Source organism: Janthinobacterium sp. PSPC3-1 (genome assembly GCF_049896105.1).
Taxonomy (GTDB): domain Bacteria; phylum Pseudomonadota; class Gammaproteobacteria; order Burkholderiales; family Burkholderiaceae_D; genus Janthinobacterium.
In genome coordinates this window covers 1-55486 of sequence record NZ_JAFCTQ010000009.1, presented here as the reverse complement: position 1 = coordinate 55486, position 55486 = coordinate 1, and the positions used below count along the sequence as shown (strand labels likewise).

Genomic DNA, 55486 nt, shown 5'->3' with positions numbered 1-55486 from the left:
CCTCGATACTGAAAGTTAGCCAATATGGAGGTCAGCATGAGCGATAACCAGAACCAGTCGACCGGCAATTTGCAGCGCAGCATCCAGCAGGAACAGGATGCGCGCGATGCCGCCAAACCTGATACCCCGGAGAAAAAGGACGCCGTGCAGACAGGCAACCGCACCCAGCCAGGCACTCCCCTGCCCTCGCAGCACCTGGACAAGCCCGGCATCGAAGCGCAGATGCAGTTGAAACCGCGTTTCCTGGCGCCCGACTATTGCGGCAGCGGCAAGCTGGCCGGCATGGTCGCCATCATCACGGGCGGCGATTCGGGCATCGGCCGCGCCGTGGCCGTGCTGTATGCGCGCGAAGGCGCCGATGTCGCCATTATTTATTTGAATGAACACGAAGACGCCAACGAAACCAAGCGCTACGTGGAAGCGGAAGGCCAGAGCTGCCTGCTGATCCCCGGCGACGTGCGCGAGCAGCGTTTCTGCCAGGAAGCCGTCAGCCAAGTGATGGCCAAGTTCAACCATATCGACGTGCTGGTCAACAACGCGGCCTTCCAGGAACATGCGGAGTCCCTGCTCGACCTGTCCGAAGAACGTTTCGATCTCACCATGAAAACCAATGTCTACGGCTACTTCCATATGGCAAAGGCCGTGCTGCCGCACCTGAAAAAAGGCGCGTCCATCATCAATACGGGATCGGTGACGGGCCTGAAAGGCTCGAAAAACCTGCTCGATTATTCCACCACCAAGGGCGCGATACACGCGTTCACGATGGCGCTGGCCGGCAACCTGCTGGAAAAGGGCATACGCGTGAACGCCGTTGCGCCCGGCCCCGTCTGGACGCCATTGAACCCGGCCGACAAGTCCCCGGAAGAAATCACCAAATTCGGCGCCGATACCGACATGCACCGCCCGGCACAGCCGGAAGAATTGTCGCCGGCCTATGTATTCCTGGCCTCCCCTGCCTGCTCCAGCTATATCACCGGCATCGTGCTGCCCGTGACCGGCAGCGTGGGCGAATAGAAAGAAACCAGACCATGCCTAGAGCCTTGTGGAAGGGTGCGATCAGCTTCGGCCTCGTGCATATCCCCGTCGAGCTGATCTCGGGCAGCAAGGATCACGAACTCGACCTGTCCATGCTGGACCGGCGCGACTTTGCGCCCATCGGCTTCAAGCGTTACAACAAGCAGACGGGCAAGGAAGTGGTGTGGGACGACATCATCAAGGGTTATGAATACAAGCCCGACGAATACGTGGTGCTGTCCGACGAAGACCTGAAACGCGCCAACGTGAAGGCCACGCAAACCATCGACATATTGACTTTTGTCGATGCGGGCGACGTGCCGCTGACCTATTACGAGCATCCGTATTATTTGCTGCCCGGCAAGGGCGGCGAGAAAGTCTATGCCCTGCTGCGCGAAACCTTGCGCAAATCGGGCAAGATCGGTATCGCCAACGTGGTGATCCGCACGCGCCAGCACCTGTGCGCGCTGGTGTGCATCGACAAGGCCATCGTGCTCAATACCTTGCGCTTTGCCGATGAGCTCCGCGAAATGGACGATCTTGAGCTGCCCGGCAGCACCCTGAAGGCGGCCGGCATTTCCGACAAGGAACTCAAGATGGCGCTGTCACTGGTCGAAGGCATGAGCGAGGAATGGCAGCCCGAGCAATACAAGGACACCTACCGCGACGACGTGCTGGCGCTGGTCAGGAAAAAGATCAAGGCGAAACAGACCAAGACCATTACCGCGCCCGAGCCGGAGGCCGAGGAACAGGAAAAGCCCGACAATGTGATCGACCTGGTGGCGTTACTGCAGCAGAGTTTGGGGAAGAAGGCGCCGGTCAAGCCTGCGCGTAAACCGGCGGCGAAACGCAAGGCCGCATGATGGTGAACGTGGGTCGGAGCGTGGGTCGGGCGTAGGTCGGGTTAGCGCGCAAGCGCGTAACCCGACAACACCCGAGACGTTGTCAACAATGTTGTCGGATTACGCGCGTAGCGCTAATCCGACCTACGTGACATTAACGGGGTAATTCAAACCCCAACTTTTTCATCGCAGCATCAATCCCCTTCGCGCTGCGCGCATAGCTGTCCCACGGCGTATTGCCCACATCCAGCCGGCTGTGCACATTGCTTACATTCCATTGATCCGCCGCTTTCAGCTTGTCGAGTTCCTCCCACGCCAGCGGCACGGAAATGCCCAGGCCCGGCCGCGTGCGCACCGACCAGGCGGCCACCGTGGTGGCACCACGGCCATTGCGCAGGTAGTCGATAAAGATCTTGCCGACCCGGTTGGCCGGCCCGCTTTTCACGACAAAACGTTTCGGGATCAGCTCGGCCATATGCGCGACGATGGCCTGCGAGAAGGCTTTTACGGTATCCCAGTCGTGTTTCGGCCGAATCGGCACCACCACGTGCAGCCCCTTGCCGCCACTGGTTTTCAAAAAGGCGGGCAAACCCAGTTCGGTCAGGAAAGCGCGCAGCAGCACGGCCGACTCCCGGATCGCCGGCCAGCCCACGCCTTTCCCAGGGTCCAGGTCGAATACCATGCGGTTGGGCAGCTCGTAGGCCTTGGCCAGCGCATTTTGCGTATGGAATTCGACCACATTCCATTGTGCCGCCGACAGCAAACCTTGCGCGCTGGCCACTTCCAGCATCGACGGGTGCTCCGGGTCCAGTTTGGCATCAAGCTGTTTTACGCCCGGCATTTTCGATACTTCCGCATGTTTCTGGAAAAACAGTTCGCCGCCGACACCCGATGGCGCGCGCACCAGCGACACGGGCCGGCCCCGCAGATGCAGCAGCATCAGCTTGCCGACCAGCGCGTAGTAGCGCACCAGGTCGATCTTGGTGGCGCCGCTGTCCTTGTCGATCACGCGGTCAGGGTTGGTAATTTTCAGGCTGGCCGGCAAGATGCTGGATGGCTTTTCGTCTGGCATGGATGGTTCCTTTTTCGCAGTGACGGTTTGCGGCCGTTCACGCACGATGGCGGAGGCCGGCTTGTCGGTGCGCAGACCATGAAATACGGCATGGCGGACGGCGCCGCCGCTGGTCCACTGGGCAAAGCTGACCTCGGCCACCAGGGTCGGCTTGACCCAAGTCGCCTTGCGCACGCCACCCGCCTTGCCCGCATAGGGACTGGTATCGACGGTCAAGGCATCGAGCTGGCGGCGCAAATCGAGCAGGGTATCCTGGTCGAAGCCGCTGCCCACATTGCCCGCGTACTGCAGCTTGCCGTCCTTGTCATGGGTGCCCAGCAGCAAGGAGCCGATGCCGCTGCGCGCGCCCTGCGGCTCGGTATAGCCGCCGATGACGAATTCCTGGCGCAAGCCACACTTGAGCTTGATCCACTCGTTCGAGCGGCGCGCCGTGTAGCGCGAACCGCGCCGCTTGCCGATCACGCCTTCCAGGCCCAGCTTGCAGGCCGTGGCCAGCAGTTTCGCGGGCGTGGCATCGAGTTCATCGCTGAAACGCACCAGCGGTGATGTGGGCAATTGATCCAGCAGTTGCCGCAACAACGCGCGGCGCGCCTCCACCGGCTGGCCGCGCAAGTCATGGCCATCGAAATACGGCACATCGAACAGGTAATACGCGATATCGCTGGTGGCCTCCTTGTCGAAAGCCTGTTGCAAGGCGCCGAAACTCGGGTGGCCATCCTTGCCATTGACGACGATCTCGCCGTCATACCAGCCAGGCGGCAAGCCCAGCTTGGCCAGTGCCTGCTGCAGCTTGGGCAGCTTGTGCGTCCAGTCGTTGCCGTTGCGCGTGATCAGGGCAATCTGCTGGCCGTCGCTCCGGGCCAGGATGCGGTAGCCGTCGAACTTGAGCTCGAAGATCCAGTCTTTGGCGTCCGTCGGCGGCGCATCGACCAGGGTCGCCAGTTGCGGCGCCAAGGTGGCCGGCAGCGCGCTGGCCGGCGCCGCTGGCTGGGCCGTGGCCTTCTTGCGCTTGGGCATGGGCTTGCTTTTTACGCTGTCGGGCAATTCGTCGACCACCGAGTATTCCAGCGCGGGCCGCGTGTAATCGTCCTTTTCCTTGATCAACAGCCAGGCCGGCTGCTTTTCGCCCTTGCCCTTCATGCGCACCAGCACCCAGTTGCCGTGCATCTTGTGGCCGTGCAAGGTGAATTTCAGGTTGCCGGCCGCAAGCGCCTTGCGCGGGTCCGGCGTGGCCGCCTGCGGCTCCCAGGTGCCCTTGTCCCAGATAATGACCTTGCCGGCGCCATATTGTTTTTCCGGAATCGTGCCTTCGAAGCTGGAATACGAGATCGGGTGGTCCTCCACCTGCACCGCCATGCGCTTGTCTTTACTGTCGTAGCTGGGCCCTTTCGGCACGGCCCAGCTTTTCATGGTGCCATCGAGTTCCAGCCGGAAATCGTAATGCAACCGGCTGGCCCAGTGTTTCTGGATCACAAAGCTCAGCTGTTCGCCCTCGGCCTCGCCACCACCGGCGGGCTCGGGCGTGATGGCGAAGTTGCGCTTGGCTTGATAGGTTTTCAGGGCATCTTTCATGGCAAACCCATGCTGTGATCGTGTCCCTAGTCTAGATGGCGTCCCGGCCCCACGCAGTACGCCAGCTAACAGAGCCGGGCGGGCCATTGAAAACCGCCAGTTGTAAGTGTTTGTAATCGGCTGTCAACCAAGTTGCCGCCAGGCGCGTTTTTGGCTCAGTGACAGGGGAAACATCTTCTGCACACCACCCACTTCTTGAGGAACTGCACCATGAAAAAAGTTATTGCTACCATCATCGCTGGCTTGTTCGCTACCGCAGCCTTTGCCCAGACCCCGGCCGCCCCAGCGGCAGCCAAGGCCGAAGCCAAGCACACCAAGGAAGTGACGAAAGCGGAAGCCAAGGAAACCAAGGCAGTGGCCAAGGCCGACGCCAAGGAAGCGGCGACGGTTGCCGACGCCAAGGCTGACGTCGCCAGCGCCAAGGCAGATGCCGGCGCCGCCAAGGCAAAAGCCCATCACAAAGCCAAGAAAACCAAGGCCAAAGCTGCCGAAGAAAAAGCTTCCGCAGTGGCCGAAGCACCCGCCGCCAAATAAGTACCGGCTTCCCGTACACGAAAAGACAGCTACGGCTGTCTTTTCGCACATGGGCGCTACATTTTGCACTTGCGCGACCTGCACCGCATCGAGCTGCGCCAGCAACTCTTTCAGGGATGATCATTCCAGCGCGCCGCAGCTGGCACCTGGCGGCCATGCGATGAGCGCGGACAAATCGGGCATGAATGCGGCCATGCGGGAATCAGCGAATAATGTAAAAGCGCGTAAAGATGCGAAAAGAAAGGCGATTTCCTGAGCGGTGCAATTGTACGGCGATGCATGGCGTCATAAAATTGAGAACTATTCTCATTCTCATTACGATGCCAGGAGTTGTTTCAATGCCAGTCCGCACCTTTCCATCCCATTTATCCGCGCTGCCGCTGCGCCCCCTGGCCCTGGCCATTTCCCTGGCGCTGGGTGCCGGACTGTCCCACGCCGCCGACGATATGCAGGCAGCAGCCGACGACAGCACCATGCCGACCATTACCGTCACCGGCGCCCACGAGGATTCCTATACGGCGCGCAGAAGCGCATCGGCCAGCAAGCTCGATCTGTCGCTGCGCGAGACGCCGCAATCGGTGTCGGTGGTCACCCGCGCGCAGATGGATGATTTCAGGCTCGACAGCGTCAACAAGGTCCTGGCGCAAACCACCGGCGTGACGGTGGAAGAAGTGGAAACGGACCGCAGCTACTACACCGCGCGCGGCTACGACATCACCAATTTCCAGTACGACGGCGTGGGCATCCCCTTTATTTTCGGTAATGTAATGGGCGGCCTCGATACGGCCATCTATGACCGGGTCGACGTGGTGCGCGGCGCCAATGGCCTGATCTCGTCGACCGGCAACCCGTCGGCCACCATCAATTTCGTGCGCAAGCGCCCCACCGAAGGCCTGGCCGCCTCGGCTGCCCTGACCCTCGGCTCCTGGAACACGCGCCGCCTGGACGCCGACGTGTCGACGCCCCTGAGCACCGACGGCAAGGTAGCGGCCCGCTTCGTCGCCGCCCACCAGGAAGGCGACTCCTGGCTGGACCGCTACTCGCCCGGCAAGGACGTGGCCTACGCCGTGGTGGAAGCGAAACTGACGAACGACACTACCTTCACCGCCGGGCACACCTACCAGAAGACCAAGGCCAAGGGCGGCATGTGGGGCGCGCTGCCGATGTATTACACGGACGGCACGCAGACCAATTACCCGATTTCCACCTCGACCTCGGCCGACTGGTCGCGCTGGAACACGGAAACCAACAGCACCTTCGCGGAACTGACGCACCGCTTCAACCCCGACTGGAGCGTCAAATCCACGCTGACCTACACCAGGGCCAACTCAAACTCGCAGCTGTTCTATGTATACGGCACGCCGGACCGCGCCACCGGCGATGGGCTGTACAGCTACCCGTCCAAATACAATTCGAACAATGAACAAAGCCTGTTTGATATTTCCGCCACCGGCAAATTCGACCTGGCCGGCCGCCGGCACGACCTCACTTTCGGCGCCAGCTGGTCCAGGTCAAAGCTGCATGACGTGTCCTACTATGGCCAGGGCATCGGCACCGCGCTGCCGAACGGCACCGCCTTCGATGGTTCCTATCCGATTCCCACGTTCGATGCGTCGACCGACGGCAGCGCCTACAGCGACAAGCGCAAGAACGCCTTTGCCGCCGCCCGCTTCAACCTGGCCGACAGCACCAAGCTGCTGGCCGGCGTCAATACCGTCAAGGTCGACAGCAAAGGCGCAGCCTATGGCGTGAGCAAGTCGACCTCGCAAAGCGACACCACGCCCTACCTGGGCCTGGTGCAGGACATCAACCGCCACGTGTCGGCCTATGCCAGCTATGCGGAAATCTTCAATCCACAAAGCGATACCGACGCCAACGGCCAGACCCTGGCGGCGGCCACCGGCAAAAGCCTGGAGCTGGGGGTGAAGGGAGAGTTGTTCGACGGCCGCCTGAACCTGTCGGGCGCCGTTTTCAAGATTCGCCAGCAAAACCTGGCCGAAGCAGCCGGCACCACCGCCACCTTCAAGACCATCTACAAGGGCGTGGATTCGGAGTCGACAGGCTTTGAACTGGAAGCATCGGGCGAAGTGGCACGCGGCTGGCAAGCCAGCGCCGGCTACGCGCAATTGCGCATCAAGGGCAATGACAACGACGCGCGCACATTCATTCCGCGCAAGCAGTTCCATGTGTCGACCACCTACCTGGTACCGGCCGTGCCGAAACTGAAGGTGGGCGCCAACCTGACCTGGCAGGACGATATCCACCTGGCCGTCGGCGACACGATCGACCTGCGCCAGGGCGCCTACGCGCAACTGGGCCTGATGGCCAGTTACGACCTGACAAAAAACGTCAGCCTGTCGCTGAACCTGAACAACGCGACGGACAAGAAGCACCTCACCAGCCTGTACTGGGACCAGTCGCTGTACGCGGCCGGCCGCAATGGCAGCGCGACGCTGAGCTGGAAGTACTAGGCGATGCGGCTGCGTCCACTGCTGGTCCTGCTGCACCGCTGGTTCGGCCTGGCGGTGGCGCTGTTCCTGTTCATTTCGGGCCTGACGGGCGCCGTCATCTCGTGGGATCACGAACTCGACGCCTGGCTCAATCCGCAGCTGTTCCATGCTGCCAGCGGCACGGAACATGCACACGCCCGCACCGGCCTGGAGCTGGCATCGCAGGTCGAAGCGCAAGACCCGCGCGTGCGCGTCAACTACACGCTGACCGCGTTGGAACCGGGTCATACGGCGCTGATGTCGGTCGAAGGCAAGATCGATCCCGCCACCGGTAAGCCCCATGACCTGGGCTACAACCAGATAGCGGTCGATCCTGTTACCGGTACCGTGCAGGGCACGCGCCAGTGGGGCCAGGTATCGATGGCGCGCGAGAACCTGCTGCCTTTCCTGTACAAGCTCCATTACACCATGCATATCCCCGACGGCTGGGGCATCGAGTTCGGTGTCTGGCTGATGGGCATTATCGGCATCGTATGGTTTGTTGACTGCTTTATCGCGCTGTATCTGTCGTTCCCGAATCTTCGCAGCTGGCGCAAGTCGCTGGCCTTTCGCTGGCGGCAAGGGGGGCACCGGCTCAATTTTGATTTGCACCGCTCGGGCGGCGTGTGGCTCTGGCTGTTATTGCTGATCCTGGCCGTGACTTCGATCTCGATGAACCTGCAGACGCAGGTAATGCGCCCGCTGGTGGCCAAATTTTCTACCCTCAGTCCGAATGCGTTCGACAGCCGCACGCCGCAGCCGCCGGAAAATCCGGTCGAACCGCTGCTGACGCGCGAACAGGTGGTGGCGCTGGCGAAAACCGAAGCGGCAAGACGGGGCTGGACCTTGCCGGCCGGCGGCGTGTTTTATTCGTCCAGCTACGGCCTGTATGGCGTGGGCTTTTTCGAAGCGGACAATGACCACGGCGACGGTGGCCTGGGCAATGCCTGGCTGTATTTCGATGGCCGCGACGGCAGCCCTGCCGGCGGCGTGATTCCCGGCACCGGCAGTGCCGGCGACATCTTTTTGCAGGCGCAATTCCCGCTGCATTCGGGCCGCATCCTCGGCCTGCCGGGACGCATCATGATCTCCATGATGGGGCTGCTGGTGGCGATGCTGAGCGCGACGGGCCTGGTCATCTGGCTGCGCAAGCGCCGCGCGCGCACGCTGAAAACGATCCAGTTGTAAGTGATTGTAATGCTCGTCAACGGCCAGGCTTCGGGGCGCGTTTTCTCCTCAGTGACACGGGAATCATCCCGGCACCAACAGACAAACCACCACTGAGGACTGCACCATGAAAAAACGCATTTTCAACCTGAGCGCTACCCTGATCGCCGGCCTGTTCGCTACCGCAGCTTTTGCCCAGACTCCTGCGGCGCCTGCAGCCTCAGTACCGGCCAAGGCCGAAGCGGCGCACACCAAGGCCGACGCCAAGGAAGCGACCGCCGCCGTGAAAGCCGATGCGAAAGTCGCCAAGACCGAAGTGGCTGCAACCGCCGATGTCGCCAGCGCCAAGGCCGATGCAAGCGCCACCAAAGCCAAAGCGCATCACAAGGCCAAGAAAACCAAGGCCAAGGCCGATGAAAAGCTGGCCTCGGCCACTGCCGAAGCGGCGCCCGCCAAGTAATTACAAGCACGAAAAACAATCGCTTTTACCGCATCCCACATACTGAGGAACTGACATGAAAAACACCATCGCCGCCCTGATCGCCACCGTCTTCGCCACCGCCGCTTTTGCCCAGGCCCCTGCAGCCCCAGCACCGGCCAAGGCGGAAGCCACCCACACCAAGGAAGTGGCCAAGGCCGAAGCCAAGGAAACCAAGGCAGTCGTGAAAGCCGACGCGAAAGAAGCGGCAGTCGCCGCCGATGCGAAAGCCGATGTCGCTGGCGCCAAGGCCGATGCCAAGGTCAAGAAAGCCAAGGCCCACCACAAGGCCGCCAAGGCAAAGGCCAAGGCTGATGAAAAAGCCGTGGAAGCCGCACCGGCAGCGCCAGTCGCAGCAAAATAATCGCTATAAGGTAGCGCCAGAAAGACAGCTTCGGCTGTCTTTTTTTCGTTCCGAAGACATCGTTTGCATGCGCGTGTGCACGCGATATCAGATCAGAAATTCGAAACCGCCAAGCAGTTTGACGGTTTCTGGAAGTTTCTGTTGCAGGAGTTTGTCGAGATAGAGCCTGGCATTGTGAGGCGGTTTTTTCAACGCCGCCCGCTGTCGCTGCGCGGCCTTGAGAACTGCCGCCTGATCCAGATCCCACAAATCCACTATGAAGGTATCGGGATGTAGCGGCTCAATGTTAAACGGGGCCAGTGTGGTTTTCGGGAAATCCTTGAGGTTGAATGTCACGATAACGGAAGCGTTGCACTTGATTGCGGCTGCGAGGACGTGGCGATCATCCGCGTCCGGTAACTGAAGGCTTTCTAGCAACGATTCATAGTCGGTGACGAGACCGTCAGGCACGGCCTTGTCCATCAGCGAGGACGTGCGATCGAGCTGCTCGCGCGTCAGGTCTGGACGATTGATCAGAAGATTGCGCTTCCACTCATCATGCACCTGCGCCGACCAGCGTGCCCGGTAGGCACCGGTCAGTGCCAGATACATCAAAAAATCCCTCAATGGCGCGGGATAGAGCACATTGGCGTCATAAAATGCCGTGAACGAGGACTGCCTCATTCATATCCCATTTTCAGTTCCTGTGCCTGCGCCACCAGTTCATCCATGGCGGACAGGCTGGTTCGCTCACGCAGCGCCTTGTACTGCATCAGATCGGCAAACTTGATGCGGCGATGCCTGCCTGTCTTAGTATGCGGTAACGCTCCTTCATCCAGCATTTTTATCAGATGAGGCCGTGAAACGTTGAGGATGTCGGCACCCTCTTGGGTGGTCAGCTCGGCATGAATGGGCACGACCTTGACGGCATTGCCCAATGCCAGCTCGCTGAGAATTTCACCAAGCAAACGAAGGGCGAACGTCGGCATGTCAATGACTACACGCTGCTGCATCTCGTCGATCAGCTCTATGCGCTGGGTCTCCGACTTTGTCGAGATAAATGCTGCCAACTGGCGGCCTGACTCTATCGCCGCATTGATCGCCCTTTCATCAGGCAAAACGGTGCGGGCCAAGGTTGCGGTAGTCATGACGGTCTCCAAACTAATCTAATGCCAGATACGAAGTCTAATCGAAATAAACGAAAAGCACAATAAACGCAATAAACGCAATAAACGAAACAAGAGCGGCACACCTTCATGCAAACTTCACCACAAGCCAGCGTGCATGAGCAACACTACAGGCCTTGCCCTTGTAACGAAAGTTCGCCATGCGCCGCTTGCCCCTGCCGCTGTTACTGCTTGTCGCCTTGCATGCACCCTGCGCCGCAGGCGCCTCGCTGGCGCAAGTGGTGCAAGAATTTGACCATGACAGCCATGCCGACCTGCGCGCCGTGGTGGTGCTGCGCGACGGGGCCGTGGTGGCCGAACGCTATTACAACGGCCAGGTACAAAACGGCCTGCACGACATGCGCTCGGCCGGCAAAAGCGTCACCGCGCTGCTGGTGGGCGCCGCCGTCGCACGCGGCCAGCTGGCGACCACGGGAACCGTCGGCCAATACTGGCCGGAGGTCGCCGGCAGCCCGGCCGGCCAGGTGGTGCTGGACGATCTGCTGGCCATGCGTTCGGGCTTGGCCGCGTTTGACGAGGATGCGGCCTCGCCGGGCAATGAGGACAAGCTGGACGAAGCGCCGGACCCCACCGCCTTTGTGCGCGGCGTGCCTGCGGCGATGGCGCCAGGTACGGTCTACCGCTACAACTCGCTCGGTTCGTATATCGCCGGGCGCATGGTGGAAAGCGCCAGCGGCGTCGACCTGGACACGTTTGCCGGCAGCGTGTTGTTCGCGCCGCTGGGCATCACGCGCTGGCAGTGGGGCCGCGACGTGGACGGCCATGCCAAGGGACAGGGCAATTTGTCGTTGCGGCCGCGCGACATGGCGGCGATCGGGCAGCTGGTGCTGGATGAGGGAGTGACAAATGGCCGGCGCGTGATCGCGGCCAGCTGGCTCAAGGCGGCGCTGGCGCCGCGCGTGGCGATCGGCGAGACGGACCGCTATGCCGATCATTATGGTTATTTCTGGTACGGCAAAAACTACGACGTCGCCGGTGAAAACGTCAAGGTGTCTTTCGCGTCCGGCAATGGCGGCAACAAGATCTATGTAATCCCCGCGCGCCACATGGTGGTGGCGGTGGCGTCCAGTGCCTATGGAAAGCCGCATGGCCAGCGGCGCTCGGAAGATATCCTGAAAGCGCTGCTGGCGGCGGATTGAAGCGGGGGTTTATTTCGGCATCAGCACCGTGTCGATCACATTGATCACGCCATTCGACTGGTACACGTCATAGGTGCTGATATTGGCAGTGCCGCCGGACTCGTCCATCACGACGATATTGTGCATGCCGTTCATGGCGAACATCAGCTTGCCGCCACTGGCGGTCGGCAAGGTGGCTTTACCGTTATGCATCTTGATTTCCTTGGCCAGCGCCTTGAAGTCGTATTTTCCGGGCACCACGTGATAGGTCAGGATCTTGGTCAGGGTCTCTTTGCTCTCCGGCTTGACCAGCGTATCGACGGTGCCGGCGGGCAGCTTGGCAAACGCCGCATTCGTTGGCGCGAAGACCGTGAACGGCCCTTTCCCCTTCAATGTGTCGACCAGGCCGGCGGCCTTGACGGCGGCCACCAGGGTGGTGTGGTCGGCCGAATTGACGGCGTTGTCGACGATGTCTTTTGATGGAAGCATGCTCTGTCCACCGACCATGGTCGTCATGTCGGCGGCGAAGCTGGCGCCGGTGGCCAGCATGGAAGTGGCGAACAGTACTGCGGGAATAAAGGTGCGCATGATGATCTCCTGGATGACTGCCTGTGCATGATTGCAGGAGTACTTACGCGGCCATGCTGGAATCGGATTCAATTCAGTCAAACAAAAAAAACGGCGCAGTGCGCCGTTTGTTCAAACCATCCCTTGTTGCGGGCCGGCGTGTGCCAGCCCGCAGTGCCGGGATCAGTTGACTGCGACTTGCGGCTCCGGCTCGCCCCAGCCGCCGCCCAGGGAGCGGATCAGCGCCACGGTGGTGACGGCACGGTTGCCGCGCAATTGCACGGCACTGCGTTCGACGGCCGACAGGTTGCGCTGCGCGTCGAGCAGGTCCAGGTAGCTGGAACGGCCGGCGTCATACAGTTTCTGCGCCAGGTCGGCCGAGCGGCGCGCCGAAACCACCGCTTCGTCGATCTGCTGCGTCTGGCCCGACAGGATGCGCAGGCCCGCCAGGTTGTCCTCGACTTCGGCAAACGCCACCAGCACGCTCTGGCGGTAGGTGCCGACCGATTCTTCCAGCTGCGCTTCGCTGCGCGTTACCGCCGCCTTGTTGCGGCCACCGTCGATGATCGGCATCGACATCAGCGCGCCCAGCAGCCAGGAGCGGCTGCTCCACTTGAACACGTCCGAGAAGGTGTCGGCCGCGCCGCCACCCGATGCGTTCAGCATCAGGGCCGGGAACATCGCCGATTTCGCCACGCCGATACGCGCATTCGACGCTTCCATGGTGCGCTGGGCCGAGGCGATATCGGGCCGGCGTTCCAGCAGGGTCGACGGCATGCCGGCGGGGATCACCGGCAAAAAAGCGCTGTCCTGCAGCGGGTTGACGACGGCCGTGAAGCTGGCCGCCGGTTCGCCCAGCAAGACCGCCAGCGCATGCTCGCCGGTGGCGCGCTGGCGCTGCAGGCCGATCGCTTCGGCGCGCGCCGTCGACAGCTCGGTGCGGGCCCGCGACAGATCGAATTCGCCGATATCGCCCAGGTCATAGCGGCGCTGGTTAACATGCACGCTTTCTTCGCGCAGGCGCACCGTCTCGGCCAGGGTCGCCAGTTCGGCGTCGGTGGCACGCAGCTGGAAGTAGGTCTGCGCCACGTCGGCCTGCAAGGACAGCAGCACCGAGCGGTAGGTCGCTTCCACCGCCAGCGCATCGCTGCGCGAGGCGCTGACATTGGCCGCCACGCGGCCGAACAGGTCGACTTCGTAGCTGGCCGTCAGGTTGGCCTGGTACACATTGGTGGCCGCCACCGGCGCGCCGTTCGGCAGGCCCAGCGACACGGCGGAAGCGCGATTGCGCTGGCCGCCCAGGTTCACGCCCACTTGCGGGATGCGGTCCGCTTCGGCGATGCCGGCAATCGCCCTCGCCTGCTTGACGCGGGCGGCCGCCACGGCCAGGTTGGCGTTGGCCTGCGTGGCCTCGGCGATCAGGCCGGTCAGCGTGGGGTCGTTAAACGCCAGCCACCATTCGCCGCGCGCCTGGCGCTCGGCGTAGTTCACTTGCGCCTGGGACCAGCGGGTGCCGTCCTGCGCCGTCTGCACCGCCGGCACTTGCGCTTCCTTGAAAGCGGCCGGGGTGGCGATCTGCGGCTGCTGGAAGTCCGGCGCGGCGCAGGCTGCCAATAGCACGGCGGCGGCCATCATGCCGAGCACTGGTTTCAACAGCGGTTTCAGGTTGTTTTTCACGATACATCTCCTTCCAGGTCCAGCACCGGCGCGGCGGGGCGCTTGGCGGCGGCTGGTTTTTTCTCGAAACGCTGCGCCAGGGTACGCAGCAATACATAAAATACAGGCGTCAGGAACAGGCCGAAGAAGGTCACGCCCAGCATGCCGGCAAATACCGCCACACCCATGGCATGGCGCATTTCCGAACCGGCGCCGTGCGAGAACACCAAGGGCACCACGCCCATGATGAACGCGATCGACGTCATCAGGATCGGACGCAGACGCAGGCGGCAAGCTTCCAGCGCGGCCTGCACGACGGTGCGGCCATGGTCTTCCAGTTCGCGGGCAAACTCGACGATCAGAATCGCATTCTTCGACGCCAGCCCCACCAGCACGAACAGCGCGATCTGGGTGAACACATTGTTGTCGCCACCGGTCAGTTTCACGCCCAGCAAGGCGCACAAAATCGACATCGGCACGATCAGGATCACGGCCAGCGGCAGGGTCCAGCTTTCGTACTGGGCGGCCAGCACCAGGAACACCAGCAGCACGCACAGCGGGAACACATAGATCATCGTGTTACCGGACAGGATGTCCTGGTAAGTCAGCTCGGTCCATTCATACGAAATCCCTTGCGGCAGCACTTCCTTGGCGATGCGTTCCAGCGCGGCTTGCGCCTGGCCGCTCGACACACCCGGTGCCGGCCCGCCATTGAAATCGGCTGCGGCGTAGGCGTTGTAGCGCTGCACGCGGTCCGGACCATAGCTGTCTTTCACGCGCATCAAGGAGGACAGCGGGATCATTTCGCCCTTGTCGCTACGCACCTTCAGCTGCGCGATATCCTGCGCATGCGAACGGAACTCGGCATCGGCCTGCACGCGCACCTGGTAGGTACGGCCAAACTGGTTGAAGTCATTCACGTACAAGGAACCGAGGTTGATCTGCAAGGTCTGGTAGATGGTGGCCAGCGGCACGCCCAACTGCTTGGCCTTGACGCGGTCGACATCGGCGAACAGCTGCGGCACGTTGATCTGGTAGCCCGAGAACACGCCCGCCAGTTCCGGCGTCTGGTAAGCCTTGCCGGCCAGCGCCTGGGTGGCGTTGTACAGCGCGTCGTAACCGAGATTGCCGCGGTCTTCGATCATCATCTTGAAGCCGCCGATGGTGCCCAGGCCGTTGACCGGCGGTGGCGGGAACACCATGATGAAGGCGTCCTGGATACCGCCCAGGCGCTTGTTGATCTCGGCCGCGATGGCGCCGCCGGACAATTCCTTGGTGGTGCGTTCGTCGAACGGTTTCAGGGTGGCGAACACGATACCGGCGTTCGGCGCATTGGTGAAGTCGTTGATCGACAGGCCCGGGAAGGCGATCGTCGATTCCACGCCAGGCACCGACTTGATGACGTCGGACATGCGGCGTACCACGTCTTCGGTGCGGTCCAGCGAGGCGGCGTCAGGCAGTTGCGCAAAGCCGACCAGGTATTGCTTGTCCTGGCCAGGCACGAAACCGGCAGGCACGGCCTTGAACACGAACACGGCGGCGACCACCAGCAAGGCGTACACGCCCAGCGAAGCGCTCTTGCGGCCCAACACACCTTTGACGCCCGCTTCATAGCGGTGCGAAGCGCGGCCGAAGAAGCGGTTGAACCAGGCGAAGAAACGGCCGAAGACCTTGTCCATGCCGCGTGTCAGCGCGTCTTTCGGCGCATCGTGCGGTTTCAACAGGGCTGCCGACAGGGCCGGTGCCAGGGTCAGCGAGCTGAATGCCGAGATCACGGTCGAAATCGCGATGGTCAGCGCGAACTGGCGGTAGAACTCGCCCGACAGGCCGGGCACGAAGGCGATCGGCACGAACACGGCGCACAGCACCAGGGCGATGGCGACGATAGGACCGCTGACCTCTTTCATGGCCTGAATGGTGGCGTCGCGCGGCGACAGGCCTTCCTCGATATTGCGCTCCACGTTTTCCACCACCACGATGGCGTCATCGACGACGATACCGATGGCCAGCACGAGGCCGAACAGCGACAGGGTATTGATCGAAAAACCAAAGCCCAGCATCACGGCAAAGGTACCGACGATGGAGACCGGCACGGCCAGCAGCGGAATGATGGAAGCGCGCCAGGTTTGCAGGAAGATGATCACCACCAGCACCACCAGGGCGATGGCCTCCAACAGCGTGTGGATCACGGCTTCGATCGAGGAGCGCACGAACTGGGTCGGGTCATACTCGATGCGATATTCCACGCCTTGCGGGAAGTCTTTTTTCAGTTCGTCCATCTTGGCGCGCACGTCGGAAGACAGTTGCAGCGCGTTGGCGTTCGGTGCTTCGAAAATACCCATGCCGACGGCCGGATTATTGTTCAGCAAGGACCGCAGCGAATAGCTGTTGGCGCCCATTTCCACGCGCGCCACGTCCTTCAGTTGCGTCACCGCGCCATCGGCATTGGTACGCACGATGATGGCGCCGAATTCCTCGGGCGACTGCAAACGGCCCTGGGTATTGACGGTCAGCTGGAACGGCGAATTTTTCGCCGGCGAAGCGCCGATCACACCGGCGGCGACCTGCACGTTCTGCTCGCGGATGGCCTCGACCACGTCATTGGCTGTCATGCCGCGCGCCGCCACTTTCTGCGGGTCGAGCCAGATACGCATGGCATAGTCGCCGGCGCCGAAGATCTGGATGTCGCCCATGCCGGGCAGGCGGGCCAATTGATCCTTGACGTTCAGCACCGCGTAGTTACGCAGGTACATGTCGTCATAGCGCTTGTTGGGCGAGACCAGGTGCACCACCATGGTCAGGTTGGGCGAGGACTTGACGGTCGTCACGCCGATCTGGCGCACCTCTTCCGGCAGGCGCGGCAAGGCGCGCTGCACGCGGTTCTGCACCTGCGTCTCGGCCTGCTCGACGTTGGTGCCGATCTTGAAGGTAATCGTCAGCATCATCGCGCCGTCCGACGTATTTTGCGAGGACATGTAGAGCATGTTCTCGACACCGTTGATCTGCTCCTCCAGCGGGGCGGCAACGGTTTCGGCGATCACTTTCGGATTGGCGCCCGGATACTGCGCGCGCACCACCACCGATGGCGGCACGACGTCGGGATATTCCGAGATCGGCAGGCCGAAGATCGACAGCATCCCGGCCACGAAAATGACAATCGACAGCACCGCCGCAAAGATCGGCTTGTCGATGAAAAAGCGTGAAAAGTTCATGGTTTATTCCTTGGTGGTCGCTGCCGTTTTCGATTCCGCCTTGGCGGCAATCTTGGCGTCTTTTGTTGCTGGTTTTGCGGGAGCCACTGGCGCCGTCGGATCGAAGTCCATTGCCACCATCTGTGGCGTCACCGGGGCGCCCGGGCGCACGCGCTGCAGGCCGTTGACGACGATCTTCTCGCCCGCCTTCAGGCCTTCGCGCACCACGCGCAAACCATCGGCGTTCGGGCCCAGCTTGACGGCGCGGTATTCGGCCTTGTTGTCGGCGCCCACCACGTAGACATACTTGCGGCTCTGGTCGGTGCCGACGGCGCGGTCGCTGATCAACAGCGCCGTGCCTTGCGCCTGCGCGCCGCTGCCGGTATCGAGCTGGATGCGGGCGAACAAACCAGGCACCAGCATGCGGTCGGCGTTGGCGAAGGTGGCGCGCATGCGCACGCTGCCGGTGGCCGGATCGAGCTGGTTGTCGACGAATTCCAGCTTGCCTTCATGCGGGAAACCGCTCTCGTTGGCCAGGCCCACCTTGACGAGCACGGGCGCGCCCTTTTGCGCCGTGCCGGCCACGCGCAGATAGGTGTCTTCGTCGCCGTCGAAGCTGGCGTAGATGCGGTCGGTCGAGACCACGGACGTCAGGATGGCGGTGGCGTCGATCAGGTTGCCGACGGTGATCTCGGCCTTCGATACGCGGCCGCTGATCGGCGCCTGCACCTGGGTGTACGACAGGTTCAGCTTGGCCGCTTCATACGACGCTTGGGCGGCGCGCACATTGGCGTCCAGCTCTTTCAGGCCCGACGCTTTTTCATCGAGTTCGCGCTGCGGGATGGCTTTTTCGGCCAGCAGTTTTTCGGCGCGCGACAGTTCCAGCTTGGCCAGTTCGGCCTTGGCGCGGGCCGAGGCGGCGGCGCCTTCGGCACGCGACACTTCAGCCTGGAACGGACGCGGATCGATCACGAACAGCACGTCGCCCTTTTTCACTTCGCTGCCCGGCTTGAAGTTCACCGAGGTGATGAAGCCGCCGACGCGCGAGCGGATTTCCACGCGTTCGATGGCTTCCAGGCGGCCCGAGAATTCCTGGGTTTCGGTAATCTGTTTTTCGATCACGGCGGCGGCCGAGATCGGTGGGCCACCGGCCGCCGGCGCGTCGGGCACCTTGCTGTTGGCTGAATCGCAGCCAGCCAGGCTGAACGCCACCAGGCCGGCAACGGCCAGCGAGGCCGCCAGGGGCTTGAGCAGGATAGAAATTTGTTGAACGTTTTTCATTTTATTTCCCTGTTTTATGAAAATTTCTAATGGTATAGACGACAGGAAGCCACCCAGCCGATTAAAGTGAATAAAGATGCAATGGCGCCCGACGGCGCTCGGTCAAAGATAAAGGGACCGCCTGCGTCAAAAAAGCGGGCGGGGTCGACAAAGCCGGCTGTACGAACGCACAGCGCAGACGAATGGGGTGTTCATGGAACTACACTACACAGTGTAACAACCAGAACTCAAAAAGTAAACTGCTAAGTGTAATTTATTTCAGCGTGCGGGATGGTAGTGTCATGAGCTGGGCTCCTGGCTGAGGCCAGCGACAAAACTGGCAATTTCACCGAGCACTTGCACCTTGCAAGCACATTCGTTACGGGCGGTGGCGTCTTGCAGCGGCACCGCGGGCATGCGCCGCACGGTCGTCTTGATGCCGCAGGCGATCAGCTTGCTGCCGTATTGTTCAGCCTCGTCGCGCAATGGGTCGTCTTCGCTGGACACGATCAGCGCCGGCGGCAGGTTTTTCAGCCTGCTCGACTGCAGCGGCGACGCATACGGATGGCTGCGGTCGGCGGCGTTCGGCAGGTAGCCCCGGTAGGCGGCGGCGCAGGCATCGGCCACTTCCACCAGTTCCGGGCAGCTCGGCAGAGAGCGCATCGAGCAGGTCGACAGGCCGGGGTCCAGCATCGGCATGATCAGCACCTGGCCGGCCAGCGCCGGACCGCCCCGGTCGCGCGACATCATGGCGCACACGGCGGCCAGGTTGGCGCCCGCTTCGATGCCCGACACCAGCATCTGCTTGCCGGTCCAGCCCAGCTTGGCCTTGTTCTTCTTGGCCCACACCAGCACGGCATGCGCGTCTTCAACGGCGGCTGGGAAAGGCCGCACGCTGGCCAGGGTGTAGTTCGACGCCAGCACCACCTGGTCGGCATTGCCCAGCACCAGGCAGCGCAGGAAATCGTCGGCGTCTTCCAGGTCGCCGTCATCGAAGCCGCCGCCGTGAAAGAACACGATCAGGCTGGATTTTTTCGCGCCCGGCACGCCGGCCGTATAGATGCGTGCCGCCAGCGGCCCGACTTCGCCCTGCACTTCGATATCGCGTATCTTCAGCGACTCGGCAGGCGCCAGGCCGGCTGCGCTGGCGGGCGCGTTCATTGCGCCACCACCGGCGCCACGGCCATGTCGAGACCGGCGTCATTGACGCACAGCAAGGTGCCGCCGACTTCATGGGTCAGGGCGCTGTAACCGCTGGCTTCGGCTTGCGCCGCCTGCGAGTAAGCGTCCGTAAATACCATCGAAGCCAGAGCAAGCGAGCTCACTACGAGCGCGAACACTGCCAAGTTTCCATTCCGATGACCCATGATTTTTCTCCTGTAACTATCAACCGCTGTTTCTGCAACCTCGTATTTATGCTGCAGTACAACAACTATAAACTTGTTCTACAATCTGATAAAGTAGGCAATGATGAATTGATTGTTCAAGATTCTGAACAATGTGAAGTAAAGTGTCAGGAAATCAAGTGAACAAGCTACAAGCCATGGAAGTGTTCATCCAGGTGGTCGATGCGGGCGGCTTTACGCGCGCGGCCGAAAACATGCAGTTGCCGAAAGCGACCGTGTCGACCCTGATCGCGGCGCTGGAAAGCAGCCTGTCGGTCAAATTGCTGAACCGCACCACGCGCCACGTCAGCATCACCTCGGACGGCGCCGCCTATTATGAACACTGCGTGCGCATCCTGTCGGACGTGCGCGAAGCGGAAGAATCGCTGTCGCGCACGCGGCTGAACCCCAGCGGCCGCCTGCGGGTCGATGCGCCCACCGCACTGGCCAGCGAACTCCTGATCCCCGCCCTGCCCGACTTTTTCGCGCGCTATCCCGACATCGTGCTCGAACTGGGCTGCAGCGACCGCCCCGTCGACCTGATCGAGGAAGGCGTGGACTGCGCCGTGCGCGGCGGTGAACTGGGAGACTTGAACCTGATCGCACGCCGGGTCGGCGTGCTGCATTTCGTCACTTGCGCCTCGCCCGGCTACCTGGCCCATCACGGCACGCCGCAACATCCGAACGACCTGCCGCGCCACCGCGGCGTGAATTTTTTCTCGGCCAAGACGGGCCGCACCTTCGAGTGGGACTTCACGCGCAACGGCGAACGCATCCAGATCGCCATGCCCAGCCATATCGCCCTGAACGACTCGAACGCCTACACGGCGGCCGGCGTGGCGGGCCTGGGCATCGTGCAAATGACGCATTTCATGCTTGCGCCATTGATGGAACAAGGCAAAATGGTCGAGTTGCTCAAGGAGTGGGAATCCGACCCGCTGCCGATCCACGTGATCTATCCGCCCAACCGCCACCTGTCCGCCAAGGTGCGCGTGTTTGTCGAATGGGTCGCCGACATGTTTACCAACCACCCGGCCACGCAGATGAAGACCAGGAATGCGCGCGCCGGCCAGACCGAGGCCCAGCCATGACAGCACCACAGCACCCGCCATACTCATCACCACATCGCATCGTTTTTCTCGACCGCGACAGCCTGATCGCCCAGGTCCGCCCACCCGCCTTTGCCCACGAGTGGGCCGAGCACGCGCACACCAAGGGCAGCGCACAGACTGTCGAACGCTTGCTTGGCGCCAGCATCGCCATCACGAATAAAGTGCCGCTGCGGGAGGCCGAACTGGCCCAATTGCCGGACCTGAAAATGATCGCCGTGGCCGCCACCGGCACCGACATCATCGACCTGCCCGCCTGTCGCGCGCGCGGCATTTTAGTGGCCAATATCCGCGACTATGCGCGCGCCACCGTGCCCGAACATACCCTGGCGCTGATGCTGGCCCTGCGCCGCCAGCTGGTCGCCTACCGCGCCGACATCGAGGCGGGCCTGTGGCAGGCATCGGACCGTTTCTGCCTGTTCGGCCATCCGATCCGCGACCTGGCCGGCAGCCGTCTGGGCTTGCTCGGTTACGGCGCGCTGGGCAAATCCGTGGCGCACCTGGCGCGCGCCTTCGGCATGCAGGTGGCGGTGCATAACCGTTCGCCGATCCAGGAAGACGGCGTGACCGAAGTGTCTTTGGCCGAACTGCTGGCCACTTCCGATGTAGTGAGCCTGCATCTGCCCTTGAGCGACAAGACGCGCCATATCATCGGCGCCAGGGAACTGGCCAGCATGAAGCCCACGGCGCTATTGATCAACACCGCGCGCGGCGGCCTGGTCGACGAAGCGGCGCTGGCCGAAGCGCTGAAAACAGGCGTGATCGCCGGCGCCGGTTTCGACGTGCTGTCGAAAGAGCCGCCGGAACCTGACAACCCGCTGCTGCAACTGCGCCTGCCCAACTTCATCCTGACGCCACATACGGCCTGGGCCAGCGGTGAAGCGATGCAGCTGCTGGCCGACATGCTGATCGATAATGTGGAAGCGTTCGAGCGGGGGACGCGGATGAACGTGGTGGGCTAGACAGGCTGCGCCAGGCCGGGCTTTTCAAACGAAAACCCTGGCGCATACAGGTGATAGCCATCGAAATCGCCCTTGCCGATCTGCGCGCCGCAGCTGCGCGCGATCGCATACGCCATGCTGAAGTGAAAGTAGAAATTCGGCAGGATATACAGGTGCAAAAACTCGTCGGCCGGCAGCACGATATCGGCAAAGCCGGCGCGGTCCATGCAGAGGCGATCCGGCCGCCCGTCAAAGCGCTGCGCCGGTATCGCTGCGAGATACGCGATGGTCTGCGCGATCTGCTCCTGCAGGGTGCTCGCATCGCTGAAGCTGACCACTTCCAATCCCGCCAGCGGACAGCAGCCGCGCAGCGAAAAGCTGATGGCCGCATTCACTTGCGAGGCAAACGGCAGCATCTCCGGATGCAGGCGGGCAGTCAATATCTGCGGCTGCGCCGCCAGCTTGTCCAGCATGGCCGACAGCTGGCGCAGCGAGCGGCAAAAAACATGCGGTGCGCTAATCGTCATTATTATCCTTCCTGGCCTTGAGCCACAAACCGAATTCCTTCATCACGGCCACCACCGGCAGCAAGCGCTGGCCATCTGCCGTCAACGCATATTCCACCTTCACCGGCACTTCCGGATACACCGTGCGCGCAACCAGCCCCGCCTCTTCCAGCGCGCGCAGATCGAGGGTCAGCATGCGCTGCGAAATATGCGGCACGTCGCGCCGCAGTTGGTTGAAGCGCTTGGGGCCATCGACCAGGTACGACACCAGCAGCAAGCGCCAGCGCCCACCGAGCAGGCGCATCGCTTCTTCGATCGAACATCCCGTCACGCTTTCCTTCATGGCCATTCACCCGCATCAAGTATAAAAAATGTACCTACACAACATTATAGTGCCTTCTTCCTTTTTTATCCCTGCTCCCTATAATGGCTGTCCAGGCGCTCTCACCTGGAGGGCGCCACTACCGGAGCCATCATGAAGCTGTACCACATCCCCGCCAGCTGTTCGCTGGGCACGCATATCGTCCTGAAGGAACTGGGCCTGGACGCCACCCTCGTCAAGGTCGATTACAAGCGGCACGTGACCGACGACGGCGCCAGCTATTACGATGTGAATGCGCACGGCTATGTGCCCGCGCTTGAGCTGGACGACGGACGCATGCTGCGCGAAGGGCCGGCCATCATGCAATACCTGGCCGACCTGCGCCCCGAAGCCCGGCTGGCGCCGCCCAACGGCAGCTTCGAGCGCTACCGCCTGCAGGAATGGCTGAACTTCCTGTCCACCGAAGTACACAAGGGATTTATTCCCCTGCTGTACGCCGCCCAGGCCGGTAACTACGTGGAAATGGCCAGGCCCAAACTTGAACAACGCTATGCCTGGATCGACGAGCAACTGGCCGGAAAACCCTATCTGATGGGCGAGCACTTCAGCGTGGCCGACGCCTACCTGTTCGCGCTGACGGGATGGGGCCAGGCACCGTGGCTGACCTCGTATTACAAGGCCGAGATCCATTTCGACCAGCTCGATCATTTACGCGACTGGTACCAGCGCGTGCAGGCACGGCCGGCGGTACAACAAGCCTTGCGCGAGGAAGGGCTGATTTAATTCCCGCCATGCCTGCCGAAAAACGCCCACATCACCTCATTGGCATCGATGCTGCTTGACGTCTTGCCGATGGGCAGCCCGACATTGAAAGCATCGGCGCCGGGCCAGCTGTGTCCACCGCCATCGATGGTGACCAGCGCCACGCTTTGCTGGCCGTTGCCCTGCTCCAGCATGCTCACTCTCAGGTCGTCGCCCGTGGCGGCGGGCAGCACACGCGGCGAGGCGGTGTCGGCTGCGATGCCGTTGACCTTGGCCCAGTAGCGCAAGGTGGCGTCAGCCGACAGATAGCCGCCGGCCTTGCCCTCATACAGCACCACCTGGTCGGCCGTGCCGTGGATCAGCAGCATGCCGACCTTCTCCGGTTTGCCGTGATGCGCGAGTACCAGCTCCGGCATCGGCGCGCCGACCGAGGCCACGGCGGCGAACTGCTGCGGCAGCTCGGCGGCCAGGCGCAGGGCAAAGAAGCCGCCGCGCGACAGGCCGGTGGCGTACACACGCTTGGGGTCGATACGGTAATCGTGTTTCAGCTTGGCCAGCATGGCTTGCGTGAAGCCGACGTCGTCGGTGCCGGCCAGGTAATCCATGCCGAAGCCCACGTTCCAGTCCTGCTTGATGCCTTGCGGGTAGACGACGATAAAACCGTGGCGGTCGGCGGCCCGGTTCATCTGCGTGTACAGCATCTGCTCGGCCATGGTCATGCCGCCGCCATGGAAATTGAACACGACTGGGAAGGCTTGATGCGGCTGGCTTTGGTAAGCGGGCGGCGTGTAGACGATATAGCGCCGCTTGGTGTCCTGGTGCTGCAGGGTTTGCACCTGGGCCTGGGCCAGGACGGGGAAGCAGGTGGCGAGCAACAACAGCAGGCTGACAATGATGTTCATGGGGTTCTCCGCAAGTAAAGTGCGTCCAGCATACGGAGGGCGAGGTGAAATCGCGGTGAAATCGGCCGGCTTTAAGCCGCCATGATGGGAACGATATCGACGCGGTAATCCGCTGTGCCCGGATAAAAACGGATTTCCCATTGCATCACCTGCGCCAGGCGCGCCAGCAGCAGCTGGCCATGCGAAAAACCCTGCACGCGCACGGCCTGCCCCACCGGCACGGTATTGTGGATGGACAGGCAGCCTTGCTCGAAGGAAATCGTCAACTGGCAGGCGGGGCCGCCGTGGAACAGGGCATTGGCCAGGCAATTGTTCAACAGCAGGTTGATCAACTGACGATGGCCCCGCACCGGCAGGCGCTCCGGCAAGTCCAGTGCCAGCAGGCTGGCGTCCCAGCGATGTTCTTCAAGCAGGCGCAGCAGGCATTGCTCGATGCAGCCGCGCAGCTCCACCGTGTCAACGGCAATCTGCTCGGCGCGCGCCAGCGCGAACAGCAGCTCGACGGTATTGCTCAGCTCATCGGTGCCCTGTTGCAGCTGAGCTTGCTCTTCCAGGAGCAGCGGACGCTCCGCCGCCAACATCAAGGTATTGCGCATCAAGGTCAGCGGCGTGCGCAATTCGTGGCTGACATCACGGGCAAACGCCTGTTCGCGCCGCAAGGCCGTTTGCAGTTCGATAAACGTGCTTTCCAGCCGGCGCGCCAGGAAGCCGATTTCGTCCGGCCGCTCGCGTGCGCTGAACTGCGGTGGATGTTCGGGCGTCAAGGCGCGCGCTTCCTGCGCCAGTGTTTGCAAGGGCAACACCAGCCGCCGCGCCAGCAGCCAGGCCAGCAGCAGCGCCAGGCCGACCAGCGCCAGCGCGACGCCGATCAGCACGCCGCCCACTTCCCGCACCAGGCGCGACACCACCAGCAGCGGCGCCACATCGGCCAGCAGATACCAGCGCATGGGCTTGCCTGCATTCTCCAGCGCCAGCGCCATCACGTGGTAATGCTGGCCCGTACTTGTAAATACTTCGGCGCGCGGCGCCGATGGCAAAAATTGCTGCCGCACGGGCGCCGGCAGTGCGCCATAGTCGCGATAGACCGTGATCAGGTCGCTGCCGGAGGCCGCCGCCGCGCCCTGCTGGCGCACGCGCATGGTGATGGCGGCCGCCTCGCGTTCCAGCAGGCGCTGCACCAGCATGTCTTCGGTGACATAGGAAATCACCACTGCCAGGCCCGTATAGCACAGGCACAGCAGCACGGCAAAACCGGCCAGTGCCGCAAACAGGCCACGCCGTATGGTCGTGGCCATCACGGCCCTGCCCGGCTGCCGGCGTCCATGGCCAGCCGATAGCCCAGCTGCGGTATCGTCACCAGCAGGCCGGCGGCGCCCGCGAGTTCCAACTGCTTGCGCAGCGCATAGACATGCGACTTCAAGGCGTCGCTGTCCGGCGGCTCGCTGCCCCACAGGTGGGCGATCAGGGCCGAGCGCGAGACGGCGTGCGGATACTCGCGGCACAGCAGCAGCAAGATCCTGAAACCGCTCTGCGTCAGCGCCAGTGGCGCCTCGCCATACAGGGCGCGGCCTTCGCGCGCCAGCAACCGCAGCGGGCCGACGCGCATTTCCTGGTGCACGTGCAACTGGCTGCGCCGCGCCAGCGCCTCGCAGCGCAGGGCCAGCTCGCGCAAGTCGAACGGTTTGGTCAGGTAATCGTCGGCGCCGTCATTGAAACCGCGCGCCTTGTCTTCATAGGCGTCGCGCGCCGTCAGCATCAGGACCGGCACATTGCTGGGCGCGCCCGCCTTGATGGCGCGGCACACCTGCAAACCGTCGATATCGGGCAGGTTCAGGTCCAGCAGCACCACGTCATAGATATTGCTGGTGGCCAGCCGCACGCCCAGCGCGCCGGTGGAAGCATGGTCCAGCTGCCAGCGCAGGCCGTCGACGAACGTGGCGACCTGGCGCGCAATGCCGGCATGGTCTTCGATCAGCAGGATGGTAAGCGGCGCCCGGCTCATGCGGGGTTCGCTACTACCGGCACTTGCACTCGCTCGGCCCCCTGCCGCGCATGCCAGCAGTGAGCTGCCATGGGTCGATATATTTCAACTGACCCGACTGCTGTGTTTCCGCACATTTTCTTGAACAAAGTTGTTCCTTCGTTGGGATAAACGGCGCCACGTACATGAACAGCAGGTTCACGCCAACAATCGCGACCAATATCAGTCCAATGATCGCCGGAACGGATAATGTCTTCCATTTCCGCATGTCGATTAATCCGCCGGCAGACGCCGCGCTTCCCACTCGCGCCGCAGCAGGCCATACAGCGCCGAATCGCTGACCTGGCCGCCGACGATCCAGCGCTCGGGCAGGTAGCCTTCCTGCTTGAAACCCAGGCGCAGCAAGGCGTTGGCCGAGCCGATGTTCAAGGGATCGATATCGGCTTCCAGCCGGTTCAGGTCGCGCTCGACAAAGGCGTATTCCAGCAGCGCCGTCAACGCTTCGTGCATATAGCCCTGGCCCCAGTAGGGGCGGCCCAGCGCGTAACCCAATTCGGCGCGGCGGTTTTGCCGGTGCACGGCATGCAGGGTGCAGCTACCCATGTATTCGCCGGTTGCCTTCAATGCGATGGCAAAACGAAAGAACTCTTCTTTCTCGAACGCCTCGGCGTCGTCGGCAATCTGCTGCACGGCGCGGCCCGGGGCCTGCCAGGGTGGCTCGCTGAAGTAGCGCATCACTTCCGGATCGGAATGCATGGCGAACAGGGCGTCGGCATCGGACGGGTGCGGCGGGCGCAGGATCAAGCGCCCGGTGGTGATGGTTTTGGTGTAGGCCATGCGGCTCCAGTGGGAAATGCGCAACGTTATTAGTTTATGCAACTATATGGAAGTTGCGGCCGTTTTCCAATAGCTTCGTTTAGAATATTATTAACAGAAATTCAACCCACTGCGCCCTGATGTGGCTGCCAGGAGAAGCTGATGAAGAAGATCTTGACCGTACTGACCTGCGCCCTGGTGCTGCAAACCAGTGCCTGGGCGCTTGATCCGGCCAGGCAGGAAAAGGTCGAACTGGCGCAAGGCGCGCCTGTCAAAAAGCTGAGCGGCAAGATCAAGGGTTATGCCACGGTCGAATACAGCGTCACGGCGCCGGCCGGCAGCAAGCTCGCCATCAAGCTCAATAGCGCCAATACGTCCACCTGTTTCAATGTCAGCCAGGATGGCGCGGACGAGGCGCTGTTTGTCGGCTCGCGCGACGGCAACCGCTACCAGGCTGCCGTCACCGCTCCAGGCCACTACAAGGTGCTCGTGTACCTGATGCGCAATGCGGCCCGCAAGGATCAAACAGCCAGCTACGTGCTGGAAGTCGGCGCCACCGGTTCCTGAACAGCGCATGCGCGCGCTGCTCAATGTCGTGCTGCTGGCGCTGTCGCTGCTGGCCAGCTTCCATGCGCTGGCCCAAAGCAAGACCGCCACCACCGCCTGAGCCGCACGCTGGCGGCGCTGCAGGCAGCCAATTTCAAGATTCCCTGCCAGCGGATCGATATCAAGCGGCGCCCTGCGGATGCCGAATAGCGCCAGCGCGGTACCGGCAATCAGGCAGCCGGCGACGCAGGCCAGCCATCTGGTGGCAGCGGAATACGCCATCAGAAACGGCGGTGGCCTTGATCGGCGTCGCAGCGGCCGCTGAACTTGATCAGGCCGTCGATGGTGATGGCGCCGTTCATGCGGTTGATCGACAGGCGCGGCTGGTTCAGGCCGTTCAGGCGGAACTTGCCGCGTATTTCATCGTGGCCGACGCTCAGCTCGTCGATTGGCCACCAGCCACTGTCGTTGTCGCCATGCAGCGGTGGAATCAAACTCCCGGGCAACTGGATGTCGCCACGGCCGCCGTGGATCGATACGGTCAAGGTGGCTTGGAAATCGGATTTGCCCAGTTCCATGCCTTGTTTCGGCACGTATTTGTGCTGGCGCGCATCCCATTCATAGCCCGAGCGGTATTCGGCGCTGGGCTTTTCCGCGCCACCATAGCAGACCAGCTGGATATCGTCCCGTGCTTCATCGCGCCGCTCGTCACGCCGGTCGTCACGATAATGGTCGTCGGACTGGGCGGTGGCCGCGCCGGCAAACGCCAGCAGGCACAGCATGAGGCCAGCTTTCATGATGACTCCTTGATGGAAAAAAACCTGGGTGAACGGGCCAGGCAGCCACTACAGCATGCGCTGCCCCTGCTGGTACAGCAGCGCGCGCACCGTCTCGACATTGTCATTGCTGACCAGGAAAAAACTCTGCAGCTCGTCAAATGGCGTGACCGCCACCAGGGTCCAGCCCTGCGGCTGCAATTGCTGGCGGAACCAGGCCAGCACGCTGGCGCTGAAGTCGTCGCCACCAACCACATCGCGCTGCTGCTGGCTGCCGGGCGCGGCGACCGACAGGCCCAGCTCATGTACCGCGCTGGCATCCTGCACCGCCTGCGTGCCGATCCCGGGCCACTCTTTCCACTCCCATTCGCCGGCCGGCAGCAGCATCGCCTGCAGGGTTGCCTGCTCCTCATCGGACAGCGCGCGCTTGTCCTGGAACTGGCGTATCTGCCCCACCAGCCGCGCCAGGCGCTCGGCCATGTCGGCCTGGGCCTCGTCGTCGAAGTCGGCCACGCCATCCTCGTTTTCCACCACCACGTCAAAGCGCAGCGGCACGCTGGCCGCCACCGGCGTCAGCTTGTAGGTGGTGTAGTCGGTGAAATCGGTCGAAATCGACAGCACACCGTCTTCCCACTCGTGGACGGTCTGGTCGTCTTCATCATAAAAGGTGGTGCAGGCTTGCCCGGGATCGGCCAGGGCGATCAAAAAAGCGGCGTGCTCGGCGTAGCTGGTGTCTGGCATGTGATGGCTCCGGTTCAGCTGTGGTGTACAGGACGAAACTTATTATTCCATGCAACTATAATTGTGTGGCAAGTTATTTTACTGACCGACAGGATGGTTGCATGGCGTTTTTTTCACGTGAGTATGAGGTATTCCTGCTGCTGGCCGCGCCCGCTTCGCCCGGCTTGTGGCAGCAGGAACAATGGACGCCGTTTGCCGACAAGGTCAACAGCATCGTGGCGCAAGCGCGTGGCAAGGGCGCCGTGCGCAGCCATCAGTACAATCCGGCCGGCAAGCTGATTCCGTTTGGCCGCATGGGCTGGGACGCCAAGGGCCATGCCAAATGGACGCACACGCCGGCAACCAGGGATGCGCGTTTCATGAGCCTGGAAGCGTGGGCGCCCGCCTGGACCACCTGCGAAAAAGACGACCTGGCGCCCGACCTGTTCATCAGCCTGTTCAATGAAGACTATCTGAACAGCGCCGGCAAGCCGCTGCTGTTCGGCCAGCGACTGGTGTGCGCGGTTGCCACCGAGATGGGGCCGGAAGCGGCCGCCACCGTGCGCGCGGCGCTGGCGCAACTGGCCGCAAAGCAACAGGCACCCGTGTTCGCCCACGCCAGGCGGCCATGGGGCAAGGCCATGCTGGGCGGATTCAGCAGCGCGATCCAGGACCTGGCCCTGACCGATCTATTTAAACCGGGCAACCCACATGAACGCGCGCTCGATGCCGAGACGTTTCGGGGACACTGGAATTTTATCGAGGTGGCCCATGCGCCATGCTGAACACCCCGCCCTACATATATTGCGTTTGCCTGGTCTTGCCGCGCTGACTGGGTTCGCCCTACACGCGGACGCCGTTGAACTGGCTGGTGCTGATACAGAAAGCAGCCAAACAGTTGGAAATAACGCCAGCCAAACTGACATTGTCGATCGACCGTGACTTGCTTCATGATGACAAACCGCAGCTGTACGGCAGCCCGTTTGGGACAAAAAAGCGATGGCAAAAACCACATCCGGCCGATTGCCGATCCTGATGGACTCGACGCGCGCCGCGCCAGCATGGGCATGCGGCCATTCGACGACAATCCCCTTATGTTCAAATAATCGGCATTCCGGCTATAACAACCGGCGTCCCTGCAGCCCCATCAGGGCCTGCGCCTGTTCAAGCTGCTCTAGCCTGACCAGGAAAAAGGCTTGCAGTTCGTCAAATGGCGACACGACCACCAGGGTCCAGCCTTGCGGCTGCAGCTGCGTGCGAAACCAGTCCAGCACGCCGTCGCTGAAATCGTCGCTGGCATTGACGCGGTGCTGTTGCCGCGCGGTCGGCGTGGCGAGTTCTATATCGAGCTGATGGGTTGCCATGGCGTGCTGCAATTCGCCGGTGCCGATCTCGGCCCACTCTTTCCACTCCCATTGGCCCGCTGGCAACAACAGCGCGTCCAGCAGCTTTACTTCGTCGTCTGACAGCACACGCCGGTTCTGGAACAGGCGTATCTGCCCGACCACCCGCGCCAGCCGGTCTGCCAGGTCATCCTGTGCGTCGGCATCAAACTCGTCGACGCCATCCTCGTTCTCGACAAGCACATCGAATTGCAGCGGCGCACTGTTCGCCACCGGGGTCAGTTTGTAGGTGGTGTAGTCCGTGAAATTCGTCCAGATCGTCAGCACGCCGTTTTCCCACTCATGCAAGGTCTGGTCGTCTTCATCATAGAAGGTGCTGCAGGCCTTGTGCGGATCAGCCAAGCTGATCAGGAAAGCGGCGTGTTCGGCAAATGCTGCTTGTGGCATGGAGAGTCCGATCTCAGTAAGTTCCCGGCAACAGAATCTTTTTGTCCACCTGCTGCAAATCGCGCAGGCCGCAGAAGGCCATTGTCAGGTCCAGCTCGTTGCGCAGGATATCGAGGCATTTTGTCACACCCGGGCGGCCCATGGCGCCCAGTCCGTACAGGAAGGGCCGGCCGATATACACGCCCTTCGCGCCCAGCGCCACGGCCTTGAGCACATCTTGGCCCGAGCGGATGCCGCCGTCCATATGCACCTCGATTTCCGCACCGACCGCGTCGACGATGGCCGGCAAGGCTTCGATCGACGATTGCGCGCCGTCCAGCTGGCGGCCCCCATGGTTGGAGACGATCAGCGCATCGGCGCCGCTATTGACGGCCAGGCGCGCGTCTTCCGCGTCCATGATGCCCTTGATGATCAGCTTGCCGCCCCAGCGCTGCCTGATCCATTCCACGTCCTTCCACGACAGGCTGAGGTCGAACTGCTGCTGGGTCCACGCCGACAGCGACGACATGTCGGACACCGAGGTGGCGTGGCCGACGATATTGCCGAAGCCGCGGCGTTTGGTTGCCAGCATGCCGGCCACCCAGCGCGGCTTGGTGGCCATGTTGATGATGTTGGGAATGGTGAGTTTCGGCGGCGCCGACAGGCCGTTGCGCAAGTCCTTGTGGCGCTGGCCCAGCACCTGCAGGTCCAGGGTCAAGACCAGCGCGCTGCACTTGGCGGCCTTGGCGCGGTCGATCAGTCGGTTGATGAATTCGCGGTCCTTCATTACATACAGCTGGAACCAGAACGGTTTCGTCGTGTTCGCCGCCACGTCCTCGATCGAGCAGATGCTCATGGTCGACAGGGTAAACGGCACGCCGAACTGTTCCGCCGCCTGCGCCGCCAGGATCTCGCCATCGGCGTGCTGCATGCCCGTCAGGCCGGTGGGCGACAGGGCCACCGGCATGCTGACGTGCTGGCCGACCATGGTCGAGGCCAGGCTGCGGTTTTCCAGGTTGACGGCGACGCGCTGGCGAAACTTGATCCTGGCAAAATCACTTTGATTGGCACGGTAGGTCGACTCGGTCCACGAGCCCGAATCGGCGTAATCGTAGAACATGCGCGGCACTCTTTTTTGCGCCAGCACGCGCAAGTCTTCGATGCAGGTGATCATGGTCATGCGTTTCCTCGTTCGATGGCAGGTCGGAGCATGATCCTGCATTTGACGATGATTGTCTATCTGTCAGGCAAGCTCCGTCCAAGAACGATCAATTAGTGATTACCAGTTGCGCGCGCCGAGGATTTTTTCGCCCAATTCGCTCAAGTCAGCCTGCGGATAGCGCAGCTTTTCCTGTTCCAGGGGGTCGCCGGGAAAGGCATAGCCTTGCGGCGCGCTGCGTTCGCGCCAGCTTTGCACGCGCCAGTCGCGCAAGGACTGATTGTCTTCCTGGGCCGGCGTAAACGAGATGTATTGCGCCAGGCGGACCTGGTCGCTTGACGTATTCGGGCGAATGCCGTGCGCCAGCAGGCTGTTAAAGATCAGCAACTCGCCCTTCTTCATGGCGATGAATTCCATCGGATACGGCACGGTGTCCAGGTCCGGCTGCCACGGGTTGCGGTCTTTCGGCGCCTGCTCGCGCCAGGCCAGCAAGTTGTTGAACAGCTCCGGATAGCATTGAAAACCGCCGCTCTCCGGCGAGGTATCGGACAGCGCCAGCACGCCCTGCACGTTGACCGGCAAGGGGTCCAGCGTGGTGTCGGCATCCCAGTGGATAAAGCCGCCGAACTTGCGCTTGCCATTGTTGGGGGTGTTCAGGTTGGCGCGGTCGATGGTCACCCACAGGTCCTCGCGGTCCCAGATATCGACAAAGGCGTCGTACACGCGCCGGGTCTGGCGGTTGTCCCACATGGTCTGGTTGTGATACGCCTCGACCATGCCGGAACCGTTCAGTTCCTTCATCGCGTGGTCGCGCAGCTGATCCTGGTTCCAGGTGGCGGGGTCATGCTGGTCCAGGCCCTGGAATTCCCACAGGAAATCCGTGGTGCGTTTGACCTGCTCCGGGCTGACGGCATCCTTGACGATCACATAGCCCCAGGTTTGCCAGTGTAAAAAGTCCTGCTCGGACAGTACCCGCAGCGGCAGCTGCTTTTGAATGTCGCGCAACTGCGCCTGCTCGATATAGGCCACCGAAGGGTTGCCCGGGCGCTCATCGCCATATTGGTAACGGTCTTGCATCGCTGTCTCCTGTTGTGATGTTATGGAACAGATTGTGCGATATACAGCGCTGGCAAATACGCCGGCAACAGCCAATACTGATACTATCCTGACCATACCAGCCGATAAAACGTTCCGATGACACCCTTATACGAACAAGTGACGATTCCTGCTGGCCAGTCGTGGGGCTTGCTGTGGCGCGAGCTGGAGGCGATCCCGTTCATCTGGCACTACCATCCGCAGTTCGAGCTGACCCTGACGGTGAACGCGCGCGGCCAGCGCTATATCGGCGACCACCTGGGCGATTTCGAACCGGGCGACCTGGTGCTGGTGGGGCCGAATTTGCCGCATACCTGGTCGGCCAGCGAGCGCATCGATGCAAGCCGGCCGATGCTGGCGGTGGTGGTATGGTTTTCACTGGAATGGATAACGCAGCTGGCCGGCGTGCTGCCGGAACTGCACAGCCTGCGGCAACTCGCCTTGCGGGCCGGGCCGGCGCTGCAATTCACAACCGAGGTGGCTGCACGCAGCGCCGCCAAGCTGCTGCAACTGCAAGCGATGCCGCAAGCGCAGCGCTTGCCGCTGCTGCTGAACGTGCTGCTGGAACTGGCCGGCGACCTGCAGGCGCGGCCGCTGGCCTCCGGCGCGCTGCAACTGATCGCGGCCGATGGCCAGCAAAAGCGCATTGCGGCCGTGCTGGACCATATGCATCAACATTTTCGGGAAGACATCGCCGTCGAGGACCTGGCGCGGCGCGCCGCCTTGTCGCTGGGCGCGTTTCACCGCTTTTTCAAGCGGCACGCGCTGTGCACGCCCAGCGCGTATCTGGCTCGGCTGCGCATCGGCCGCGCCTGCCAGCAGCTGATCCAGACGCAGCACGGCATCGCCACCATCGCGCAGGAAGCGGGCTACCGCAACCTGGCCCATTTCAACCGGCAATTCCGGGCCGACAAGCAGATGACGCCGCGCGCGTTTCGCCAGCAATACCGGTGAAGGATGGGGAAACCATGAAAACGGCGCCGGAATAGAAAAAGGGGATCAGATTTTACAATCTGATCCCCGATATTCTGGTGCGGCTGGCAGGAATTGAACCCACGACCCCTTGGTTCGTAGCCAAGTACTCTATCCAGCTGAGCTACAGCCGCAAAACTTACTCTTCACCATACTGCATGAAGTCACAACCTTCAACCGAAACCTGAAAAATCCAGGCTGCGGGTAATACTGGTGCGGCTGGCAGGAATTGAACCCACGACCCCTTGGTTCGTAGCCAAGTACTCTATCCAGCTGAGCTACAGCCGCAAAACTTACTCTTCACCGTACTGCATGAAGTCACAACTTGTTTCCTGTACCAGACGGACGCTGATACGGGGATAATACTGGTGCGGCTGGCAGGAATTGAACCCACGACCCCTTGGTTCGTAGCCAAGTACTCTATCCAGCTGAGCTACAGCCGCAAAACTGATTGCACTTCACCTACAACATGAAGCTTGAAACTTTTTACTACAAAACCAGATACCATCTGATTTCTTGAATTCTGGTGCGGCTGGCAGGAATTGAACCCACGACCCCTTGGTTCGTAGCCAAGTACTCTATCCAGCTGAGCTACAGCCGCGCAGGCAAACATTATAGCGTATTCGTTTCGCTTTGAAAAGTTCGATTTTTCAATCGCTTAGCCGGTTTTTGCAAAGTACCGCACTGCAATGCCCTGCTCTTTTCGCACCTGAAAAGCTGACGCCATTCGCGCTGTCGTTTTCCGCTTTCACGGAAGGCTTCCAGCGCTTCGAGAAGTTGCTGTCTCGAAAGAAGCGGGATTATAGGGACTGCATCCCGGCCTGTCCAGTGCTATCTGTACAAGCCTGGCAAATCGCGCCCGGCGGCGGGTTGACGGGATGTCCACAGGATTAAAGATATGACAAGGGCAAGCGTGTGCAGGCGTCTGCGCGCTTGGGGATACAATGAGGGCGAGATAGATCGAAGTTGGCCCTGTAACACCACATGACAGCTATTCCATCATGATCCATTCCATGAACTCAGCGACGGTAGCCCGCCTCGCCTGCCCCACAAGGTGCGGGGTCGAGCGTGGCGACCAGGCACACAGGATTTCCGATGGTTAAGCATGACCTCCAGCAGAAGCCGCCTCCTCCCACGGTACCGCTGAGCCTGTCGGATGCCGGCATCGCCACGGTACTCGAAGGCATCACCGATGGCTTCAGCGTGCTCGATGCCAACTGGAACATCCGCTATATCAATGCGCGTGGCGCCGAAATGCTGGCGCCGCAGCACGCCCGGGGCGCCACCCTGGCCGGCAGCAACCTGTGGCAGGCCTGCCCCGACATGCTGGGCACGGAACTGGAAACGCAATACCGGCGCGCCATGGCGCTGCAGCAAAGCTGCAGTTTCGAACTGCTCCATACGCCGCTGGGGCGCTGGCTGGAAGTGCGCATCTTTGCCGGCGCCGATGGCCTGACCACCCATATCCACGATATCAGCCAGCGCAAGGCGGCCGAAGACAGCTTGCGCCAGAGCGAAGAAGACTTGCGCGCGCTGGCCGACTCGATTCCGCAACTGGCCTGGATCGCCAATTTCGACGGCACCATGGCCTGGTACAACCAGCGCTGGCATGACTATACCGGCACCACGCCCGACGAGATGGCCGGCGACGGCTGGGATACGGCCTACGACCCGCATTTCCTGCCGCAGATGCTGGAGGGCTGGAAAGCGGCCTTGCACAGAGGTACGCCGTTTGAAATGGAGTTCCCGATCCGTGGCAGCGACGGCCGGTACCGCTGGTTTCTCACGCGCGCCAATCCGGTGCGCCGCGGCGAACAGCTGCTGCGCTGGTTCGGCACCAGTACCGATGTCGATGAAGTCAAGCATGTGGAAGAAGCGCTGCGCGATGAAACGCGGGTACTCGAATTGCTCAACAACACGGGCACCACCCTGGCCGGCACGCTCGACCTGCCCTCCCTGCTGCAAGAGACGGTCGACGCCGCCACCCGCATCAGCGGCGCGCGCTTCGGCGCCTTTTATTACGATGCCGAGCATGAGGCCGATGCTGCGGGGAATGAACCCTTGTTGAAAGTGGCGCAAGCCGTCAACGGCGTCTCCGCACAGCAGGCGGCCGCCATCGCCTTTGATCTGCGCATGGGTCCGGCGATGCGCCACAACGATTTGCAAACGGCGCCGGACGACGGCACGGAAGAAGGCCACGACGGCGCGCCCGTGCTGCGCAGCTGCCTGAGCCTGCCCGTGCGGTCACGCTCGGGCCAGTTGCTGGGCCGGCTGCTGCTGGGCCATCCGCAGCCGGGCATGTTCAGCCTGCGCAGTGAACGCATCGTGGCGGCCATCGCCGCCCAGGCCGCCGTCGCGCTCGACAATACGCGGCTGTATGTGGAAGCGCGGCGCGCCGCCGAAGAGCGCAAGGTGCTGCTCGACAGCGAACGCGAGGCACGCGCCGAGGCAGAACGCACCAACCAGTTGAAGGACGAATTCCTGACCACCCTGTCGCACGAATTGCGCACGCCGCTGTCGGCCATCCTGGGCTGGGCACAGGTATTGCGGCGCGGCACGCGCGACCAGGCCGATCTGCACCGCGGACTGAACAGCATCGAGCGCAATGCGCGCGCCCAGGCCCAGCTGATCGAAGACTTGCTCGACATGAGCCGCATCACCTCCGACAAGGTGATGCTCGAGATGCAGACCATCGTGCCGGCCACCGTGATCGCCTCGGCGATTGAAACCCTGCGCCCGGCTTTTGACGCCAAGCACATCACCGTGCACACCCGGATCGCGGACGACGCCGGCACCATGACGGGCGACCCCAGCCGCATGCAGCAGGTGATCTGGAACCTGCTGTCGAATGCGCTCAAATTTACCCCCCAGGGCGGCACGGTCGACGTCAACGTGGCGCGCGAGGGCACGCGCCTGCTGCTGACGATCGCCGACAATGGCGTCGGCATCCGCGCCGACTTCCTGCCCCATGTGTTCGACCGCTTCCGCCAGGCCGATGCCTCGACCACGCGCAAGCACGGCGGCCTGGGCCTGGGCCTGGCCATCGTCAAGCACCTGGTCGAGCAGCATGGCGGCACGGTCGCCGCCAGCAGTCCCGGCGACTTGCAGGGCGCCACGTTTACCGTGCGCCTGCCCGCCGACAGCCGGGCGCCGGCCCCGCGCCAGCACAGCGAGGAGCCGGCCCGGCAGCCAGACTTGGCCGGCGTCAAGGTGCTGGTGGTCGACGACGAGGCCGATGCGCGCGAACTGGCCGAACGCATCTTGCGTGACGCCCATGCCGACGTGGCCAGCGCCGCCAGCGCCGAGGAAGCGCTGCGCCTGCTGGACAGCGCGCCGCCGGACGTGCTGGTGAGCGACATCGGCATGCCCGATGTCGATGGTTTCGACTTGCTGGCCTTGCTGCGCGCGCGCGCCAACGGCCAGGGTGGCGACCTGCCGGCATTGGCCCTGACGGCATTTGCCCGCCCCGAGGACCGCCAGCGCGCGCTTGGCAGCGGCTTCCAGGCCTACCTGGTCAAGCCGCTCGATCCGGCCGAACTGCTGGCAACGGTGGCGCGGCTGGCCGCCACCGCCAGGAAGGCTGAAACCGGTTGAAACCGGCGCCAAATTGAGCCAGGAAAAGTGATGCAAAGAAATAAATAATTCGGATTAAAAATTCATCAATCTGGTTTAGACTTCCTACTTTCAGACGCGGCACTGTCCTACAAGCAACTTCAAACCCGTTTGCTACACTGAAATAGACCCGCGCAGCTGTCGACACGCAGCCCTCGACAAGTACAGGCACGCCCCCTTGCCAGGCAAGGACAAAGCGAACTCACCTTCTTCCGTGCGCCCTGTCTTGATGCAAGCGGTTACTATCGTCGCGCTCCTTCGCTGGCCGCAGTCGCCGCGAACGATGCTTGCGATGACCTTACAGAATTCACCGGGATTACCCATGCCTAGCCAAGATGAAATTTTGAAAGCCAAGATTTTGGTCGTTGATGATTCACCGGACAATGTCGACCTGATGCTCGAAATCCTGCGCGATGCCGGCTACAGCAACGTCACGGCCACCATGCGCCCGGCCCAGGTCTGCCCGCTGCACCTCGAACATTGCTACGACCTGATTTTGCTCGACCTGCAGATGCCCGAACTGAACGGTTTCCAGGTCATGAAGGGCCTGAAGGAAATCGAACACGGCGGCTACCTGCCGGTGCTGGCGCTGACGGCGCAACCGAGTTTCAAGATCGCCGCCCTGGAAGCGGGTGCGCGCGACTTCATCAGCAAGCCCTTCGACCTGATGGAAGTGCACAAGCGCATCCATAACATGCTGGAAGTGCGTTTGCTGTACAAGGAACTGGCGCAATACAGCAAGCAGCAGCAGGAACTGGCGCTGCACGACCCCCTGACGGGCCTGCCCAACCGCCGCCTGCTGGAAGACCGCATCGAGCACACCCTGCAGCATTCGGCCCGCGTGCGCGGCAAGTCGGCCATCCTGTATCTCGACCTTGACGGCTTCAAGGCCATCAACGACACGTATGGCCACGCCTATGGCGATGAGATCCTGAAGCTGGTGGCGGCGCGCCTGGTCAACGCCTCGCGCAAGGAAGACACGGTGGCGCGCATCGGTGGCGACGAATTCGTCATCGTGCTGGGCAACCTGGCCGGCAAGGGCGACGCGCGCGAGCCGGCCGCCAAGCTGATCGAAGTCATTTCCGAGCCGTATTTCATCAACGACCTGACCTTGCGCCTGTCGACCAGCATCGGCATCAGCATCTACCCGGACGACGCCACCACCGTCGACGCCCTGCTGAGCGCGGCCGACACGGCGCTGTACGAAGCCAAGCGAGCCGGCAAGAACCGCTATTGCTGCGCGCCGCACGACCTGGCCGTGACGCAAGCCAATGCGCACGGCGTGACCTCGCTGGCCTGAGCCAGATGCGCCCCCGATAAAAAAACCGGGACGCCGCTGTGATGCGGCGTCCCGGTTTTTTTTATTCCGGCAATCCAGGTTTACTTCGACTTCTTGCTCGCCGCTTCTTCATGCTTGCCGGCATGCTGGTGGTCGCTGTGGGCATTGACTTTTTCAGGCGCCACTTCGATGCGCGTGATGCCGGCGTCGACCGAAATCGGGTCGCTGGCCGGGAACGTCATTTCGACGGCGTCGTCGAGCAGCTCTTCCTTGGCCTTTTCTTCGACCGTCATGCCTTCTTCGTCGGCCAGGATGGCCAGCGCGCTGGCCCATTTGACGAAATTGAGATTGGCCAGTTCACGTACCGTGGTCACGCCGAAGGCCTGGGTCAGGGCCTTGGCATCCTTGGCGCTGACGCCGCGCAAGGCGCTGATGGGCGCGTTGACGATGTCGCGGAAGCTTTTGGCACAGTATTCTTGATCAACAATAGTATCGATATTCATGGCATGTCCTTTCGTTTGGTGGGGGCCGGTCCTGCGCCCGAGCCGCAATGGCGGCAATTGCCGCATCTGCTGCATGGCTTGCGCACAGCCTCACTATGGCAGGCGCGCTTGCCCTGGTATGTGCGCAAGCGTACGCACAGCGCATGGCCCACGCAGTCCCCTTGTTTGACCCTGTTAATGGAAAGCCATTACAGTTATCGAAAAGATAGAAATTTTCCTGCCATGCGCCCCGCAATGAAATCCTCATGTATGATCCCGTCATTCCGGTCGTAACCTTTTATCATTCATGGGGCGCCATGTCCGCACAAACAGATCAGAGCAATGAAGCGGCCCACCCCGATGCGGCGCGTGCCGCCGATCTCAGCGAATTGCTGGGACACATCAATACCAGCTGGGACAACGAGCGCCGCGCCCTGTCGCGCCAGCTGCATGACAGCCTGGGCTCGTCGCTGACGGCGCTGACCATGCATTTGTCGCTGCTGACACAAAAGATGCCGCAGGAAGCCGTGCTGCTGGACCGCGCGGCAACCATGAAGCAATTGCTGTTGAATGTCATCGAGACCAACCGGCAGATGCAGATCAAGCTATGGAATGACAAGCTGGAGTTCCTGGGCGTCAACGTGGCACTGGGCGAACTGGCGGCGCAATTTGCCGAACAACATAAAATCACCGTGCGCTGCAGCCTGCCCGAAGATGAACTGGTGTGCCCGCGCAATGTGGGCGTGGCCCTGCTGCGCACCCTGGAAGAAGGACTGGCCAATATCGCCGCCCATGCCCAGGCCACGGAAGTGGACGTCATCGTCGACGACAATGACGAGGCGCTGATGATGACGATCAAGGATAACGGCGCAGGCCTGCCGGCCAGCCTGCCCGCCGACATGCACAAGCACGGCTTGCGCGCCGTGCGCGAACGCGTGGCTTATTTGGGCGGCACCCTGGCGCTGGCAACCCATCCGCAAGGCGGCACCACCCTGACGGTAGTGCTGCCTCGCAGCGCGCCGCTGTAATCTACCTGGAACGCTCGCCGGCCTGCGCATCGCAGCGGATGCGGCTCATGGGGAAGTTAATGGTGGTCAACTTCCCTTTCAAGGTACCGACAATGCTGGCGTGCACGATACGGTAGCTGACGTGGCGGTAGATGATGCGGCTGGGAAAATCATTGTCCAGGTTGGCAAAGATGAATTCATTCGGCTTGTCCTGCCGCAGCAGATTGAATTCGACCGGCGCCGCGCCCGAGGGCTGCACGATATAGGCCAGCTGGCCCGGCACGGTCAGCCGGAGCTGCACGAATTCAAACGCGGTGGTCTTGCCGCCCTTGACGGTGCGGCTGGCACCGAGGATGGTGCCGCCCGCCGCCGTGCTCCATTGTTCTCCCGAACCGGGTTCGGCGCCATCGACCTGCCAGCAGCCGGTCAGCCAGGCCAATTTCTCCACCGTTTCCGGCGGCGCAGCCTTGGTGGCGGCCTGGGCCAGCCCCGATCCCGCAAACAACGCTGCTGCAATCAATATGTTCAACGATCGTTTCATGTCATCTCCAGTAGCGGGCCAGAACTTGGGGGGATCAGTGCAGCTTGACCTGCGGCGTGCTGCGCTTGATCAGGAAGCGGCCCATCGCCATCACGGCCGTGCGCACGCTGCCCAGCACCGCATTGTGGTGCATCAGGTGCAGGCTGACATACATCATGCGCGCCACAAACCCTTCGACGAACCAGCTCAGGCCCTTGAGCGACCCCATCAGGGTGCCGACCGAGGTGGTGCGGCCGAATGACACCAGCGAGCCGTAATCGAGATATTCATAGGGCTTGGTTTGCGGCGGCTTGCCCTGCGCTTGCAGCACAAAGGTCTTGCGCAGGTAATCGGCCTGCTGGTGGGCGGCCTGGGCGCGCGGCGGCACCAGCTTGCCGTTTTCACCCATGCAGGCGGCGCAGTCGCCGAGCGCATAGATATTCGCGTGGCCCTGCACATTGAGCATGCCCGTCACTTCGAGCTGGCCGGCGCGATTGGTCGGCAAGCCGAGGGTGGCGAGAAATTCGGGGGCGCGGATGCCGGCTGCCCAGACCACGATGTCGGCCGCGTAGCTGGTGCCGGTGGCGACATTGACCTTGTCGGCCTCGATCGAGGTGACGCGCGTATCGGCCGCCACCGTAATGCCATGCTGCACCAGCAATTTGTTGGCGGCGCGCGAGACGCGCTCGGGCAGTGGCGCCAGGATGCGCGGCGCGCCTTCGAGCAGGGTGATGCGCACGTCCTTGATGGCATTCAGGTTCTGGAAACCATAGGCCGCATACACGTCGCTCGCTTCGCGCAGTTCGGCCGCCAGCTCGACGCCGGTGGCGCCGCCGCCGATGATCACGATATCGACGCCAGGGTGGCCCGCGTCGCCACGGCGCTGTTCGGCCATGGCCAGCAGCTTCAGCAGGGTCAGGCGGAAACGCTCGGCGTCTTCGGTGGCGTTCAGTGAAATCGTGTTTTCCTGCGCGCCCGGCACGCCGAAATAATTCGAGGTGCTGCCGACGGCCAGCACCAGCTGGTCATAGCCGACTTGCCGCTCGGGCAGCAATTGCTCGCCCTTGTCGGTGGCGATCGCGCCCACCGTCAGGCTGTTGGAGGCCGCATCGAGGGCGATCAGGGGGCCGTACACATAGCTGAAGCCGTTATCGTGCGCCAGCATCTGGTAGGACAGGCCTTCCTGGTGGATATCGAGGGTGCCTGCCGCCACTTCATGCAGCGAAGGTTTCCAGATATGGTAGAGGCGGCTGTCGACCAGGGTCACCTGCCCGGCGCCGAGCTTGCGGCTGAGTTTGCAAGCGAGCTCAAGCCCGCCTGCCCCGCCACCGACGATAACGATTTTACTGTGCAAAGATCCTCCTGATTGATTGCTTAATTCCTGTTTCCATGGTCCCGGTTGCCATGGCCGTTGCCATGGCCGTTGCCATGGCCGTTGCCATGACCTTTGTCATTGCCATGCCCCTTGCCAGGACGGTTGTCATGGTGGTCCCGGTCGCGGTCCGGGCCGCGGTGCGGTCCGTGATCCGGACGGCCATGCTGCGGCTGCGGCCTGTGCACCGGCGGACGCGCGTGCTGCTGGCGGTAACGGGGCGCATACTGGTTGTTATACCAACCATCCTGAACAAAATAAACTTCTTGGTTACAGGCATTATACCGGCGGCAGTGCTTGGACCAGTTCCTGGCGTGACCAGGCGGCACGCGCAGGTAGATCGGCCGCGCCGAATAATATTGCGGGCGTTCGACGATCACAGGCTGGGCATAGATCAATTCCGGTGCGGGATAGTTGCCCACATCGATGCGCCCGTAAAAGCCGGGCTGGCCGATGCTGACCGTAACGGCGGCATTGGCGGTGGTGGCGCTGGCGGCGGCAAGCAGCAGGCTGGCGGCAAGAACGAGGTTTTTCATGGGGACACTCCTTGATAGATGCCCCGATTGTAGTGCGCTGAGTAAAAACCGTATGTTCGCAAGGACACATAAGCACGCGCGGCCCGGCAGGCGGGCCGCGTGGCGAACGTCTCAGGCGAGGCGGCGCATCGGCTGCGGTCTGGCTGCGGGCGGACGGCGCAGCGGCGTGACATTGCTGGCCAGCACCGCGGCCGGCGCCGTGCCGTCCAGGCGAAACACGCTGACGATCTCGCTCAGGGCCGTGGCCTGGTCCTGCATCGATTCGGCAGCCGCGGCCGCCTGTTCCACCAGGGCCGCGTTCTGCTGGGTCACCTGGTCCATCTGCACGATGGCCATGTTGACCTGCTCGATGCCGGCGCTCTGCTCGCTGCTGGCGGCGGTAATGTCCTGCATGATCTCGGCCACCCGGCGCACGCTGCCCACCACCTCGTCCATCGTCAGGCCGGCGTCGTGCACCAGCCTGGCGCCCACCTCCACCTGTTCCACCGAGTCGCCGATCAGGGCCTTGATTTCCTTCGCCGCAGCGGCCGAGCGTTGCGCCAGGTTGCGCACTTCGGACGCCACCACGGCAAAGCCGCGCCCTTCCTCGCCGGCGCGCGCCGCTTCCACGGCCGCGTTCAGGGCCAGGATATTGGTCTGGAAAGCGATGCCGTCGATCACGCTGATGATGTCGACGATCTTGCGCGAGGAGGCATTGATCGATTCCATGGTCTGCACCACCCGCCCCACCACCGCGCCGCCCTTGCCGGCCACGTCCGAAGCGGCACCGGCCAGGGCATTGGCCTGGCGCGCGTTTTCCGCATTCTGGCGCACGGTGGACGTGAGCTCTTCCATCGACGAAGCGGTCTCTTCCAGCGAACTGGCCTGCTCTTCCGTACGAGAAGACAGGTCCAGGTTGCCCTGCGCAATTTCACTGGAGGCGGTGGTAATGGTTTCGGTGCCGGCGCGCACCTGGCTGACAATGCCGACCAGCTTGTCACGCATGGTTTTCATGGCGAACAGCAGGCTGTCGCTGTCGCCGCCGCGGGTCTGTATCGAGACCGTCAAATCGCCTTCGGCAATCGCGCCGGCGATTTGCGCCGCATAGCCCGGCTCGCCACCGAGCTGGCGGGTCAGGCCGCGCGTGATCAGCGCACCGAGCGCCAGGCCGGCCGCCACGCTGCCCAGCACCAGCGCCACCATGAAGCGGCGGCTGGTCTGGTAGACGCTGCTGGCCTGCTCGGCCGCTTCTTTCGCGCGTGTTTCCTTCTGCTGCGACAACTTATCGAGCACGCTGTCGAGTTCATTCGCGTGCTCGCGCGTTTTATTGAGCAGGGTAATCAGTTCAGGGCCGCGCTGCGCCAGCGGCTCGGCCGCCGCCATCGTCAATACCTGCGCCATGGAGCTGGCATAGTCCGCCTCGACGGCGGCAAAGCGGGCAAACAATTCCTTCGCGGCCGGCGTGACGAACAGCGGTTGCGCCTTGGCCAGGCTTTCCTTGTTGGCCGCGAGAAATTTTGCGATATCGGCCCGGCGCGTGGCGCGTTCTTCTTCGGTGGTGGCCAGCAGAAAATTGCTGCGTGCGCGGCCCACCTTGATCAGGGCGATATTGGCTTCCTTGATATGCGACAGGCCCAGCAATTCGTTGTGGTACATCTGGCCGGCCATGGTATCGATCTTGCCCATGTTGTAAATGCCGATACCGGCCACGATGGCGCCCAGCAAGGCCACGCAAAAAAACGCGGCAATCAAGCGCGTACCTACCTTCATCTGTTTCAACATGTTTTCTCCCATTCAGTACGGCATGCACCACTCATGCTGCTGAATATAGAGAAAAAGCCGCCGAACATATGCTCGGATTGTCACCCCATGACAATTCCTTGATCCTGCACAACACAATTGGTGGCCGATCGTGCTAATCAGACCACCAATCTTTACAAAAGAAAATCAGTGTCCGGCATGGCCAGTTGGCTTGCGTACACTCATTTCCACCGCGCCCGCTTTGATCGCTGCCGGCTTGCCCGCACCCTGCCCCCGCACCGGTTCCGGCAAGGCGCCCGTCCATTCATACGCCAGCGTACCTGTCGGGTGCCGGTACCAGCCCGGATCGCGGTAGTCGCCCGGTTTCTGGTCCTTGCGCACCTTGACGGTGGTAAACATGCCACCCATGCCGATCGCGCCGAAAGGACCATCGCCGGCCATCATCGGCAGGGTATTGTCGGGTATCGGCATCTGCATCTCGCCCATGTCGGCCATACCGCGCTCGCCCATCACCATATAGCCGGGCACCAGCTGATTGATCTTCGCCGCCACGCCCTGATGGTCGACGCCGATCATGGTCGGCACGTCGTGGCCCATGGCGTTCATCGTATGGTGCGATTTGTGGCAGTGGAAGGCCCAGTCGCCCGGATCGGTGGCGGTAAATTCCACCGCCCGCATCTGCCCCACGGCGACGTCGGTGGTCACTTCGGGCCAGCGCGACTCGGGCCGGGTCCAGCCGCCATCGGTGCCGGTCACTTCGAACTCGTGGCCGTGCATGTGGATCGGGTGATTCGTCATGGTCAGGTTGCCCACGCGCACGCGCACCTTGTCGCCCTGGCGCACCACCATCGGGTCGATGCCGGGAAACACGCGACTGTTGAAGGTGAACAGATTAAAATCCGTCATGGTCATGATCTTCGGCGTGTAGCTGCCCGGATCGATATCGTAGTTGCTCAGCAAAAAGACGAAATCGCGGTCGACCTTCATGAAGTTCGGGTCTTTCGGATGTGTCACCCAGAAACCCATCATGCCCATCGCCATCTGCGTCATTTCATCGGCATGCGGGTGGTACATGAAAGTGCCGGGGCGCCTGGCGACAAACTCATAGACAAAGGTCTTGCCGGGGGCAATGCCGGGCTGGGTCAGGCCCGTCACGCCATCCATGCCGTTCGGCAAGCGCTGCCCATGCCAGTGCACGCTGGTGTGTTCCGGCAATTTATTCGTGACAAAGATGCGCACGCGGTCGCCCTCCACCACTTCGATGGTGGGGCCGGGCGACTGGCCGTTATAGCCCCACAGATTGGCCATCATGCCGGGCGCCAGTTCGCGCACGACGGGTTCGGCCACCAGGTGGAATTCCTTGACATTGTTGTTCATGCGCCAAGGAAGTGACCAGCCGTTCAGGGTCACCACCGGATCGTAGGGCCGGCCGTTCGGCGGCGGTGGCGGCGCCTGGGTCCCGGCGCCGGCCATGCTGGCCGCTTCCGGCAAGGAGGCCGCGCCGACCCGGCTGACGGCCGCCGCACTCAAGGCAACGGCGCCCGCGTTCATGAAAAAGTTCCTGCGTGTAATCATCATTATTCCTTGTTGGCTGCGCCGCTGCCATTGATGGCCGACTGCAATTCGGTTTGCGCGATCCAGAAGTCGCGCTGGGTTTCTATCGCGCCATTGACGCTGGCCACCTGCTCGCGCGCGTCCGACAGCAGTTCGAACACGCTGGCCAGCATGCCGTTATAGCGCAGCAGCACCTCGTGTGAAATCGTCTTGCGCAGCGGCACCACTTCATCGCGGTAATGGCGCGCCAGGTCGTAGGCGGTGCGGTAGCTCGAATACGCCTCGCGCACCTCCGAGCGGGCATTGATGGCCGTGCCCGCCGTGCGCTGCAGCGCCTGCTCGTACACGGCTTGCGCGCGCGCGTGGCGGGCCGTGCCCCAGTCAAACAGCGGCAGTTCCAGCGACACCTCGTAGCCGTTTTCGCGCGGCGCGGTGCTGGTGCTCTTGTTGGTGTAGCCGACGTCGAGCACATTGACAAAGCGCGTCACCTTCGACAGGCCCAGCGCGCTGGCGGTGGCTTGCGCGTCGCGTTTGCTCATCTGCACGTCGAGCCGCTGCTCCATCGCCTGCGCTTCGATATTGCCCGGCTCTTCCGCCTTGGCCGGCAAATCCGGCAGCCGGTCGGGCAAGGTAAACGCTGTTTGCCGGCCCCACAGGCCCAGCAAGCGCGTCAGCCGTTCGCGCGCTGCCGTGGCCTGGTGGCGCGCACGGGCCAGGTCACTGACGGCATCGGCGTAAAACACTTGCTGGCGCGCCTGGTCGAGCCGGCTCCAGTTGCCGGCCTGCCGCAAGCGCGAGGCCAGCTCGGCGCCGGCCTCGGCCGACACCAGCGCGCGCTGCATGAACTGCTCGGTCTGCACGGCGGCCACCGCCGTGAAATACGCGCGGCGCGTGTCGCTGGCCAGTTGCACGGCGCTGCCGGCCGCCTGCAGCTTGGCCTGCTCGAAACGGCCGCGCTCGATATTCACGCGCATCGGCATTGTCAGCAGGCCGGCCAGGTCGAAGCTGACGCCACGGTCGATTTCATGGCCTTCGCTGCCATGCGAGCGGCCGAACGACAGGCCGGGGTTGCGCAGGCGGCCGGACTGCACCAGGTCGGCTTCCGAGGCGCCAAGCGCGGCCAGGGATGCTTTCAGGCCCGGATTATTCATCAGCGCAATGCGCACGGCGCTGTCGGCATCCAGGGGCTGGGCCAGCAGGGGCGCCAGGCGGTCTTCGCTATTGCCTGGGGATAAGGCGGCTGGCGCGCCGCTGCGGGCGTCGGTCAGCGCGGCAACATCGCCCAGGCCGCCATCGGGGCTGAAGCTGGTGCAACCGGCCAGCAGCAAGGCCGCCGCCAGCGGGGTCAAACGTAAAAAAGGACGGAAGATGGCCATCTCAGTGCCCCTGGTGTTCATGATGCGGCTTCGCCGGGGCCTCGGGCGCGGCAGGCTTGTCCATAGGCATATTCATTGGCATCTTCATCGGCATCTTGTGCCCTTTCATCATATGGCCCATATGGCCGCCGGCGTCGCCCACTTTCCGGTTGACGGCGCGCCAGGTCTGGTCCGGCGTGGCCTCCTCTTCGGCGGCGGGCTGATAGCTGTCAACAGCGGAACGGTAGACGATGGACGGCACGGATGCCTGCGCATCGTGCGGCGCGGGCGCGGGTGCTTGGGCGAACGCGGCCAGCGGCAGGCACGCGGCCAGGGCCAGGCTGAACAATTGCTTCATGGGTAATCTCGATAACAGGACGGTCGTGCGGCAAAGGCACGGAAATAAAACACTGGCGCAGGGAAACTCCCCGCCAGGTTCACGGGCGGTCAGGCGGAGCGGGGGCTTCTGGGAGGACGTTCGGGCCCGGCTGGTATATGGCCGGCAAACAGCAGCGGCAGCGCGCCCGGCGGCTGCGGCGCGCCCAGCATCAATGGATGCAGCGCGGCCATCGGTGGCGGCGCCGTGGCGCCCACGGTGCAAGCGCCGTGGTTGCCACAATCATGGCCATGGCCCATGTCCATGGCTTTGCCGGCATGGTCTTCCATATCGGCCATGGCGTGGCAATGCGGCGCCTCGGCCTTGACCACTACCGATGCCACGCTCTGCTGCAGGCAGCAGCTGCGCATGGCCGCGGCGAAACCCTGCAAGGGCAGCGCTGCGACCAGCAGCCAGAGCAGCGAACGAACGAGGTGGCGATAAAAGACACGATTCATGGCAGCATGATAAACCTTGACATGGGAGGAAGGTCAAGCGCTTATGCCGGTTGCGCCAGCCAGATGATCCAGGTGCCGAAATAGCCCTGTCCTTCCAGCACGATTTCCCCTTCGGCAACATGCACTTCCCGCAGCGCGTTGACGGTAAAGTAGCGCCGTGCGTCCGCGCCGCGCGGATCGCCGCTGCGGCGCGGACGGTACAGTTGCGCGCCGCTGCGCACGGCAATGGCGTCGAGCAGGTCTCGGTACAGATAATCGACCAGCAGCTCGGCCAGCAGCGGCTGGTGCCGCGCCAGCATGGTGGCAAGGGAGGGATAACCGGCGTCGCGCAAGGCCGGCAGGTCGGACTCGTCCAGCACGGCATCGTCTTCGCGGCAGGTCTGCACGAACGCATCGCAGGCCTCGCCCACCAGGCTGTCCAGCATGCCGGCAGGCAGCCGCAAGCGAAACGGCCGCAAGGGCAGCTCGCTGCGCTGGCCGTAGCCCATGTCGCGGCAACCGAGCCAGCGCGGGTCGAACGGCTGGCCGTCCACCTCGCAGTAAATGTTCAGCTTGTTCATCCGTGGCGCACCAGGGCGTCCCTGACGCCCACGCAATTGCGCCCGCGTTCCTTGGCCACGTACAGCGCCGCGTCGGCGCCCAGCAGGATCGAGGCGCTGTCGCTGTCGCTGTCCTGTTCGCTGGACGAGACCACGCCCAGCGAGACGGTCACGAAACCGGCGCCGGGGATCTCGGCCTCGGCGACCCGCGCGCGCAGCCGTTCGGCCACCTGCAAGGCGATGTCCAGGCTGGCGTCGGGCAGCAGCATGATGAATTCATCGCCGCCATTGCGGCACAGCACGTCGGCGTCGCGCGAACAGGCGCGCATCAAATGGGCCAGGCGCCGGATCACGGCGTCGCCCACCGCATGGCCGCAGCGGTCGTTGACCTGCTTGAAATGGTCGATATCGATGGCGATCACGGAAAACGCCCGTGCCTGTGCTTGCCACGCCTCCAGCGCGGCCGCCATGCCGCGCCGGTTGGCCAGCCCCGTCAACGGGTCGGTCTGCACGTCGGACTTGAGCTTGCCGATCTTTTTCTGCAACAACGACATGCCTACGAGCAAGGCGCGCTTGATCTGCGCCGCTTCCAGGTACCACACGCCGATGCGGCCGATGCGCTCGGCCATGCCGGGCGCATCCATGCGGCTGGCGCCTTCGGCCAGTTGCACCAGCGGCCGCGAGATCAGGCGCGCCAGCCACCAGATCAATGGCAGGCTGAACAAGGCGATCGGCAGGGTATGCCAGAAGGTATTGAGCATCAGCTGCTTGAGCGGCGCCAGGGTGGCGGTCGTCGGGCGCTGCGCCACGATGCCCCAGCCCGTCGACGGCAGCACGGCGTAGCCTGCCAGCATGTCGACGCCGAGCGTATTGACCGTGCTGCCGCTCCCGCTTTCGCCGCGCACGATGGCGTCGATCACCACATTGGCGCCGGCGGTGGCACCGAGCCGGCCGGGATCGGGATGGTACAGCAGGCGCCGCCGCTGCTCGACCACATACAGATAGGAGCCGTCGCGGTAGTAGTGCTGGCCGAGCAGGCTGGAGAGAATATTTTTCTGTTTCAGGTAGATCGAGCCGCCCACATAGCCCAGGTAGTTTCCGCTCGCATCAAAGATGGGATGCGAGATAAAGATTACCAGGTTGCCCGCCGTCGACATATACGGCTGGGTGATCAGGGGACGGCGTTCGCGCAGCGCCTGCAGCGCCCCGCTTGACGCCAGCTGGCTGTTCTGCAAGGCCAGGGTTTCCGGCGAGACAGCCAGCACGATGCCGCGCGCGTTGACGATCAGCACGGAATTAAAACTGTTGGTCTGGCCGCGCAGGCGCTCGGCCTCGGCCGTCAGGGCGGAGGCATCGCCAAACCGGCGCGCCAGCAGGCCGGCGCTATACGCCAGTTGCTGGCGGTTCGACTGCAGGAAATCCTCGGTGCTGCCGGCCAGCTTGTGCGCATAGGCCTGGTTCGCTTCCAGGGTGGTATCGATCAGCAACTGCCGCTGCACCCGATACGTGGCGTAAAAGGTATTGGCCAGCGCGATGATGGCGCTGGCGAACGCCACCAGCACGATCAGCCGGCGCAGGTTTATTCGCAAAGGCAACTTGGGGTGATGCGGCATGAGGAGAACGCGCCTGAAAAAGACGCATTATACATATCTATAGAGCAACAAACGACGATGGCAACCGTTTGTTGTCCGCGATATCAAGGACGCGTCAAGTTCAGGCAATGGTGTGATCAGGCGTGAATCGCGTGCTTTTGCACCCACGACACATATTGCTTCATCCAGCCCTGGAAGAAGCCCAGGCTGGCCGCGCCGATATTGCCGTTTTCATCGAACAGGCCTTCCTTGGCCTGGATAAACATTTCCGGCTGGCCCAGCAGTGGCACGTCGAGGTAGGCCAGCACATTGCGCAAATGCTGCTGCGCCAGCGCGGTGCCGATGGCGCCGACCGACACGCCCAGCACGGCGCCCGGCTTGCCGGCCCACACGCTCTGGCCGTAAGGGCGCGAGCCATGGTCGATGGCGTTTTTCAGCACGCCGGGAATCGAGCGGTTGTATTCGGGAGTGATGAACAGCAGGGCCTGGGCATCGGCGATCTCGGTTTTCAGGCGCAATACTTGCGGTGCCTGGGCGCCGTCGTCGTCCTGGTTGTACAGCGGCAGGTCGCCGATCTCGATCTGCTTGAAGGAAAATTCAGGCGGCGCCAGCTTGACGATGGCGTCCGCCAGCTGGCGGTTGAAGGAATCCTTGCGCAGGCTGCCGACGATGATTGCAACTTGGTATTGACTCATGTAAATCCCCCTGTGATGGTTAAAGAAAAGGCCTGAAGTGAAGATCACGACAGGCCTATCTTGCCATACAAGTATTGCCGGCGTCTGCACGCCAGAAGGTCAGGTGGCGCCTGACGCAAGACCTGCAAGATCTGTATACACGCGGAAATACCGTCCACCGAGATTGGTCAGCACTTCATAGCCGATGGTATGGGCCATGGCGGCCACCGCATCGACCGGGTGTTCCGGGCAGATCAGGTCGACCAGCTGGCCCGGCGCGACCCGGCCGGCATCGATGTTGCTGACGTCGAGCGTGATCGAATCCATGGAAATGGCGCCCACCTGCGGCACGCGCACGCCATCGATCACCGCCACGCCCTGGTTGCTCATGCTGCGCAGCCAGCCATCGGCGTAACCGACGGACACGGTCGCCACCACGCACGGGCCGGTGGCCGTGTAGCGGCAACTGTAGCCGACATGGTCGCCGGCATTGATGCTGCGCGTCTGGATCACCTTGCCCTGCAGGCGCACCACCGATCGCAAGGGATTCGGCTCGCCCGCCTGCGGCGTGATGCCGTACAGGGCCGCGCCGGGGCGCACCAGGTCGAAATGGTAGTCGGGCGACAGGAACACGCCCGAGGAATTGGCCAGGCTGGCCGGATACTGCGGCAGGCGCGCGCGGATTTCCAGGAAGCGCGCCAGTTGCTGCGCGTTGGCCGGATGATAGCGCTCGTCGGCGCAGGCCAGGTGGCTCATGATATACCGCACCTTGATGCCATCAAGAAAATGCGCATCGGCCAGCCAGCCATCGATTTCCTGCGGCGACATGCCCATGCGCGACATGCCCGTATCGACCTGGACGATGGCGTCCAGCTCACGGTCGAGCGCGGCGGCATGCGCGCGCCAGCCGGCCACCTGCGGCTCGCTGTTGAGCACGGGGATCAAGCCATGTCGCGTGAATTCGCCTTCCGTGCCGACCGGCGGGCCGTGCAGCACAAAGATGGCGGCGTCCGGCGCCACGTGCGGACGCAGGCTGATGCCCTCTTCCAGGTGGGCGACAAAAAAATGCCGGCAACCCTCTTCATGCAGGGCCGCGGCCACCTGCGCCGCGCCGAGGCCATACGCGTCCGATTTCACCACCGCCGAACAGGCGGCCGGCTGCACGCGCTCGCGCAACAGCCGGTAATTGGCGCGCACGGCGTCGATATCGATGGTCAGAATGGCGCCGCTGCGCGCCTGTGCCGCCACCTTGCTGCTTGCTTCTGTTACCTTGCTCATTTCTGCTTACGCCTCCGCATATTGCAGCTTGCCGCGCTGCTCCCCGCCATTGTAGCGGCCCACGGACAGGTCGTCGGCCTGGATCGCCGGCTGTTTCGACGACATCAGGTCGGCCAGCAACTGGGCCGAACCGCAGGACATGGTCCAGCCCAGGGTGCCGTGGCCCGTGTTCAGGTACAGATTGCGCAGCGGCGTGCGGCCGACGATGGGCGTGCCATCCGGCGTCATCGGGCGCAGCCCGGTCCAGAAGGTGGCCTCCGCCGTGCTGCCGCCGCCGGGAAACAGGTCGTTGACCACCATTTCCAGGGTTTCGCGGCGGCGCGGGTTCAAACGCAGGTCGTAGCCGGCGATCTCGGCCATGCCGCCGACGCGGATGCGGTCGTCGAAACGCGTCACCGCAATCTTGTAGGTCTCGTCGAGAATGGTCGAGACGGGCGCCTTGGCCGCGTTGACGATGGGCACGGTAATCGAATAGCCCTTCAGCGGATACACAGGGATGCCCAGCAAGGGGTTCAGCAGGGTGGTCGAATAGGAACCCAGCGCCACCACGTAGGCGTCGGCCTTGACCACTTCGCCGCCGCACTGCACGCCGGCAATGCTGTCGCCCTGCGTCAGCAGCGCGTCGATCGATACGCCGTAGCGGAACTGCACGCCCAGGTTGACGGCCATTTCGGCCAGGCGGGTGGTGAACAACTGGCAGTCGCCGGTTTCATCGTTGGGCAGGCGCAGGCCGCCGAACAATTTGTCCTTGACACCTTCCAGGGCCGGTTCGGCGCGCGACAACTGATCGCGCTGCAACACTTCGAACGGCACGCCGGCGTCGCGCAGCACGTCGATATCCTTGGCCGCGTCGTTGTACTGTTTTTCAGTGCGGAACAATTGCATCGTGCCTTGCTGGCGGCCTTCATAGGTGATGCCGGCCTCGGCCCGCAAGACCTTGAAGCAGTCGCGGCTGTACTCGGCCAGCCGCACCATGCGCTCCTTGTTGACGGCGTAGGCGTCGGGGGTGCAGTTGCGCAGCATCTGCCACATCCATTTCAGCTGCGACAGGCTGCCGTCGAGCGAGATCGACAATGGCGCGTGGCGCTGCATCATCCATTTCACCGCTTTCAGGGGAATCCCGGGCGCCGCCCACGGCGAAGCGTAACCAGGAGAAATTTGCCCCGCATTGGCGAAGCTGGTTTCCAGTGCCGGACCCGGCTGGCGGTCGATGACGGTCACGTCATGTCCTGCCCGGGCCAGATAGTAAGCACTGGTGACGCCGATGACGCCGCTACCCAGAATCACGATACGCATAATTTCCTCTATTTATTTTAGGGCAGATTGCCAGATTTACCGCTATGATATTGGTAAGTGCCCAGCATATGTTCACGTATAAATCGAGATATTCAGCAAATAATCATAAAAATCCATGAGAATTCTAAAAGAATCGTCGCGCGGCCTGGACAAGCTGGACCGGCATATCCTGCGCATCCTGCAACAGGACGGCCGCATCTCGATGAAAGACCTCGGTGAACAGGTGGGTTTGTCGATCACGCCCTGCATCGAACGGGTCAAGCGCATGGAGCGCGACGGCGTCATCACGGGCTACCACGCCAAGGTCAATCCGGCCGCGCTGGGGGCCAAATTGCTGGTCTTTGTCGAGATCACCCTCAATCAAAAATCGGCGTCGGCCTTCGAGCAATTTCGCCGCGAAGTGCTGCAGATTCCCGAGGTGCAGGAATGCCATCTGGTGTCGGGCGATTTCGACTACCTGATCAAGGCGCGCATCCATGAAATGGCGGAGTACCGCAAATTGCTGGGCGACATGCTGCTGCAGCTGCCGGGGGCGGCGCAATCGAAAAGCTATGTGGTGATGGAAGAAATCAAGGAAACCCTGGCGGTCTCGACCGAAGTGCTGCAGGGCCGCTGAAAAGTAGCGGCTACCGGCACCATCGGTATCGATTTGTGCGCCTTTATAGAATCCGGTAGCACATCGTTACAAACGCAAGCACACTCCCCCTCGACATCACGCCCGTCCCCTCTGAGATTGGAAGCAGTGATGCGCACCGGGACTACTGCTATGAATACATTCTTGAAACTGGCGTTTTCTTGCCTCGCGGGCCTCAGCGTGGCCATGTGCACCGCCAGCGAATACACCGTCAACCGCGCACCCGCCAACGGCGCCATCTACCAGAACATTACCGTCGGCAAGACCACCCGCCTCGACCTCGACGCGGCCCTCGGCAGCGCCACGGTGGTCAGTTTCGACCCCGGCTATGAAGTCTGGGTCTACAAGAACCAGCTGCAAGCGCCGTCCGCCAGCCGCTACCTGCCTCTGCTCAACGCCAAGGGCACGCGCGAAGTGGCCGTCATGTTCGACCGCGCCGGGGTGGTCAGGAAATTCCGCATTCACGAACCGCGCAAATAAGCGGCCGGCAGGCTTGCCCAAACATCAGCGAATGAAAGTCCATGCGTCACCTTGACGCCAACGGTGCCAATTGTGAGCAACGCAGTCCACCTTACGCAAGGCCGTTGAATACATGAATACATCACTATTGGGGTGACGCAAAGCTCTTTTTGATGTGCTCGCTAAAGTCATTGCTACCACCATGCAATGGCAACGAGAATTTCATGAACTTCTTTGACGGCGACTCAATCGCATTGGCTGCGCTGCTCGGCGACATGCAGGGCGACCGCCTGCTGCGGCTGCACTTTCCGCAAGGCGACGCGCCCGCCGGCACCTTGCTGCTGGCCAATGCGCTCGACGCCAGCGAAAGCCTGTCGCGCGATTTTTCCTATGTCGTGGAAGTACTGTCCGATAACGCCTCCATCCCGCTGACTGCGCTGATGGGCAAGATGGTCAGCATCGAACTGGTGCG

Annotated in this window: 54 protein-coding genes, 4 tRNA genes and 1 pseudogene; 21 read left to right on the top strand and 38 right to left on the bottom strand. The window is 62.5% G+C overall.

Annotation, left to right across the window (positions count from 1 at the left end; genetic code table 11):
- The first annotated feature begins 36 nt into the window (after positions 1–36).
- Positions 37–1014, top strand: a complete 978-nt coding sequence (locus tag ACP7B7_RS11910; RefSeq protein ID WP_426076800.1) for an SDR family oxidoreductase — start codon at positions 37–39, stop codon at positions 1012–1014.
- A gap of 14 nt (positions 1015–1028) precedes the next feature.
- Positions 1029–1877, top strand: coding sequence for a Ku protein (locus tag ACP7B7_RS11905; protein ID WP_426076799.1), 849 nt, complete (start codon positions 1029–1031; stop codon positions 1875–1877).
- Between the two features lie 133 nt (positions 1878–2010).
- On the opposite strand, the gene ligD is transcribed toward ACP7B7_RS11905, so the two are convergent.
- Positions 2011–4500 carry a DNA ligase D gene (gene ligD / locus ACP7B7_RS11900; protein WP_426076798.1) on the bottom strand — a complete coding sequence of 830 codons (2490 nt, stop codon included), beginning with the start codon at positions 4498–4500 and terminating at the stop codon, positions 2011–2013.
- Positions 4501–4710: 210 nt separating this feature from the next.
- On the opposite strand from ligD, the gene ACP7B7_RS11895 reads away from it, so the two are divergent.
- The 5 genes from ACP7B7_RS11895 (at position 4711) to ACP7B7_RS11875 (ending at position 9532) form a co-directional block, all read left to right on the top strand.
- On the top strand, positions 4711–5034 hold the full coding sequence (locus ACP7B7_RS11895) for a hypothetical protein (RefSeq protein WP_308921845.1): 324 nt from the start codon (positions 4711–4713) through the stop codon (positions 5032–5034).
- 338 nt (positions 5035–5372) lie between these two features.
- The gene (locus ACP7B7_RS11890) at positions 5373–7505 is read left to right on the top strand and encodes a TonB-dependent siderophore receptor (protein WP_426076797.1); all 2133 of its coding nucleotides are present in this window, start codon (positions 5373–5375) and stop codon (positions 7503–7505) included.
- 9 nt (positions 7506–7514) lie between these two features.
- Positions 7515–8711, top strand: coding sequence for a PepSY-associated TM helix domain-containing protein (locus ACP7B7_RS11885; RefSeq protein ID WP_426076892.1), 1197 nt, complete (start codon positions 7515–7517; stop codon positions 8709–8711).
- 106 nt (positions 8712–8817) lie between these two features.
- Positions 8818–9150 carry a hypothetical protein gene (locus ACP7B7_RS11880; RefSeq protein ID WP_308921847.1) on the top strand — a complete coding sequence of 111 codons (333 nt, stop codon included), beginning with the start codon at positions 8818–8820 and terminating at the stop codon, positions 9148–9150.
- A 55-nt stretch (positions 9151–9205) separates the two neighbouring features.
- On the top strand, positions 9206–9532 hold the full coding sequence (locus ACP7B7_RS11875; RefSeq protein ID WP_308921848.1) for a hypothetical protein: 327 nt from the start codon (positions 9206–9208) through the stop codon (positions 9530–9532).
- A gap of 87 nt (positions 9533–9619) precedes the next feature.
- Here the strand turns inward: ACP7B7_RS11875 and ACP7B7_RS11870 are convergent, their stop codons facing one another.
- Together ACP7B7_RS11870 and ACP7B7_RS11865 are read right to left on the bottom strand one after the other, a co-directional pair.
- Positions 9620–10195, bottom strand: a complete 576-nt coding sequence (locus tag ACP7B7_RS11870; RefSeq protein ID WP_426076796.1) for a PIN domain-containing protein — start codon at positions 10193–10195, stop codon at positions 9620–9622.
- A complete protein-coding gene (locus tag ACP7B7_RS11865; protein ID WP_426076795.1) occupies positions 10192–10659 on the bottom strand; it encodes a helix-turn-helix domain-containing protein in 468 nt (155 codons plus the stop codon). The genes ACP7B7_RS11870 and ACP7B7_RS11865 overlap by 4 nt, the downstream gene beginning before the upstream one ends.
- Positions 10660–10838: 179 nt before the next feature.
- Between ACP7B7_RS11865 and ACP7B7_RS11860 the strand changes: the two genes are divergently transcribed.
- Positions 10839–11837, top strand: coding sequence for a serine hydrolase domain-containing protein (locus ACP7B7_RS11860; protein WP_426076794.1), 999 nt, complete (start codon positions 10839–10841; stop codon positions 11835–11837).
- A gap of 9 nt (positions 11838–11846) precedes the next feature.
- On the opposite strand, the gene ACP7B7_RS11855 is transcribed toward ACP7B7_RS11860, so the two are convergent.
- From ACP7B7_RS11855 to ACP7B7_RS11830, 6 genes are all read right to left on the bottom strand, one after another.
- Positions 11847–12404, bottom strand: coding sequence for a fasciclin domain-containing protein (locus tag ACP7B7_RS11855; protein ID WP_426076793.1), 558 nt, complete (start codon positions 12402–12404; stop codon positions 11847–11849).
- Between the two features lie 162 nt (positions 12405–12566).
- Entirely contained in the window at positions 12567–14018 is a 1452-nt protein-coding gene (locus ACP7B7_RS11850) for an efflux transporter outer membrane subunit (protein ID WP_426076891.1), read from the bottom strand.
- 38 nt (positions 14019–14056) lie between these two features.
- Positions 14057–17251 carry an efflux RND transporter permease subunit gene (locus tag ACP7B7_RS11845; RefSeq protein WP_308921853.1) on the bottom strand — a complete coding sequence of 1065 codons (3195 nt, stop codon included), beginning with the start codon at positions 17249–17251 and terminating at the stop codon, positions 14057–14059.
- Positions 17252–17254: 3 nt separating this feature from the next.
- Positions 17255–18511, bottom strand: coding sequence for an efflux RND transporter periplasmic adaptor subunit (locus ACP7B7_RS11840; RefSeq protein ID WP_426076792.1), 1257 nt, complete (start codon positions 18509–18511; stop codon positions 17255–17257).
- Between the two features lie 279 nt (positions 18512–18790).
- On the bottom strand, positions 18791–19651 hold the full coding sequence (locus ACP7B7_RS11835) for an alpha/beta hydrolase (protein ID WP_426076791.1): 861 nt from the start codon (positions 19649–19651) through the stop codon (positions 18791–18793).
- Positions 19648–19815 carry a hypothetical protein gene (locus ACP7B7_RS11830; RefSeq protein WP_308921856.1) on the bottom strand — a complete coding sequence of 56 codons (168 nt, stop codon included), beginning with the start codon at positions 19813–19815 and terminating at the stop codon, positions 19648–19650. Before ACP7B7_RS11830 ends, ACP7B7_RS11835 begins: the two co-directional genes overlap by 4 nt.
- Positions 19816–20015: 200 nt before the next feature.
- Here ACP7B7_RS11830 and ACP7B7_RS11825 point away from each other — a divergent pair, with 200 nt between their 5' ends.
- A complete protein-coding gene (locus ACP7B7_RS11825; protein WP_308921857.1) occupies positions 20016–20966 on the top strand; it encodes a LysR family transcriptional regulator in 951 nt (316 codons plus the stop codon).
- Entirely contained in the window at positions 20963–21946 is a 984-nt protein-coding gene (locus tag ACP7B7_RS11820; protein WP_426076790.1) for a D-2-hydroxyacid dehydrogenase, read from the top strand. Before ACP7B7_RS11825 ends, ACP7B7_RS11820 begins: the two co-directional genes overlap by 4 nt.
- Here the strand turns inward: ACP7B7_RS11820 and ACP7B7_RS11815 are convergent.
- Entirely contained in the window at positions 21943–22452 is a 510-nt protein-coding gene (locus tag ACP7B7_RS11815) for a DUF1993 family protein (RefSeq protein WP_426076789.1), read from the bottom strand. The two genes, ACP7B7_RS11820 and ACP7B7_RS11815, sit on opposite strands and share 4 nt — an antisense overlap.
- Positions 22442–22774, bottom strand: coding sequence for a winged helix-turn-helix transcriptional regulator (locus ACP7B7_RS11810; protein ID WP_426076890.1), 333 nt, complete (start codon positions 22772–22774; stop codon positions 22442–22444). Before ACP7B7_RS11810 ends, ACP7B7_RS11815 begins: the two co-directional genes overlap by 11 nt.
- A 132-nt stretch (positions 22775–22906) precedes the next feature.
- Between ACP7B7_RS11810 and gstA the strand changes: the two genes are divergently transcribed.
- Positions 22907–23536 (top strand): glutathione transferase GstA, encoded by a 630-nt coding sequence (gene gstA / locus ACP7B7_RS11805; RefSeq protein WP_426076788.1) that lies wholly within the window; start codon positions 22907–22909, stop codon positions 23534–23536.
- Here gstA and ACP7B7_RS11800 read toward each other — a convergent pair.
- The 4 genes from ACP7B7_RS11800 to ACP7B7_RS11785 form a co-directional block, all read right to left on the bottom strand.
- Complete coding sequence (locus tag ACP7B7_RS11800; protein ID WP_426076787.1) at positions 23533–24417, bottom strand: extracellular catalytic domain type 1 short-chain-length polyhydroxyalkanoate depolymerase; 885 nt, start codon at positions 24415–24417, stop codon at positions 23533–23535. The two genes, gstA and ACP7B7_RS11800, sit on opposite strands and share 4 nt — an antisense overlap.
- 71 nt (positions 24418–24488) lie before the next feature.
- On the bottom strand, positions 24489–25712 hold the full coding sequence (locus ACP7B7_RS11795; protein WP_426076889.1) for a sensor histidine kinase: 1224 nt from the start codon (positions 25710–25712) through the stop codon (positions 24489–24491).
- Positions 25712–26419, bottom strand: coding sequence for a response regulator transcription factor (locus ACP7B7_RS11790; RefSeq protein WP_426076786.1), 708 nt, complete (start codon positions 26417–26419; stop codon positions 25712–25714). Before ACP7B7_RS11790 ends, ACP7B7_RS11795 begins: the two co-directional genes overlap by 1 nt.
- A 252-nt stretch (positions 26420–26671) precedes the next feature.
- A complete protein-coding gene (locus ACP7B7_RS11785) occupies positions 26672–27235 on the bottom strand; it encodes a GNAT family N-acetyltransferase (protein WP_426076785.1) in 564 nt (187 codons plus the stop codon).
- Positions 27236–27376: 141 nt separating this feature from the next.
- Here ACP7B7_RS11785 and ACP7B7_RS11780 point away from each other — a divergent pair, with 141 nt between their 5' ends.
- On the top strand, positions 27377–27781 hold the full coding sequence (locus tag ACP7B7_RS11780; RefSeq protein WP_426076784.1) for a hypothetical protein: 405 nt from the start codon (positions 27377–27379) through the stop codon (positions 27779–27781).
- Positions 27782–28041: 260 nt separating this feature from the next.
- Here the strand turns inward: ACP7B7_RS11780 and ACP7B7_RS11775 are convergent, their stop codons facing one another.
- Positions 28042–28557: a hypothetical protein gene (locus ACP7B7_RS11775; protein WP_308921869.1), complete on the bottom strand. Its 516-nt coding sequence runs from the start codon at positions 28555–28557 to the stop codon at positions 28042–28044.
- Between the two features lie 48 nt (positions 28558–28605).
- Entirely contained in the window at positions 28606–29277 is a 672-nt protein-coding gene (locus tag ACP7B7_RS11770) for a hypothetical protein (protein ID WP_426076783.1), read from the bottom strand.
- 101 nt (positions 29278–29378) lie between these two features.
- Here ACP7B7_RS11770 and ACP7B7_RS11765 point away from each other — a divergent pair, with 101 nt between their 5' ends.
- Entirely contained in the window at positions 29379–30041 is a 663-nt protein-coding gene (locus ACP7B7_RS11765; protein ID WP_308921871.1) for a hypothetical protein, read from the top strand.
- Between the two features lie 165 nt (positions 30042–30206).
- The gene (locus tag ACP7B7_RS11760; RefSeq protein ID WP_308921872.1) at positions 30207–30362 is read left to right on the top strand and encodes a hypothetical protein; all 156 of its coding nucleotides are present in this window, start codon (positions 30207–30209) and stop codon (positions 30360–30362) included.
- 12 nt (positions 30363–30374) lie between these two features.
- On the opposite strand, the gene ACP7B7_RS11755 is transcribed toward ACP7B7_RS11760, so the two are convergent.
- The 3 genes from ACP7B7_RS11755 to ACP7B7_RS11745 all read right to left on the bottom strand — a co-directional run bounded on the left by ACP7B7_RS11755 (position 30375) and on the right by ACP7B7_RS11745 (position 33261).
- Positions 30375–31046 carry a hypothetical protein gene (locus tag ACP7B7_RS11755; protein ID WP_426076782.1) on the bottom strand — a complete coding sequence of 224 codons (672 nt, stop codon included), beginning with the start codon at positions 31044–31046 and terminating at the stop codon, positions 30375–30377.
- Between the two features lie 13 nt (positions 31047–31059).
- Positions 31060–32205: an alpha-hydroxy acid oxidase gene (locus tag ACP7B7_RS11750; RefSeq protein WP_426076781.1), complete on the bottom strand. Its 1146-nt coding sequence runs from the start codon at positions 32203–32205 to the stop codon at positions 31060–31062.
- Positions 32206–32304: 99 nt separating this feature from the next.
- Positions 32305–33261, bottom strand: a complete 957-nt coding sequence (locus tag ACP7B7_RS11745) for a phytanoyl-CoA dioxygenase family protein (RefSeq protein WP_308921875.1) — start codon at positions 33259–33261, stop codon at positions 32305–32307.
- A 117-nt stretch (positions 33262–33378) separates the two neighbouring features.
- Between ACP7B7_RS11745 and ACP7B7_RS11740 the strand changes: the two genes are divergently transcribed.
- Complete coding sequence (locus ACP7B7_RS11740; RefSeq protein WP_426076780.1) at positions 33379–34233, top strand: helix-turn-helix domain-containing protein; 855 nt, start codon at positions 33379–33381, stop codon at positions 34231–34233.
- 75 nt (positions 34234–34308) lie between these two features.
- Here ACP7B7_RS11740 and ACP7B7_RS11735 read toward each other — a convergent pair.
- From ACP7B7_RS11735 to ACP7B7_RS11720, 4 genes are all read right to left on the bottom strand, one after another.
- Positions 34309–34385: transfer RNA gene (locus ACP7B7_RS11735), tRNA-Arg, on the bottom strand.
- Positions 34386–34462: 77 nt separating this feature from the next.
- Positions 34463–34539, bottom strand: a tRNA-Arg gene (locus tag ACP7B7_RS11730).
- Positions 34540–34617: 78 nt separating this feature from the next.
- A tRNA-Arg gene (locus tag ACP7B7_RS11725) sits at positions 34618–34694 on the bottom strand.
- A gap of 81 nt (positions 34695–34775) precedes the next feature.
- A tRNA-Arg gene (locus tag ACP7B7_RS11720) sits at positions 34776–34852 on the bottom strand.
- Positions 34853–35346: 494 nt separating this feature from the next.
- On the opposite strand from ACP7B7_RS11720, the gene ACP7B7_RS11715 reads away from it, so the two are divergent.
- Both ACP7B7_RS11715 and ACP7B7_RS11710 read left to right on the top strand, forming a co-directional pair.
- A complete protein-coding gene (locus tag ACP7B7_RS11715; RefSeq protein WP_426076779.1) occupies positions 35347–37845 on the top strand; it encodes a hybrid sensor histidine kinase/response regulator in 2499 nt (832 codons plus the stop codon).
- 340 nt (positions 37846–38185) lie between these two features.
- Positions 38186–39163, top strand: coding sequence for a GGDEF domain-containing response regulator (locus tag ACP7B7_RS11710; RefSeq protein ID WP_308921878.1), 978 nt, complete (start codon positions 38186–38188; stop codon positions 39161–39163).
- An 80-nt stretch (positions 39164–39243) separates the two neighbouring features.
- On the opposite strand, the gene ACP7B7_RS11705 is transcribed toward ACP7B7_RS11710, so the two are convergent.
- The gene (locus ACP7B7_RS11705) at positions 39244–39645 is read right to left on the bottom strand and encodes a hypothetical protein (RefSeq protein ID WP_308921879.1); all 402 of its coding nucleotides are present in this window, start codon (positions 39643–39645) and stop codon (positions 39244–39246) included.
- 296 nt (positions 39646–39941) lie between these two features.
- On the opposite strand from ACP7B7_RS11705, the gene ACP7B7_RS11700 reads away from it, so the two are divergent.
- The gene (locus tag ACP7B7_RS11700) at positions 39942–40652 is read left to right on the top strand and encodes a sensor histidine kinase (RefSeq protein ID WP_308921880.1); all 711 of its coding nucleotides are present in this window, start codon (positions 39942–39944) and stop codon (positions 40650–40652) included.
- Position 40653: 1 nt separating this feature from the next.
- Here ACP7B7_RS11700 and ACP7B7_RS11695 read toward each other — a convergent pair whose 3' ends face one another.
- The 13 genes from ACP7B7_RS11695 to ACP7B7_RS11635 all read right to left on the bottom strand — a co-directional run bounded on the left by ACP7B7_RS11695 (position 40654) and on the right by ACP7B7_RS11635 (position 53921).
- The gene (locus tag ACP7B7_RS11695) at positions 40654–41172 is read right to left on the bottom strand and encodes a DUF6265 family protein (protein WP_426076778.1); all 519 of its coding nucleotides are present in this window, start codon (positions 41170–41172) and stop codon (positions 40654–40656) included.
- A gap of 34 nt (positions 41173–41206) precedes the next feature.
- On the bottom strand, positions 41207–42505 hold the full coding sequence (locus ACP7B7_RS11690; RefSeq protein ID WP_426076777.1) for an NAD(P)/FAD-dependent oxidoreductase: 1299 nt from the start codon (positions 42503–42505) through the stop codon (positions 41207–41209).
- A 20-nt stretch (positions 42506–42525) separates the two neighbouring features.
- Entirely contained in the window at positions 42526–43059 is a 534-nt protein-coding gene (locus tag ACP7B7_RS11685; protein ID WP_426076776.1) for a hypothetical protein, read from the bottom strand.
- A 111-nt stretch (positions 43060–43170) separates the two neighbouring features.
- Positions 43171–44820: a methyl-accepting chemotaxis protein gene (locus ACP7B7_RS11680; protein ID WP_426076775.1), complete on the bottom strand. Its 1650-nt coding sequence runs from the start codon at positions 44818–44820 to the stop codon at positions 43171–43173.
- A gap of 165 nt (positions 44821–44985) precedes the next feature.
- Positions 44986–46374, bottom strand: coding sequence for a multicopper oxidase family protein (locus tag ACP7B7_RS11675; RefSeq protein ID WP_426076888.1), 1389 nt, complete (start codon positions 46372–46374; stop codon positions 44986–44988).
- Positions 46375–46376: 2 nt separating this feature from the next.
- The gene (locus ACP7B7_RS11670) at positions 46377–47750 is read right to left on the bottom strand and encodes a TolC family protein (RefSeq protein ID WP_426076774.1); all 1374 of its coding nucleotides are present in this window, start codon (positions 47748–47750) and stop codon (positions 46377–46379) included.
- A complete protein-coding gene (locus ACP7B7_RS11665; protein WP_426076773.1) occupies positions 47731–48066 on the bottom strand; it encodes a hypothetical protein in 336 nt (111 codons plus the stop codon). The genes ACP7B7_RS11670 and ACP7B7_RS11665 overlap by 20 nt, the downstream gene beginning before the upstream one ends.
- Positions 48067–48155: 89 nt before the next feature.
- Complete coding sequence (locus tag ACP7B7_RS11660; protein WP_426076772.1) at positions 48156–48542, bottom strand: hypothetical protein; 387 nt, start codon at positions 48540–48542, stop codon at positions 48156–48158.
- Between the two features lie 41 nt (positions 48543–48583).
- A complete protein-coding gene (locus ACP7B7_RS11655; RefSeq protein WP_426076771.1) occupies positions 48584–49102 on the bottom strand; it encodes a hypothetical protein in 519 nt (172 codons plus the stop codon).
- Entirely contained in the window at positions 49099–50676 is a 1578-nt protein-coding gene (locus tag ACP7B7_RS11650) for a diguanylate cyclase (protein ID WP_426076770.1), read from the bottom strand. The genes ACP7B7_RS11655 and ACP7B7_RS11650 overlap by 4 nt, the downstream gene beginning before the upstream one ends.
- Positions 50677–50810: 134 nt before the next feature.
- The gene (locus ACP7B7_RS11645; RefSeq protein WP_308921891.1) at positions 50811–51368 is read right to left on the bottom strand and encodes an NADPH-dependent FMN reductase; all 558 of its coding nucleotides are present in this window, start codon (positions 51366–51368) and stop codon (positions 50811–50813) included.
- 99 nt (positions 51369–51467) lie between these two features.
- Positions 51468–52625, bottom strand: a complete 1158-nt coding sequence (gene alr, locus ACP7B7_RS11640) for an alanine racemase (protein ID WP_426076769.1) — start codon at positions 52623–52625, stop codon at positions 51468–51470.
- A 6-nt stretch (positions 52626–52631) separates the two neighbouring features.
- The gene (locus ACP7B7_RS11635; protein ID WP_426076768.1) at positions 52632–53921 is read right to left on the bottom strand and encodes a D-amino acid dehydrogenase; all 1290 of its coding nucleotides are present in this window, start codon (positions 53919–53921) and stop codon (positions 52632–52634) included.
- A gap of 115 nt (positions 53922–54036) precedes the next feature.
- Between ACP7B7_RS11635 and ACP7B7_RS11630 the strand changes: the two genes are divergently transcribed.
- The 3 genes and pseudogenes from ACP7B7_RS11630 to ACP7B7_RS11620 form a co-directional block, all read left to right on the top strand.
- On the top strand, positions 54037–54537 hold the full coding sequence (locus ACP7B7_RS11630; RefSeq protein WP_065308736.1) for an Lrp/AsnC ligand binding domain-containing protein: 501 nt from the start codon (positions 54037–54039) through the stop codon (positions 54535–54537).
- 150 nt (positions 54538–54687) lie between these two features.
- Positions 54688–55035 (top strand): hypothetical protein, encoded by a 348-nt coding sequence (locus tag ACP7B7_RS11625; RefSeq protein WP_426076766.1) that lies wholly within the window; start codon positions 54688–54690, stop codon positions 55033–55035.
- Between the two features lie 203 nt (positions 55036–55238).
- Positions 55239–55486 (top strand): annotated as a pseudogene (locus ACP7B7_RS11620) (type VI secretion system tip protein VgrG); the annotation flags it as partial.

Coding starts and splice junctions, on each gene's coding strand:
- ACP7B7_RS11910 (WP_426076800.1), top strand. CDS start 37: ATGAGCGATAACCAGAACCAGTCGACCGGCAATTTGCAGCGCAGCATC.
- ACP7B7_RS11905 (WP_426076799.1), top strand. CDS start 1,029: ATGCCTAGAGCCTTGTGGAAGGGTGCGATCAGCTTCGGCCTCGTGCAT.
- ligD (WP_426076798.1), bottom strand. CDS start 4,500: ATGAAAGATGCCCTGAAAACCTATCAAGCCAAGCGCAACTTCGCCATC.
- ACP7B7_RS11895 (WP_308921845.1), top strand. CDS start 4,711: ATGAAAAAAGTTATTGCTACCATCATCGCTGGCTTGTTCGCTACCGCA.
- ACP7B7_RS11890 (WP_426076797.1), top strand. CDS start 5,373: ATGCCAGTCCGCACCTTTCCATCCCATTTATCCGCGCTGCCGCTGCGC.
- ACP7B7_RS11880 (WP_308921847.1), top strand. CDS start 8,818: ATGAAAAAACGCATTTTCAACCTGAGCGCTACCCTGATCGCCGGCCTG.
- ACP7B7_RS11875 (WP_308921848.1), top strand. CDS start 9,206: ATGAAAAACACCATCGCCGCCCTGATCGCCACCGTCTTCGCCACCGCC.
- ACP7B7_RS11870 (WP_426076796.1), bottom strand. CDS start 10,195: ATGAGGCAGTCCTCGTTCACGGCATTTTATGACGCCAATGTGCTCTAT.
- ACP7B7_RS11865 (WP_426076795.1), bottom strand. CDS start 10,659: ATGACTACCGCAACCTTGGCCCGCACCGTTTTGCCTGATGAAAGGGCG.
- ACP7B7_RS11860 (WP_426076794.1), top strand. CDS start 10,839: ATGCGCCGCTTGCCCCTGCCGCTGTTACTGCTTGTCGCCTTGCATGCA.
- ACP7B7_RS11855 (WP_426076793.1), bottom strand. CDS start 12,404: ATGCGCACCTTTATTCCCGCAGTACTGTTCGCCACTTCCATGCTGGCC.
- ACP7B7_RS11850 (WP_426076891.1), bottom strand. CDS start 14,018: ATGATGGCCGCCGCCGTGCTATTGGCAGCCTGCGCCGCGCCGGACTTC.
- ACP7B7_RS11845 (WP_308921853.1), bottom strand. CDS start 17,251: ATGAACTTTTCACGCTTTTTCATCGACAAGCCGATCTTTGCGGCGGTG.
- ACP7B7_RS11840 (WP_426076792.1), bottom strand. CDS start 18,511: ATGAAAAACGTTCAACAAATTTCTATCCTGCTCAAGCCCCTGGCGGCC.
- ACP7B7_RS11835 (WP_426076791.1), bottom strand. CDS start 19,651: ATGAACGCGCCCGCCAGCGCAGCCGGCCTGGCGCCTGCCGAGTCGCTG.
- ACP7B7_RS11820 (WP_426076790.1), top strand. CDS start 20,963: ATGACAGCACCACAGCACCCGCCATACTCATCACCACATCGCATCGTT.
- ACP7B7_RS11815 (WP_426076789.1), bottom strand. CDS start 22,452: ATGACGATTAGCGCACCGCATGTTTTTTGCCGCTCGCTGCGCCAGCTG.
- ACP7B7_RS11810 (WP_426076890.1), bottom strand. CDS start 22,774: ATGAAGGAAAGCGTGACGGGATGTTCGATCGAAGAAGCGATGCGCCTG.
- gstA (WP_426076788.1), top strand. CDS start 22,907: ATGAAGCTGTACCACATCCCCGCCAGCTGTTCGCTGGGCACGCATATC.
- ACP7B7_RS11800 (WP_426076787.1), bottom strand. CDS start 24,417: ATGAACATCATTGTCAGCCTGCTGTTGTTGCTCGCCACCTGCTTCCCC.
- ACP7B7_RS11795 (WP_426076889.1), bottom strand. CDS start 25,712: ATGGCCACGACCATACGGCGTGGCCTGTTTGCGGCACTGGCCGGTTTT.
- ACP7B7_RS11790 (WP_426076786.1), bottom strand. CDS start 26,419: ATGAGCCGGGCGCCGCTTACCATCCTGCTGATCGAAGACCATGCCGGC.
- ACP7B7_RS11785 (WP_426076785.1), bottom strand. CDS start 27,235: ATGGCCTACACCAAAACCATCACCACCGGGCGCTTGATCCTGCGCCCG.
- ACP7B7_RS11780 (WP_426076784.1), top strand. CDS start 27,377: ATGAAGAAGATCTTGACCGTACTGACCTGCGCCCTGGTGCTGCAAACC.
- ACP7B7_RS11775 (WP_308921869.1), bottom strand. CDS start 28,557: ATGAAAGCTGGCCTCATGCTGTGCCTGCTGGCGTTTGCCGGCGCGGCC.
- ACP7B7_RS11770 (WP_426076783.1), bottom strand. CDS start 29,277: ATGCCAGACACCAGCTACGCCGAGCACGCCGCTTTTTTGATCGCCCTG.
- ACP7B7_RS11765 (WP_308921871.1), top strand. CDS start 29,379: ATGGCGTTTTTTTCACGTGAGTATGAGGTATTCCTGCTGCTGGCCGCG.
- ACP7B7_RS11760 (WP_308921872.1), top strand. CDS start 30,207: ATGATGACAAACCGCAGCTGTACGGCAGCCCGTTTGGGACAAAAAAGC.
- ACP7B7_RS11755 (WP_426076782.1), bottom strand. CDS start 31,046: ATGCCACAAGCAGCATTTGCCGAACACGCCGCTTTCCTGATCAGCTTG.
- ACP7B7_RS11750 (WP_426076781.1), bottom strand. CDS start 32,205: ATGACCATGATCACCTGCATCGAAGACTTGCGCGTGCTGGCGCAAAAA.
- ACP7B7_RS11745 (WP_308921875.1), bottom strand. CDS start 33,261: ATGCAAGACCGTTACCAATATGGCGATGAGCGCCCGGGCAACCCTTCG.
- ACP7B7_RS11740 (WP_426076780.1), top strand. CDS start 33,379: ATGACACCCTTATACGAACAAGTGACGATTCCTGCTGGCCAGTCGTGG.
- ACP7B7_RS11715 (WP_426076779.1), top strand. CDS start 35,347: ATGGTTAAGCATGACCTCCAGCAGAAGCCGCCTCCTCCCACGGTACCG.
- ACP7B7_RS11710 (WP_308921878.1), top strand. CDS start 38,186: ATGCCTAGCCAAGATGAAATTTTGAAAGCCAAGATTTTGGTCGTTGAT.
- ACP7B7_RS11705 (WP_308921879.1), bottom strand. CDS start 39,645: ATGAATATCGATACTATTGTTGATCAAGAATACTGTGCCAAAAGCTTC.
- ACP7B7_RS11700 (WP_308921880.1), top strand. CDS start 39,942: ATGTCCGCACAAACAGATCAGAGCAATGAAGCGGCCCACCCCGATGCG.
- ACP7B7_RS11695 (WP_426076778.1), bottom strand. CDS start 41,172: ATGAAACGATCGTTGAACATATTGATTGCAGCAGCGTTGTTTGCGGGA.
- ACP7B7_RS11685 (WP_426076776.1), bottom strand. CDS start 43,059: ATGAAAAACCTCGTTCTTGCCGCCAGCCTGCTGCTTGCCGCCGCCAGC.
- ACP7B7_RS11680 (WP_426076775.1), bottom strand. CDS start 44,820: ATGTTGAAACAGATGAAGGTAGGTACGCGCTTGATTGCCGCGTTTTTT.
- ACP7B7_RS11675 (WP_426076888.1), bottom strand. CDS start 46,374: ATGATTACACGCAGGAACTTTTTCATGAACGCGGGCGCCGTTGCCTTG.
- ACP7B7_RS11670 (WP_426076774.1), bottom strand. CDS start 47,750: ATGAACACCAGGGGCACTGAGATGGCCATCTTCCGTCCTTTTTTACGT.
- ACP7B7_RS11665 (WP_426076773.1), bottom strand. CDS start 48,066: ATGAAGCAATTGTTCAGCCTGGCCCTGGCCGCGTGCCTGCCGCTGGCC.
- ACP7B7_RS11660 (WP_426076772.1), bottom strand. CDS start 48,542: ATGAATCGTGTCTTTTATCGCCACCTCGTTCGTTCGCTGCTCTGGCTG.
- ACP7B7_RS11655 (WP_426076771.1), bottom strand. CDS start 49,102: ATGAACAAGCTGAACATTTACTGCGAGGTGGACGGCCAGCCGTTCGAC.
- ACP7B7_RS11645 (WP_308921891.1), bottom strand. CDS start 51,368: ATGAGTCAATACCAAGTTGCAATCATCGTCGGCAGCCTGCGCAAGGAT.
- alr (WP_426076769.1), bottom strand. CDS start 52,625: ATGAGCAAGGTAACAGAAGCAAGCAGCAAGGTGGCGGCACAGGCGCGC.
- ACP7B7_RS11635 (WP_426076768.1), bottom strand. CDS start 53,921: ATGCGTATCGTGATTCTGGGTAGCGGCGTCATCGGCGTCACCAGTGCT.
- ACP7B7_RS11630 (WP_065308736.1), top strand. CDS start 54,037: ATGAGAATTCTAAAAGAATCGTCGCGCGGCCTGGACAAGCTGGACCGG.
- ACP7B7_RS11625 (WP_426076766.1), top strand. CDS start 54,688: ATGAATACATTCTTGAAACTGGCGTTTTCTTGCCTCGCGGGCCTCAGC.